Origin of the sequence: Mycobacterium zoologicum, assembly GCF_020181635.2 — a bacterium.
Lineage (GTDB): Bacteria > Actinomycetota > Actinomycetes > Mycobacteriales > Mycobacteriaceae > Mycobacterium > Mycobacterium zoologicum.
The window spans coordinates 173015-228666 of sequence record NZ_JAYJJS010000002.1 but is presented as its reverse complement, the minus strand read 5'-3'; the positions used below and the strand labels follow the sequence as shown (position 1 = coordinate 228666).

The following is a 55652-nucleotide window of genomic DNA, read 5'->3' as shown; positions in this document are numbered from 1 at the left end:
AGCGAACGGTTCCCCAACGGCCCCCGCCGATCGGTCGCCGACGTCGATCTCGGGCTGCTGCGCTCCGAGCGGCTCCGAATGGGCACCTTCGACGACAACCGTCGCCATCATCGGGATGCAACGGACGCGTTCCGGCGGGTGGAGTTCGTGCTCGACCCCCCGACCGGTGACATCGGACTGCGGCGGGTGGTCGAACGGTTCCCGTTCGTGCCATCCAATCCGCAACGGCTGCAACAGGACTGCTACGAGGCCTACAACATCCAGGTATCCGGCCTGGAGCAGCGGCTGCGCGCACTGCACTATCCCAAGGTGGTCCTGGGGGTGTCGGGCGGGCTGGACTCCACTCACGCGCTGATCGTCGCCGCGCGGGCTATGGACCGCGAGAACCGGCCGCGCAGTGACATTCTGGCGTTCACCATGCCCGGCTTCGCCACCGGTGAGCACACCAAGGCCAACGCCGCAGCGCTGAGCAAGGCCCTCGGTGTGACGTTCGCCGAACTCGACATCCGTGACAGCGCGAAGCTGATGCTCACCGAATTGGGGCACCCGTTTGCGCGCGGTGAAGCCGTCTACGACGTCACGTTCGAGAACGTCCAAGCCGGCCTGCGCACCGACTACCTGTTCCGGATCGCCAACCAGCACGGCGGCATCGTGCTGGGCACCGGCGATCTGTCGGAGCTGGCGCTGGGGTGGTCCACCTACGGGGTGGGCGATCAGATGTCGCACTACAACGTCAACGGCGGCGTACCCAAAACCCTGATCCAGCACCTGATCCGCTGGGTGATCAACTCCGGTGAGTTCGACGCCGACGTGTGTGCGGTGTTGGCCTCGGTGCTCAACACCGAGATCAGCCCGGAACTGGTGCCAGCAGGTGACGGCGAGGAGATTCAGCGCAGCGAGGACACCGTCGGCCCCTATTCGCTGCAGGACTTCGCGCTGTTCTCCGCGCTGCGCCATGGCTTCTCGCCGGCCAAGATCGCATTTTTGGCGTGGCACGCCTGGCATGACATCGACGCGGGTTCCTGGCCGCCGGGCTATCCTGCGGACAAGCGGCAGGCCTACGCGCTGGCCGAGATCCGCAAATGGCTGAAAGTATTTGCCCAACGGTTCTATTCGTTCAGCCAATTCAAGCGATCGGCACTGCCGAATGGGCCCAAGGTGTCCCACGGTGGTTCGCTGTCGCCGCGCGGCGACTGGCGGGCTCCGTCGGACATGTCGGCGCGGATCTGGCTCGACGAGATCGAGCGGGAGATACCGGACCAGTAAGGGAGTAGCAGTCACGATGGCCGACACTCGAGGACCTGCGGTGCCGCCCGCGTTGCGCAAGGCGATGGCACTGCTCAGCGATCCACCTTCCGTTCCCGATGTGAGCAACGGCTATCTTGACCTGCTGGGGGTTTCGGAAGGCGATGCGACGGAGCAGAACACCGGTGCGATCCAAAGGTTTTGGGCCTCGTCATTCGGGTCGATGTTCTACGACAACACCCAGGCGCTGGCCCGCCGGACGCTCGAAGCATGGCAGCACCGCACCGACTGGCTGAAGATTCCGGCCGGCGGCGTGGCCCTGGACGTCGGTTGCGGGCCCGGCAGTATCACCGCCTCGCTGGCGCAAGCCGTGGGCGCTGACGGGCTGGCGCTGGGCGTCGACGTCTCCGAGCCGATGCTGGCCCGCGCGGTCCGCATCCAGGCCGGTCCGCAGGCCGGTTTCCTGCGTGCCGACGCACAACGACTCCCGCTGCGCGACAACACTGTTGACGGGGTCATCTCGATAGCCGCGCTGCAGCTGATCCCCGACCTGGTGGCGGCGCTGGGCGAGATGGGGCGGGTGCTCAAGCCCGGGGGACGGCTGGTATTGATGGTGCCCACCGCCGGCTCGGCCTCCCGGCTGTGGCGGCTGCTGCCCAAGGCCGGGGCGCACGTGTTCGGCGACGACGAGATCGCCGATGCCCTCGAAGAGCACGAGTTCACCAGCGTGCGGACCAAGAACTTCACCACGATTCAGTGGGTGCGGGGCAAACGGGGCTGATATTAAAGATCGGTCCGTGACCACTCCCTTGGAGATCACCACGACCCAGAGCGGATGCGACCGTTCTTGTAGTAGTACTCCGCCCAGTACCCATTGGCATTGGGACGGTGGGTCTGTTCCGCCATCAGGCCGGGGACCAGGTTGTCGCACGCGATAAACCGGTTCTGTTTTCCTTCGTTGGCGAATAGCGCGCTCCAGCAGTTCTTCTGCGGATAGTTGGCGGCCTTGTTCATCTCGGCTCGACCGATTTTGATCCAGGCGTGCGGATCGCCATTGCGGTCCCAGCCGCCCTGAGCGGCGCTGGCCGGTGCGGCCAGTACAAGACTGGCTGTGACTGCGATCGCGGTTGTCGCCAGGGTTGGGATCAATGCCTTCTTCATTGGTTGCTACCGTTCCTTTCCGAATCGAGCCACTTGCATGCTGGTGCAAAACACCGTTGTGTACGCGTCTCCGACACTAAAACCAAAGCAGCAGTGACGAAATGGCTGGACAGTTGGACGGTAGCAGGATCGAAGTTGCCCGCATATCCTACGTTCGGCTGACATCAGTCGTCGGCGAAAGCTCCTGCCGTCCATCTTCGAACTCTCGGGCGAACGATCAGCCGACCCTTCGTTTTCCGGGTCAGATCACGGGATGTGGGACTTTTCCATTGCCGCACTGATGGCCTCGAGACTGGGCGCGCAGCCCCCGGCCCCGGGAACCAGGGTCGCCAGCGCCCCGGCGGTACACGCGGCACGCAGCGCATGCGCAACACCGTTGGGCCATTCGGCGGCCAGCACACCGGCGAACACGTCACCCGCGCCGGAGGTGTCGATGGCGTCGACCACCGCCGCCGGCACGTGCACGGTTCCGTCCGCTCCGGTGTAGCGCGCCCCGTTCGCGCCCAGCGTGACCACCCGGTGCGGCACCGGATGATCGAACTGCGCGGCTTCGGTCTCGTTGACCACCGCCACGTCGATCAGTCCGGCCAGCTCGGTCACGTCACCGCCGGACGGGGAGATATTGGCGATCACCGTCGCCCCGGCGGTGCGCGCGATCCGGGCGGCCGCGGCGGCCGTCGCGATCGGAATCTCCAACTGCAACAGCAGCACCTGGGCGCCGGCGATCGCGTCGCGTCCGGCGTCGAGGGCGACCGCACGGTTGGCCCCCGGCACCACCACGATGGTGTTCTGCCCAGCCGTGTCCACGGTGATCACGGCGGCACCACTGGGCCCGGGCACGGTCACCAACCCGGCCGTGTCGACACCGTTGTCTGTCAGGTGCCGACGCAGTAGCGCACCGGCGTCGTCGTCACCCACCGCACCCACGAAGCAGACCTGCGCACCGGCCCGGGCGGCCGCGACGGCCTGATTGCCGCCCTTGCCGCCGGGAACGGTGGCCGGTGCCGAACCCAGCACCGTCTCGCCCGGGGCGGGCAGCGCGGCGACGGTGAACACGGTGTCCAGGTTGAGGCTGCCCACCACACACACACCCGTCGCCACGGTCTCAGCTTCGCATTCACGACCGGGGGATGTGGCGAATCCCTTAGGGTGGGTAACCGTACCAACCGGGGAAGGGAGCCGCCGAGTGGACTCGGCACCGTCGGCAGGCGTGGAGAACATCGCGAACGATGCGGCTCGGCGCTGGCGACTGGGGTCGCGGCTCAGCATCCAAACCAAACTGATGCTGATCCTGCTGCTCACCAGCATCGCCTCGGTCGGGATCGTCGGCTTCGTCGAGTTCCAGTACGGTGCAGCCGAATTGCAGCGATCGGTGACCAGCAAGCTGGTTCAGGCCCGCGAGGCGCAGCGCCGGGCCGTGATCAACCTGTTCGCCGAGATGACCAACTCCCTGGTGATCTTGAGCGGCGGAGAGATGGCGGCCAACGCGGTCGAGGCATTCACCGCGGGCTTCGACGAACTGGCCCACGCCACAGTCACTCCCGATCAGCAGCGCGCGATCGAGGGCTACTACCGTGACAAGTTCGTCCAGTCGCTGGCCGAGCGGACCGGCGAGCGCGCGGATGTCGCCGCGCTGCTGCCGACATCGCCCGCACAGCGCTACCTCCAGGCCCGTTACACCGCCGGCTATACCGGGGCCTCGCCCAAGACCGAAGACACCGGCGACCACGGTGCCTGGTCGGCGGCGAACGCTCGGTTCAACAGCATGTTCTCCGAGATCGTCGCACGCAACGAGATCCTGGATGCGTTGCTGCTGGACACCCGGGGCAACGTGGTCTACACGGTGGCCAAGGGAGTGGATCTGGGCACCAACGTGTTGACCGGCCCGTACCGGGAATCCCCGCTGCGCGACGCCTACCGGAAGGTGCTGGCGTCCAACGCGGTCAACTTCGTCTGGATCACCGACTACCAGCCCTACCAACCCGCGTTGGACACCCCCACCGCATGGCTGGTGTCGCCCGTCGGCACCGGTGGCACGGTCGAGGGAGTGCTGGCCTTGCCGTTGCCTAGCGCGAAGGTCAACCGGGTCATGACCGCCAACCGCGACTGGAAGGCCGCCCAGGTCGGACGTACCACCGAGACCTACCTAGCCGGCGCGGACGACCTGATGCGCTCCGACTCGCGGTTGTTCCTGGAGGACCCCGAGCGTTATCGCCGGGAAGCGGTGGCGGCGGGCACGCCGACGGCGACCGTGGACAAAGCGCTGCGATTGGGCACCACCACCTTGGTGCAGCCGGTGGGGTCCCCGGCTCTGCGCGACGCGCAACGCGGACAGACCGACACGCTCAACACCGGCTACGACTACCTGGGTAACCGCGAGCTGGTCGCGTACGCGCCGCTGACCATCCCCAATTCGGAGCTGCAGTGGTCGATCTTGGCGACTCGGGACTACTCGGACGCCTACGCCGGTGTCACCTCGTTCAGCAGGCGAGTGGTGCTGGCCACCACCGGGGTCGTCGTGGCGATCTGTGTGCTGGCGATGCTGCTCGCCCGGTTCTTCCTGCAACCGATCCGTCGACTGCAGGTCGCCGCCCAACGGATCAGCGCCGGGGACTACAGCGCCGCGGTGCCGACCGGAACAGCCGACGAGATCGGCGATCTGACCAGAGCGTTCAACCAGATGAGCCACAGCCTGCGGACCAAAGAGGAACTGCTCAACGAGCAGCGCAGGCAGAACGACGAGCTGTTGTTGTCGCTGATGCCGGAGTCGGTGGTGCGGCGCTACCGCGGGGGCGAACAGGCAATCGCGGAGGAGCACCACAACGTCAGTGTCGTCTATGCCGAACTGCAGGGCATCGACCAACTGTCCGCCGAGGCATCCGCCAACGAGTTGGTGACGATCGTCGACGAGTTGGTGCGGCAATTCGATGCGGCGGCCGAAGGCATTGGGGTCGAACGGATTCGCACCATGTACAACGGCTATCTGGCCGGCTGCGGCCTGACCACCCCGCGGCTGGACGGCGTGCACCGGATCGTCGACTTCGCGTGCGAGATGCAGCGCATCGTCGAGAGGTTCAACGCCAAATCCGGACACAAACTCAATCTGTGGGCTGGTGTCAACACCGGCGAGGTCGTCAGCGGCCTGGTGGGCCGATCCGGAGTCACCTACGACCTGTGGGGATCGGCGGTCAATCTTGCTTACCAGTTGCGCAGGGGCACACCGCAAACCGGAATCTACGTCACCGGGGCGGTGCGAGACATGCTCGGCGCGGGGGAGGAGTTCAGCCTGGTCGGCACGGTGAGCCTGGGGGAGACCGAAGAACAGGCCTGGGCGATATCGGAGCCGTCGTGAACGTCTTCGGACAGTGGTTCTACTGGGCGATCGGCGTTGCGATCGGCTTTCCCGTCGGTCTGATCCTGCTCACCGAATGGCATGTCGCACTGGCTCGTCGGGACAGCTATCTGGCCCGGCCGGTGGCACTGGTGCGAAACTACCTGTTGCCGCTGGGCGCGCTGCTGGTGTTGCTGGCGCAGGTGGCCGGCGTACCGGGACAGGACCCGACGGTGCGGGTCATCTACACCCTGTTCGGCTTTGTGCTGTTGGTGTTGCTGCTGTCCGGGCTCAACGTCACCTTTTTCCAGAGCGCCCCGAAAGGTTCCTGGCGAAACCGGATTCCGACCATCTTCGTCGACGTCGCCCGATTCCTGCTGATCGGCGTCGGCCTTGCGCTGATCCTGTCGCACGTCTGGGGCGCCAAGATCGGCGGGCTGTTCACCGCGCTGGGCGTCACGTCGGTGGTGATCGGCCTGATGCTGCAGAACTCGGTCGGCCAGATCGTCTCCGGGCTGTTCATGTTGTTCGAGCAGCCGTTCCGGATCGGCGACTGGCTGTCCACCCCGACCGCCGACGGCCGGGTCGTCGAGGTGAACTGGCGGGCGGTGCACATCAGTACCGGCGCCGGCCTGCAGGTGACGCCGAACTCGGTGCTGGCCGGCACCTCGTTCACCAACGTCAGCCGTTCCGGTGGTGCGCATCGGGTGTCGATCACCACCACGTTCGCGGTCTTCGACCCACCGGACCGGGTGTGTGCGCTGCTGTCGCGGGTGGCCGCCGCGCTGCCGCAGCGGACCACCGGAGCGGCGCCCTGCCCGGTGGCGCTGGGCAGCGGCCAATACCGGACCAGCATCGCGCTCGACTCCCCGGATGACGACGGTCCGGCACACGCCACCTTCCTGCGGTGGCTCTGGTACGCCGCGCGGCGCGAGGGGCTGCACCTCGACGACTGCGACGACGAGTTCTCCACACCGGAGCGGGTGGCCGAGGCGCTGCGGACGGTGGTGGCGCCCGCACTGCGGCTGACCGACGCCGATCAGCAGGCCGTGGCGCCCTACGCCGGACTGGTCCGATACGGCGCCGACGAGATCCTGGAGAAAGCCGGTCAGGTGCCGACCGCGATGATCTTTCTGACCGAGGGCAGTGTCCGGCTCACAGCCCGGGACCCGGCGGTGCCGGACACCACGTTGCGCCACGGCGCCTTTCTGGGGGTCACCACACTGACCCGACAGGCTAGCCAGTTCGACGCCTGCGCACTGGAAGAGGTCACCGCGGTGGTGATCGACCGCGAACACATCGAGGACCTGGTGATGGCCAAGCCGCTGCTGCTGCAGGAGCTGGGCCGGGTCATCGATCAGCGGCGTCACACCGTGTCCGCCTGACCTCGGGCCACGGCCGGCGCGCCCTCGAGCAGGGGCCGTTTTACCTGATCGGGCGTTCGCCGATACGCTGGCACGATGAGCGTGCCTGTGCTTCCCGACCTGCGCCAAGAGGTCCACGACGCCGCCCGCCGCGCCCGGGTCGCCTCCCGCGCGCTGACGTCGCTGTCCACCGCGGCCAAGAACAACGTGCTCAACGCCGCCGCCGATGCGCTGCTGGCCCACACCGACGACATTCTGGCGGCCAACGCCGAGGACCTCGCGGTGGCGCGGGCGGCCGGCACCCCAGAGGCGATGCTGGACCGGCTGGCCCTGAACCCCGAGCGGGTCGAGGGGATCGCCGCCGGGCTGCGCCAGGTGGCGGGGCTACCGGACCCAGTGGGTGAGGTGCTGCGCGGCTACACCCTGCCCAACGGCTTGTTGCTGCGCCAGCAGCGCGTCCCGCTCGGCGTGGTGGGCATGGTCTACGAGGGCCGTCCCAACGTCACGGTGGACGCGTTCGGTCTGACGCTCAAGTCGGGCAACGCGGCGCTGCTGCGCGGCAGCGCGTCCGCCGCGCACTCCAACCGGGCTCTGGTCGAGGTGCTGCGCGCCGCCCTGGAGGCCGAGGATCTGCCTGCCGATGCCGTGCAGCTGCTCTCGGCGGTCGACCGGTCCACCGTCACGCACCTGATCCAGGCCCGCGGCCTGGTCGACGTGGTGATTCCGCGTGGCGGCGCCGGACTGATCGAGGCGGTGGTGCGTGACGCGCTGGTGCCGACCATCGAGACCGGCGTGGGCAACTGCCACGTCTACGTCCACGAGGCCGCCGACCTCGCCGTCGCCGAAGAGATCCTGCTGAACTCCAAGACCCGCCGGCCCAGCGTCTGTAACTCCGCCGAGACCCTGCTGGTCGACGCCGCGATCGCCGAGAAGGCGTTGCCGCGGCTGGTGGATGCGTTGACCGCTGCCGGGGTCACCGTGCACGGCAATGCCGCGGACGCCGCTGCCGAGGACCACCTGCGCCGCGAATACCTGACGTTGGACATCGCCTGCGCGGTGGTCGACGGGCTGGAGGGCGCCATCGACCACATCAACGAGTACGGCACCGGTCACACCGAGGCCATCGTCACCACCAATATGGCCGCGGCCCAGCGGTTCAGCGAACAGGTCGACGCCGCCGCGGTCATGGTCAACGCATCGACGGCGTTCACCGACGGTGAGCAGTTCGGCTTCGGCGCCGAGATCGGCATCTCCACCCAGAAACTGCATGCCCGTGGTCCGATGGGACTGCCGGAGCTGACGTCGACCAAATGGATCGTGTGGGGTGACGGCCACACCCGCCCGGCCTAAGGAGTCATAGCCGATATGGAAAACCCCGCCGTTCCCGCCACTCCGGCCCGCCAGGCGCCGCTGTTCGCCGACATCGACGATGTCGCCCGACGGCTCGCCGAGACCGGCTACCTGGCCGACACCGCCACCACCACCGCGGTGTTCCTGGCAGACCGGTTGGGCAAACCCCTGCTGGTGGAGGGGCCGGCCGGTGTCGGCAAGACCGAACTGGCCCGCGCGGTGGCCGCCGCCACCGACTCGGGCCTGGTGCGGCTGCAGTGCTACGAAGGCGTCGACGAGGCCCGTGCGCTTTACGAGTGGAACCACGCCAAGCAGATCCTGCGAATCCAATCCGGCCAGGGATCCGGCGACTGGGACGCCACCAAGATGGACGTGTTCGCCGAAGAGTTCCTGCTGTCGCGGCCGTTGCTGACCGCGATCCGGCGCACCGAGCCGACGGTGCTGCTGATCGACGAGACCGACAAGGCCGACATCGAGATCGAGGGCCTGCTGCTGGAGGTGCTCTCCGACTTCGCCGTCACCGTCCCCGAATTGGGCACCATCACCGCGACGCGGAAGCCGTTCACGCTGTTGACCTCCAACGCCACCCGGGAACTGTCCGAGGCGCTCAAACGGCGCTGCCTGTTCCTGCACATCGACTTCCCCGACCCCGACCTGGAACGCCGCATCCTGCTGTCCCGGGTACCCGAGCTGCCCGAGCATCTTGCCGCCGAACTGGTGCGGATAATCGGCGTGCTGCGCGGGATGCAGCTCAAGAAGCTGCCGTCGGTGGCCGAGACCATCGACTGGGGCAGAACGATTCTGGCGCTGGGACTGGACACCATCGACGACGCCACCGTGGCCGCCACGCTCGGGGTGGTGCTCAAGCACCAGTCCGACCAGGTGCGCGCAACCGGAGAACTGCGGCTGAACTGATGGTTCGACGAATCCGCCCGCAGCAACCCCTTGCCCCGCACGGCATTCCGGGGCATCTGGTCGGGTTCGTCGAAGCACTTCGCGGGCAGGGTATCTCGGTGGGACCATCGGAGACCGTCGACGCCGGCCGGGTGATGGCCGTGCTCGGGCTGGGCGAGCGCGAGGTGCTGCGGGAGGGCCTGGCGTGCGCGGTGCTGCGCCGGCCGGATCACCGCGACACCTACGACGCGATGTTCGACCTGTGGTTCCCCGCCGCGCTGGGCGAACGTACCGTGATCGCATCCGATGACCCGGACGCCCCCGAGGACGCACCGCTGCCCGAGGACGCCGAGGCGATGCGGCAGATGCTGGCCGATCTGCTGACGGCCAATCCCGACCTCGCCGACGCCGACCCGCGACTGTCGGCGATGATCGCGGCGATCGTCGGCAACTTCGGGCAGTACCGCTCCAGCCGGGGCCCGTCCTACTCGGCCTATCAGGCGCTCAAGGCGCTGGCGCTCGACGAGCTGGAGGCAAAGCTGCTGGCCGGGCTGCTGGCGCCCTACGGCGACGAACCCAGCCCCAGCCAGGAGCAGATCGCCAAGGCGATGGCCGCGCAGCGGATCACCCAGCTGCGCAAGCTGGTCGATGCCGAGACCAAGCGGCGCACCGCCGAACAGCTGGGCCGCGACCACGTGCAGATGTACGGCATCCCGCAGCTGAGCGAGAACGTCGAGTTCCTGCGAGCCTCCGGTGAGCAGCTGCGCGAGATGCGCCGGGTGGTGGCGCCGCTGGCCCGCACCCTGGCGAGCCGGCTGGCGGCCCGTCGCCGGCGCTCCCGGGCCGGCGCCATCGACCTGCGCAAGACGCTGCGAAAGTCGATGTCCACCGGGGGCGTGCCGATCGACGTGGTGCTGCGCAAACCGCGACCGGCCCGCCCGGAGCTGGTGGTGCTGTGTGACGTTTCCGGATCGGTCGCCGGATTCAGCCACTTCACGCTGCTGCTGGTACACGCACTGCGCCAACAGTTCTCACGAGTCCGCGTTTTCGCGTTCATCGACACCACCGACGAGGTGACACACCTGTTCGGGCCGGAGGCGGATCTGGCGGTGGCGATCCAGCGGATCACCCGGGAGTCCGGGGTGTACACCCGCGACGGTCACTCCGACTACGGCAATGCCTTCGTCTCGTTCGCCGAGAAGTACCCGAGCGTGGTCTCGCCGCGCAGCGCACTGCTGGTGCTCGGTGACGGCCGGACCAACTACCGGGACCCGGGAATCACGGCGCTGACGCATCTGGTGAGCGCCAGCCGGCACGCGCACTGGCTGAACCCCGAAGCCCAACACCTGTGGGGCAGTGGGGATTCGGCCGTACCGCGCTACCAGGACGTCATCCCGGTGCATGAATGCCGTTCGGCCAAGCAGCTGGCCGGGGTGATCGACGCCCTGCTACCGGTCTGAGCTCGCTTCGCCGCCGGTCGCCGCCCGGGAACCCCGTTTCTGCTGGTCCAGTAAGCTGGCGAACCATGCACGACGGGTTGCGCAGGCTGGGGGTGATGGGTGGGACGTTCGATCCCATCCACTACGGCCACCTGGTCGCGGCCAGCGAGGTGGCGCACCAGTTCGCCCTGGACGAGGTCGTGTTCGTGCCCAGCGGGCAGCCCTGGCAGAAGGGCCGCCACGTCTCGGCGGCCGAGGACCGCTACCTGATGACCGTGATCGCCACCGCGTCCAACCCGCGGTTCTCGGTGAGCCGGGTGGACATCGACCGCGCCGGCCCCACCTATACCCGGGACACCTTGCGGGACCTGCACGCGCTCAACCCCGACTCCGAGCTGTATTTCATCACCGGTGCCGATGCGCTCGCGTCGATACTGTCCTGGCAGGGCTGGGAGGAGCTGTTCGACCTGGCGCGGTTTGTGGGGGTCAGCCGGCCCGGATTCGAGCTGCGCAATGACCACATCACCGACGTACTGGGCGAGTTGGAGGAGAACGCATTGACCCTGGTGGAGATTCCGGCGTTGGCGATCTCGTCGACCGACTGTCGCGCGCGTGCCGAACAGCGCCGTCCGCTGTGGTACCTGATGCCTGACGGCGTCGTGCAGTACGTGTCCAAGCGCCGCCTGTACCGTGGCGCCGACGGTCCCGGTGAGAAGAAGGCCGTCGGCCAGTCCACCAGCCTGGCCGCCGGGAACAACGCATGACCGCCAACCCCGAGGCCGTCGAGATGGCGACCGTGGCCGCCGCTGCCGCCGCGAACAAACTGGCCGACGACGTCGTCGTCATCGATGTGTCCGACCAGTTGGTGATCACCGACTGCTTCGTCATCGCCTCGGCGTCCAACGAACGTCAGGTCAACGCGATCGTCGACGAGGTCGAGGAGAAGATGCGGTTGGCCGGTCACAAGCCGGCCCGGCGGGAGGGTACCCGCGAGGGGCGCTGGACGTTGCTGGACTACATCGACATCGTCGTGCACATCCAGCACCAGGACGAGCGAGACTTCTACGCCCTGGACCGGCTGTGGAAGGACTGCCCGGTGCTGCCGATCGAGCTGCCCGATTCCGGCGGAGCGCCGCAATCCGAGGGAGCACAGTGAGGGTGCGTCGGCTGATCCTGCTGCGGCACGGCCAGACCGAGTTCAACGCCGGCAGCCGGATGCAGGGCCAACTGGACACCGTCCTGAGCGATCTCGGCCGGGCGCAGGCCGGGGCGGCGGCCGAGGTGCTGCGCAAACGGCATCCGCTGCTGATCGTCTCGTCGGATCTGTGGCGGGCCTACGACACCGCCACGGTGCTGGCCGAACACAACGGATTGGCGGTCCGGGTGGACACCCGGTTGCGGGAGACCCATCTGGGTGACTGGCAGGGCCTGACCCACGAAGAGGTCGACGCCGCGGCGCCCGGTGCCCGGTTGGCCTGGCGCGACGACGCCCGGTGGGCGCCGCACGGCGGCGAGAGCAGAATCGACGTGGCCGAGCGCAGTGAGCCGCTGGTTGCCGAGCTGATCAGCGGTGAACCCGACTGGGGGAGCACCGAAGACCCCGAGCGGCCGGTGGTGCTGGTCGCCCACGGCGGCCTGATCGCGGCTCTGACCGCCGCACTGCTGCGGTTGCCGGTCGAGAACTGGCCGGTGCTGGGCGGGATGGCCAACGCCAGTTGGACCCAGCTCAGCGGATACTCCGACGACGATGTGCACGATCCCGCCGATGTTCGGTGGCGGCTCGACGTGTGGAACGCTTCAGCGCAGGTGGCCGACTGTGAACTCTAGGTCCTCTGACCCGATGTCCTCGCAACCGCGGCCGAAGCTGCTGATCTTCGCCGACTCGCTGTCCTACTACGGGCCCACCGGCGGGCTGCCGGCCGACGATCCGCGCATCTGGCCGAACATCGTCGGCGAACAACTGGGCTGGGACGTCGAGCTGATCGGCCGGATCGGCTGGACCTGCCGGGACGTGTGGTGGGCGGCCACCCAGGACCCGCGCGCCTGGGCCGCACTGCCGCGCGCCGGGGCCGTCATCATCGCCACCAGCGGGATGGACTCGCTGCCGTCGGTGTGGCCGACCGCGCTGCGCGAGCTGATCCGCTATGTGCGGCCGTCGCGTCTGCGGCGTTGGGTCCGCGACGGCTACGGCTGGCTGCAACCCCGATTCTCACCGATGGCCCGCGCGGCACTGCCGCCGCAGCTGACCGCCAAGTATCTCGAAATGACCAGAGGTGCAATCGATTTCAACCGTCCAGGTATCCCGATCGTGGCCTGCCTGCCGTCGGTGCACATCGCCGACACCTACGGCCGGGCCCATCAGGGCCGGGAGCCGACGGTGCGGGCGATCACCCGGTGGGCTCAGGAGCACGACGTTGCGCTGGTGGACCTGAAGCTGGCGGTGGCCCACGAGGTCATGAACGGCCTGGCCAATCCCGACGGTATCCACTGGAACTTCGAGGCGCATCGGGCGGTCGCCGACCTGATGCTCAAAGCGCTGGCTCGCGCCGTCGACGATGCGGAGCGCAGCGACGCGGAGGAGCGGTGCTGATGGCCCCAGCCGGCGTACCCGGATCCGCCCCATAGACCCGCCATGACCGTCACCGTCATCACGGACTCCTCGGCATGCCTGCCCGCCGAGTTGCGCGCCCGGTGGGGTATTCGCGAAGTGCCCCTGCACATCCTGCTGGGCGACGCAGATCTGCGTGACGGGATCGATGACGTGCCCGCCGACATCTATGCACGAGAGCACGTCAGCACCGCGGGCACCGGCCCCGAGGAGCTGGCCGACGCCTACCGCAGGGGACTGGCCGAGAGCTCCGGCGTTGTGGCAGTGCATATTTCGTCGGCGCTGTCCGGGACGTTCGGCACCGCCGAGCATGCAGCCGCCCGGATCGGCGCCGGAGTGCGGGTAATCGACTCGAAGTCGGCGGGGATGGGCACCGGGTTCGTCGCGCTGGCCGCCGCACGCGCCGCTGCTGACGGCGCCGACCTGGACGGCGTTGTGGCCGCGGCGGATGCGGCCAAACGGCGCAGCTACGCCTACCTGGCGGTGCAGCGGCTGGACAACCTGCGGCGCAGCGGCCGGATCGGCAGCGCGGCGGCCTGGCTGGGCACTGCGCTCTCACTGAAGCCGCTACTTGCCGTGGACGACGGAAAGCTGGTGCTGGCCCAGCGGATTCGCACCTTCAGCAAGGCCGTCGCGGCGATGATCGACCGGGTTTGCGATGTGGTGGGGGACAGGCCCGCGGCACTGGCCGTGCATCATGTCGCCAATCCGCAAGGCGCCCAGGATGTGGCCGGTGCGCTGGCCGAGCGGCTGCCGGCCTGTGCGCCGGCGCTCATCACCGATATGTGCTCGACGCTGGCGGTGCACGTCGGGGCCGGCGCGGTCGCGGTGTGCGTGGACGTCGATCCCGCTTAGACGCCGGCGGGCTCCTCGTGCGGGGTGTGCGCGGCGATGCCCCGGATGTTCTTGTTGGGTCCCCACGGCCGGACCACCTGCGGCCACCAGAACCACTTGCCCAGCAGCACCGCGATCGAGGGCATGAAGAACGCCCGCACCACGAAGGTGTCCAACAGCAGTCCGATGGCCACGGTCGTGCCGTACATCCCGATCGCCTTGAGATCACTGAAGAACATGATGCCCATGGTGGCGGCGAACACCATGCCCGCCGAGGTCACCACACCGCCGCTGCCGGCCATCGCCCGGATGTAGCCGGTCTTGAGCCCGGCGTGAATCTCCTCTTCGAACCGCGAGACCAGCAGCAGGTTGTAGTCCGAGCCCACCGCGAGCAGCACGATCACCGCCAGCACCAGGGTCACCCAGTAGATGTGCTGGCCGAAGATGTGCTGCCAGATCAACACCGAGATTCCGAACGACGCGGCGATCGAACTGGACGCGGTACCGAGGATCACCACCGCGGCGACCAGACTGCGGGTGATCATCATCATGATCAGGAAGATCAACGTCAGCGACGCCACCACGGCGATCATCAGGTCGTACTTGGCGCCGTCGCTCATGTCCTTGTACAGCGCGGCCATGCCGCCGATGTACACCTTGGCGTCCGACAGTGACGACTGCTTGAGGGCCTCCTGGGCCGCAATGCGCTCCGGCTCCACCCGGGCGATGCCCTCCGCGGTGGCCGGGTAGGTCTGGTGGGTGACGAAAAAGCGCGCCGACTTTCCGTCCGGTGACATGAACTGTCGCAGGCCGATCTGAAAGTCCTTGTTGTCGAACGCCTCTGCGGGCAGGTAGAAGAAGTCGTCGTTTTTGGAGTCGTCGAAACTCTGACCCATCATGATCTGGGTGTTGCTCAGTGACTCCATCTGGTTGACGAACGCGTCGAAGGTGGAATGCACGGTAAGCACCAGCCCGCGCATGATCTTCATGGTGTCGACCACCGCCGGCAGCAACTCCACCGCCTGCGGCAGCAGGTGGGCCGTCTTGGTGATGTCGTCGGACAGATGATGCAGTTGCTCGGTCATCTGGTCCATGCCGTCGGTGGTGTCGAAGGTGGCCCGCATCGCTGCGCACATCGGGATGTCGAAACAGTGCGGTTCCCAGTAGAAGTAGCTCCGCAGGGGCCGGAACTGGTCGTCGAAGTCGGCGATGTGGTCGCGGATCTGATCGGAGATCTCCACGGTGCGCTGGGTGACCTCGGCGGTGTCGTCGAACGTCCGATCGACCTCCTGCAGGTAGCCGTACATCTGGATCAGCAGCGAGATGTCCTTGTCGAGCTGCTCGGAGATCGTGTCGATGTCCTTGATGCGGTCCTTGAGCGACTTCATGTTCTGGATCATCAACTGGTTGGACGCACTGAGTTGGAACGGTATCGAGCTGTGCTGCAGCGGAATTCCCAACGGCCGGGTGATGTCCTGGATCATCCCGATGCCGACCACCCGCATGATGTTCTTGGCCACCCGATCCAGGACGAGCATGTCGGCCGGGTTACGCATGTCATGGTCGGACGTCACCATGGTGATGTCGGGGGCCATCCGTGCCGACGGGAAATGTTGCTCCGCAGCGGCGTAGCTGACGTTGACCGGGGTGTCCTTGGGCAGATACTTCCGGTCGTCATAGCCCGGCTTGAATCCCGGCAGGGCGACCAGGCCCACCATGATCACCGCCAGGCTGGCCACCATGATCGGCGCGGGCCAGCGCACCACGGCGATCCCCGCGCGTCGCCAGAAGCCACCCGGCCCGGTCTCTTTCGCGTCGAGCAGGCCGAAGCTGGTGACCACCACCAGCATTGCCGGCCCCAGCGTGAGGGCGGCGGCGACCACCACGAGCATGCCCACCGACACCGGGATGCCCATGGTGTGGAAGTAGGGCAGCCGGGTGAAGTACAGCATCGCCGACGCCCCGGCGATGGTCAGCCCCGACCCGAGCACCACGGGGGTGACGCTGCGCACGGTGATGTAGTAGGCGTCGACGCGTTCGGCACCGGCCAGCCGGGCCTCGCGGTAGCGGCCGATCAGGAAGATGCCGTAGTCGGTGCCGGCGGCGATTGCGAGCATCACCATGATGTTGACCGCGAACGTGGTCAGGCCCATGAAGTCGTGAAAACCGAGGAATGCCACCACGCCGCGGGCACACATGAGTTCCAGCAGGGTCAGAAACAGCTGCGTGAGCATCGCCGCGATCGACCGGAAGACGATCAGCAGCATGATGGCGATCGCGCCGATGGTGAACAGGGTGATCTTCACCAGGCTGGCATCGCCGATCTCGCGCAGGTCGGCGGTCAGCGCCGCGGGCCCGGCCACATAGGCCTGCACCCCGGGCGGCGCCGCGGTGTCGTCGATGGCCTTGCGCACCGCGACGACCGAGTCGTTGGCCTCGGTCATGCCCTGGTTGCCGACCAGGTTCAGCATGATGTAGGCGGCCTTGGCGTCCGGGCTCTGCACACCCGCCGCGGTCAGCCGGTCATGCCAGAAGTCTTGGGCGTGCTCGACGTGGTCCTTGTCGGCCACCAACTTCGCCACGATCTCGTCGTAGTAGTGGTGGGCGGGTTCGCCGAGTTCCTCCTGGCCGACGACCACGACCATCACGGTGCTGTTGGACTTGTATTCCTGGAAGTTCTCGCCGACCAGCTGACTGGCCACCATCGACGGCGCATCCATCGGCGCCAGTGGTGCGGAGTGTTCTTCGGAGATCACTTCCAGCTGGGGGACAAGGACATTCACCAGGACGGTGAGCACGATCCAGGCGATGATGATCGGCACCGCGAAGATCCGCAGCATGTGCGCGAAGAACGGCCGCTTGATCATCCGGACTTGACCAGACAGAAGGTCTGGGCGTTGAAGCCGCTGGCGCGCCGCTCGTCGAGCAACCGGTCATCGATCTTGATCCGGCAGCCGATCTCACCGGAGTTGCCCTGCACGATCATGTTGGCCTGAACGGCGGGCAGCACCGTGACGACGGTGAAACTCCACGGCAGCGCCACACCGCTGAGCTGGTGGACGTTGGCCTCGGCATCCCAATAGTTGATGTCGGCCGTGGTGCCGGGCGGCCCGAACGCCTCGTAGGCCACCGACTTCGGATTGAACTGCACGATGTCGATGCCGGCACCGGCGTTGGGATTGAGATCCTGGGAGGCGAACACCTTGTGCAGTCTCATGACGATCACACTCGAAATACAGATGACCACAATGAAGACCAGTGGAATCCAGTGCCTTTTGAGTACGCCGACAGGGGAGACCCTCCTCATCTCACCGCCTTCACGCTGGTCGATAACGCGGTCGAACGTCGCCTCAGGCAGCATAACCTTCGCTTACCTAACCAATGCAAGTGCTGCGCCTGGCTCGCCGAACTGACCTGGGGGTGCCCGCAGCGCGGCACGGCTGCGGGCGTTTCAGTAGCATGGCCGCTGATGCACGATCTGGTGAATGGCGTCCGTTTCGGCGCGGTGGTCATCGTGGCAACGCTGGCACTGGCCGGCTGCAGCGGTGCTGGAAGATCCGACCCGACGTCGGCGCAGACATCGCCGTCGTCGGCCTGGTCGCGCCCGGATGCGCCCCCGGACCCGCGCACCCTGCTGCGCGCAGGTGACCTCGCCGTCGCGCAGGTCCCCGACAGCGTGCTGATCTTCATTGAGAGCCAGACCAACGACGCGGGCACCTGGAAGGCGCGGGTGGTCACCCCCGACGGCGTCGAACACCAACTCGAGATCGGCTCCGACGCGATCGCGGTGTTGGTCGGTCCGACGGCCACCGACGACGGTGACGGCGACAGGGCCAAACGCCGGGCCAATGTCGACGGCGCGCACCTGGACTACCGGGCCGCGGTCGCCAAGGTGCTCGCAGCGCTGCCCAACGGGTCTATCACCGAGCTCAGCCTGCTCGACATGAATGGCACCGTGGTGTGGGACGCCGATGTGTGGGACACCGACCTGGTCGAACACGACGTCGTCGTCGACGCGGCATCGGGTGCGGTCACCGCCAACCGGCAGGTCTAGCCGCTCAGCTCAGCTTGTGCCTGCGCGGCCGGTGATCGGCGGCAGGTCGGCGAGAGTGACGATGCCCGGTGCGGCCGCGACCACCGTCGGCACCGCATTGGTCACCGGCATCCCGGTGTAGATGGAGCCCAGGCCGTTGAAGTTCGGTTCGTTCCAGTCCTTGGGCGGCAGGCAGTTGATCACGGTGCGCATGTTGGGCACCCCGAAGACCTGGATCACGTGGCCGTGCGCAACCGGCTTGGGTGGTGTGACGTGGCTGCCCATGATCCAGTTGAAGCCGACGCTGACCACATTGTGCTCACCCACCCAGCCGCGGTGGTAGCCGAACACGCTGCCCACTGTGCCGGCCGGGATCTTCATGAAGCCCAGGTCGGAATCGGCGGTGGCGGCGGTGAACTGGACGTCGAAGGTGATCCGATCCAGCTTCGCGCCGATCGCGTCGGCCATCATCGCCGCGGACTCGGCGAACACCTCGCTCTCGCGGCGGACGCTCTCGGCCATCCCCGGGGTGTCGGGATCCTGGGCGAATCCCATTGCCTCCATGGTGGGCGCGGACTCATACGTCGAGCAGTCCACCGATTCGGTGATCCGGATCTCGTCGACCCGCTCGCACGCCCCGGACAGCACCATGCCGACCATGTTGGTCAGCCCCGGGTGCGCGCCACTGCCGAATATCGTGGAATTGCCGGTCCGGCAGGCGTCTTCGATGCGCTGGAGGTCGGCCGGACTCTGTTTGCCGCCGGTGATCCAGGCCGCGGTGGAACACACGTTGACGCCGGCCTCCAGCAGTCGCACCAACTCGTCGATGCTCGGCCACAGCGGGTTGTAGCAACAGGCGTCCGGCCGCAGCGCGATCAGCGCGTCGATGTCGTCGGTGGCGGTGATCCCGGTCGGTTCCGGCCAGCCGGCCAGCTCGGCGGCGTCCACCCCGACCTTGTCATGGGCGTGGGCGTAGACACCCACCAGCTCCATGTCGGGACGACCGATGATGGCGTGCAGCGAGCGTTGCCCGATGTTGCCGGTGGTCCACTGGATGACGCGAAGCGGGCGATCGGTCACAGCTTGACCAAGTCGTAGCTGCCCAGGTTGTTCATCAGCACGTGCAGCTGGTCCTGCGACGAGCCCAGGGTGTGCTCGATCGCGGTGAGCCGGGCCGCGTAGTGACCGACGGGGTACTCCCAGGTCACTCCGATGCCGCCGTGCAACTGGATGGCCTCCTGGGCGATGTGCCGCCCGGACCGGCCGATCTGCAGCTTGGCGCGGGCAGCGACCAGCGGGTCGAGGTTGTCGTCGGCGATAGACATGGCCGCGTACATGCTCATGCTGCGCGCCAGCTCCATCGACACGTACATGTCGGCGGCGCGCTGGGTCAGGGTCTGGAAGGTGTTGAGGGTGACCCCGAACTGCTTGCGGGTCTTGAGGTAATCGGTGGTCAGCCGCAACGCCTCCTCCATCGCGCCGACCGCCTCGGCACACACCGCCGAGGAGATCCGGATGATCGCGCGCTCGATGGTGGCGGTGGCATCGGTGGCCTCACCCAACGGCGTGCCGGGGGTGTCGGCGAAGTCGATCTGCGCACCGCGCTGGCCGTCATAGGTCCGGTACGGCCGGCGCGACAGTCCGGCGGCCTGCCCGTCGACCAGGAACAGCCCGGTTCCGCCGTCGGGCAGCGCGGCGCTGACCACCAGCGTGTCGGCCCGGTCCCCGGTCAGCACCGGGTTCTTGCAGCCGTTCAGCGACCATGAATCGCCTTGCCGCACCGCGGTGGTGGTCACCTTCGCGGATGCGCCACGCTGACCCGGCTCGGTGTGGGCGAAGGCCAGGATCTGCTCGCCCTCGGCGACGGCGTCGAGCAGTGCGCGCTGCTGCTCATCGCCGCGCTCGGCGATCAGCGCACCGGGTCCCAGTGCGCCGTGCACCACGGGCTCCGGCGCCAGTCGCCGGCCGAACTCGGTGAGTACCACCATGATCTCCAGCGGACCGGACTCTTCGGGGTCGAAACCCAGGCCGAGGATCCCGGTCTCCGCCAACTGTTTCCACAACTCGGGGTTGAACCCGGGCTCGGTCTCGATGACGGCGTTGCGGGTCTCGGTGTCATAGCCCGCCAAGATCGAACGGGTGGTGTCGCGAAGCAGAACCTGCTCGTCGCTGAATTGAAAGTCCATGGCCGTCATACCTCCTAAAGGCCGAGAATGGTCGACGCGATGATGGTGCGCTGAATCTCGTTGCTGCCGCCGTAGATCGACGTCTTGCGGTAGTTCAGGTACGTCGGTACCGCATCCTGTGCCCACACCGGCGACGCGATGCCGTCGCCGGCCTCGAACGGCAGACCGTCGGGCCCGGCCAACTCCACGAACAGCTCGGTCGCGGTCTGCTGCAGCTGGCTGCCCCGCAGCTTGAGCACCGACGAAGCCGGGCTCGGCTTACCGTCGGCGGAGTCGCTCGACACCCGCATCTGGGTGAGTTCCAGTGCCAGCAGGTCGTTCTCGAGTTCGGCGACCCGGGCGGCGAACAGCGGATCATCGAGAGCGCCCAGCGCCTGGGCGCGCTGCTTGAGCTCGGCCAGGCGCACCTTGGTGCGGGTCACCCCTGCGATGCCGGTCCGCTCATTGCCCAGCAGGAACTTCGCGTAGGTCCAGCCGTGGTTCTCCTCGCCGACCAGTTGATCGGCGGGCACCCGCACGTCGGAGAAGAACACCTCGTTGACCTCATAGCCACCGTCGATCAGCTTGATCGGCCGCATCTCGACACCGGGGGTGTTCACCTCGAACAGCAGGAACGAGATGCCGGCCTGCTTCTTGGGTGCCTGCGGGTCGGTGCGCACGAGGCAGAAGATCCAGTCCGCGTGCTGTCCCAGGGTGGTCCAGGTCTTTTGCCCGTTGACGATGTAGCTGTCGCCGTCGCGCACCGCCGTGGTGCGCAGGCCGGCCAGATCTGAGCCCGCGTCCGGCTCGGAAAAGCCTTGACACCACCAGATGTCGAGGTTGGCGGTGGCCGGCAGGAAGCGCTCCTTTGTGGCCTGGGAGCCGAACTCGGCGATCACCGGACCGACCATCTTGGCGTTGAAAGTCAAAGGCTCGGGTACCGACGCCAGTTGCATCTCGTCGAGCCAGATCTGGTGCTGGGCCAGCGTCCAGTCCTTGCCGCCCCACTCGACCGGCCAGTTCGGCACCGCCAGACCGTTCGCGTTGAGGATCTTCTGGGTGGTGACGATGTCGTCGGGGAAGATCGAGTGGCCCAACCGGCCGCGTTCGCGGATTTCGGCGGGGATCTCGGTGGTGAAGAAGGTGCGCATCTCGTCGCGGAACGCAGCTTCCTCCGCGGACAGTGCCAGTCTCACGTCTACCTCCCGGTTGGTTGGTGAACACACGGTTGGTAAGCACCCTAATCGGCACCCCCAGGGTGCTGCGGGGGAGGTCGCGCCATGCGTTTTTGTAGTCTGGAGCTCATGAGACGGTGGGTCGTCGCGCTCTGTGTCTTGGTGATGTGTGTCGCGTCGTGCTCGGCCGAGCCCGCACACAAGGCCGAGCCGCGATCACCGTCGAGCACCCAGCAGCGGCCCGCGGTGAAACCGGCCGCACATCTCGGCCAGACCCTGAACCTGCTGCGGATCGGCGGGCAGCAGATCGCGGTGACGCTGACCGAGATCGTCTCGCCGGCCACCGTCCCCAACGGTTGGGGTGAGGCCGGCAAGTCCTACATCGCGACCAAACTGCGCATCGAGAACACCGGAACGACGACGATCGTGGGCAACAGTCAAAGCGATGTCTCGGTGATCGGTTCCGACGATCAGAGCTATACGGCCGATTTCGCGACGGTGACCGAGTGCTCGGACTTCACCGACGGGTGGTTCCTGATCGCCGCCGGATCGTCGAAAGCCGGGTGCGTGGTGTTCGCGCTGCCCACCGGCGTCACCGTCGCCAAGGTCCGCTATTCACCATCGTCGGGGATATCCCAGGACATCGGGGAGTGGCTGAACCCATGATGGCGGCGACCCGCCACGCCCGGCTCCGTCGCGCTTGCGATCGCCGCTACCCCTGACCGGTCTGTCCACAACCCGGCGGCTGTCCACAGACCGGGCCGCAAAGCCGTTGATCGCGAGCCCTCCCGACGGTGCCGACGCCTACCGTCGGCGCTATGTCACCTGAAGCACCCGGCGAGCGGTTGCAGCGTCGCCTCGGTCTGTTGCCGGACTCCGGTGCCGGAGCCGAGGCCGCCGACGCCGATGACGAGACCGACCCCGACCAATCGCTGCCCGGCTGGCTGCCGGATCCGGCGGCCGAGCCCGGCTGGCTGGCCAAGGTGCGCGCTGACCCCGGTCGGGCCGGGGCGATCGCCCTGGCGGTGATCGCCGCGCTGGCCGTACTCGTCACGGTGTTCACCGTGGTGCGTGACCGGCCCGCACCAGTGGTGAGCGCCAAACTTCCTGAGGTGGAGATGGTTTCGACCGCCAGCCCGCAGACCGCCGAACCCTCCTCCGCGGCGTCGGAAGCCGTGGTGGTCAGCGTGGTCGGGCTGGTGCACAATCCCGGCCTGGCGACGCTGGCGCCCGGCTCGCGGATCGCCGACGCACTGACCGCCGCCGGTGGGGCCCTCGACGGCGCCGACACGATCGGCCTGAACCTGGCCCGTCCGCTCATCGACGGCGAGCAGATCGTGGTCGGTCTGCAGCCTCCGCCGGGGCGGCCGGTGCTGGGTAGTTCGGTCGGACCGGGCAGACCCGCACCGGAGGCGCCCCGGACCAGCACCACCGTGCCGCCTGCACCGCATGGATCTGCTGGACCGGGCGGACCCGGACCCCTGGACCTCAACACCGCGAGCGTCGATCAGCTCGACACGCTGCCCGGGGTGGGGCCGGTGACCGCGGCCGCCATCGTGGCCTGGCGCACCGCGCACGGCAAGTTCGCCACCGTCGACCAGCTCGGCGACGTCGACGGTATCGGCCCGGCGCGCCTGGAGAAGCTGCGTGCGCTGGTCCGCGTGTGAGCGGTGACTCCCCAGGCGGGCGCCCCGGAGGCGCTGCGCCTGGATGTCCGGCTGGTGCCGGCCGCGCTGGTCGGCTGGGGCGTCACCGCGGCTGGTATCCGATGGCAGATCGGTGCTGCACTGGCGGTGGTCTGCGCCCTGCTCGCGGTCGGAGCGGTGGTGCTGTGCTGCTATGCCGGACGTGCCCGGCGAACCGGCTGGCGGCTGGCCGGGGCGACCCTGGCCGCCGCGTCGGTGGTGGGCGCGGGATTCGGCTGGGCGGTTGCGCTGCGCACCGACGCGGTACAGGCCCACCCGATCACCGCGGTGTTCGGCGGCACCGCGACCGTGACGGTCACTCCGAGTGAGAGTCCGCTGTCCGCCGGCACCCGGCGGGTGATGTTCCGGGCCACCCTGCAACGCCTCGACGGTGCCGACTCCTCGGGCCGGGTGGTGGTCTTCTCGTCCGGCATGAACGCCGCCGAGGTGATGGTCGGCCGGCCGATGACCTTTCGCGCCAAGGTCGCCCGCCCGTCCCGGCGCGACCTGACAGTGGCGGCCCTGACGGTTCAGGGACGGCCGCGGCTGGGCGAGCCCGGTGTAATCGCGCGGGCGGCTCACCGGGTCCGGGCCCGGTTCGCTGCCGCGGCCGGGCAGGTGTTGCCCGACGAGCAGGCCAGGATGCTGCCCGCCCTGGTCCTCGGTGACACCGCGGCCATCTCCGAGGCGACCGGACGGGAGTTTCGGGCCGCAGGCCTCACCCACCTGATGGCCGTCTCCGGAGCGAACGTGACGATCGTCTGCGGGGCGGTGCTGTTCTCGGCGCGACTGGTCGGGCCGCGGGCCGCCGCCGGGCTGGCCGGCATCGCCCTGGTGGCGTTCGTGATCGTCGTGCAGCCGACAGCCAGCGTGCTGCGAGCCGCGGCGATGGGGGCAATAGCACTGCTGGGCGTGGTTTCGGCTCGGCAACGACAGGCCATCCCGAGCCTGGCCGCGAGCGTGCTGATACTGCTGGCGCTGGCCCCGCAGTTGGCCATCGACGTCGGGTTCGCGCTGTCGGTGGCCGCCACCGCTGCCCTGGTGCTGATCGCGCCGGTGTGGGCGGCCCGGCTGGTGGCTCGCGGCTGGCCCAAACCCCTGGCCGTGGCTGTGAGTGTGGCGTGGTCGGCGAACCTGGTGACCGCACCGCTGATCGCCGCCATCTCCGGCCGGCTCAGCCTCATCAGCACGCTCGCCAACCTGGCGGTGGCCGTCCTGGTCGCCCCGATCACGGTGCTGGGCAGCGCGGCGGCGGTGCTGTGCGGGTACTGGCCCACGGCCGCTCAACTGTTGATGCGTTTCACCGGCCCCGAGCTGTGGTGGGTGTGTCGGGTGGCGCACTGGACCGGCGGTGTTCCGGCGGCGACGGTACCGGTACCCGCGGGGATCGCCGGGGTGGTCGGCGTCGGCGCCGCGGCGGTGCTGGTGGTGATCTGCTGGCGCTGGCGATGGGGCCGCTGGGTGCTGGCCGCGCTGGCGTTGGGCGTGCTGGCGTTCTCGGTCTCGCAGATGTTGACCGGCTGGTCGGGCGTCGGCATTGCGTGACACGATTGCCGGGTGAGCCAACCGGTTTCGCCGCTGCATCTGATCCTCGGTGATGAGGAGCTGCTCGTCGAACGTGCCGTCTCGCAGGTGACAGCCGCCGTGCGGGCACAGGCCGGCAGCACCGACGTCCCGGTGGACCGGATGCGCGCCGGAGAGGTCGAGGCCGGTGAACTGGCCGAGCTGCTGAGCCCGTCGCTGTTCGCCGATGAACGGGTGGTGGTGCTCGAGGCCGCGGGCGAAGCCGGTAAGGAAGCGGTGGCGCTCATCGCCGCGACGGCCGCCGACGTTCCGCTCGGAACCGTGCTGGTGGTCGTGCATTCCGGTGCGGGGCGGGCCAAGGCCCTGGCCGGGCAACTGCGCGACCTCGGCGCCGAGGTGCACACCTGCGCGAAGATCACCAAGGCCACCGAACGCGCCGACTTCGTCCGCGCCGAGTTCCGCCGGCTCAAGGTCCGCGTCGACGACGCATGTGTCACCGCACTGCTGGACGCTGTCGGTTCCGACATCCGCGAACTGGCCGCGGCCTGTTCACAGCTGGTCGCCGACACCGGAGGCCACGTCGACGCCATCGCGGTGCGCCGTTACCACAGCGGCAAGGCCGAGGTGACGGGCTTCGACGTCGCAGATAAGGCCGTTGTGGGCGACGTCGCCGGCGCCATCGAAGCGCTGCGCTGGGCCAGGCTGCGTGGCGGACCGCACGTGGTGCTGGCCGACGCGCTGGCCGAAGCGATTCACACCATTGCCCGGGTGCGCGGCAAGGCCGGCGACCCCTATCGGCTGGCCGGTGAACTGGGTATGCCGCCGTGGCGGGTGCAGAAGGCGCAGAAACAGGCCCGGCTGTGGCCGCAGGCGTCGGTGGCGGCGGCGGTGCGGCTGGTAGCCGCCCTCAACGCCGACGTCAAAGGCGCCGCCGTCGACGCCGACTACGCACTCGAAGCCGCGGTTCGCCGGGTCGCCGAGCTGGCTGACAACTAACCCCCGACAACACAAAAGCCCCCGTTCGCCGATGCAATCGGGGGCCTGTGTTCGCGGATGACCCGCGCGATCAGAGCTTGTTGAGCGCCTGCGCCAGCGCCGACTTCTTGTTGGCGGCCTGGTTCTTGTGGATCACGCCCTTGCTGGCGGCCTTGTCCAGCTTGCGGCTGGTCGACAGCAGCAGCTCGCCGGCCTTCTCCTTGTCGCCGGCCTCGGCGGCCTCGCGGAACGAACGGATCGCGGTGCGCACCGCCGACTTCACCGACTGGTTGCGCAGCCGGGCACGCTCGTTGGTCCGGTTGCGCTTCACCTGCGACTTGATGTTGGCCACGAATGTTCCTTCGTAAAAACTTGAGGTTGGGTTGAGCCTCCCGACACGGGGGCAACGGCTGTTCAGGCTACCAGCTGGTGAGGCAACTCCCCAACTCGGCTCAACCGCGCGCGGCCACCTCGACCCGGTGCAGGTCGTCGCCGAGTTCGATCGGGCCGTCGAACTCCGCGGCGGCCAACGCCCGCCACTGTTCCTCCTGCCCGGGGGCGATGGCAGGTACGTAGTGGGTCAGCACCAGGGTGCCCACCCCGGCGCGGCGGGCCGTCGCGCCGGCCTCGGCCACCGAGGAGTGGTAGTCGCAGATGTCGCGGATCCGTTGCTGGGGCAGCGGGTCGATCAGGTCCTTACGGATCACGGTGTGCACCAGCGCGCCGGCTCCGGCGGCCAGCTCGTCGAGGCTGTCGCACGGCACCGTGTCCCCGGCCAGCACCACCGAGGCCGTTCCGCCGGCATCGGAGTGCTCCACCCGGAATCCGATGGTGGGCGCCACCGGGCGGTGATCGGTGGGTGCGACGGTGATCCGGATGCCGTCGCGATCCCAGACCTGACCCGCGGTGTGCTCGGCCACCTGCACCGGCGGAGGTGCGGTCAGGTCCGCGTGGTGGGCGATCCGGTAGCCGATGTCGTGGCCGAACGCCTGCAGCGTCGCCGCCACGACCTCGGCGGTCCCCGGCGGTCCGATGATGGGCAGCGGCGCGGCGTCCGGGGTGAACGTGGTGACCCACCGGGTGATGATCAGGTCGCCGAGGTCGGCGATGTGGTCGCTGTGCAGGTGGGTGAGCAGCAGCGCGGACAGGGTGTTGGCGGAGGCGCCCGCCGCGGCCAGCCGCTGCAGCACCCCGCGCCCGCAGTCGACCAGCAGCTGTTGGCCGCCGGCCCTGATCAGAGTCGACGGTCCGGCACGGTGCGGGTCGGGGATCGGGCTTCCGGTGCCCAGCAGGGTGATCTCGATTGTCATGACGTCACATATGCCACAGTCGGGTGTGCGAGCGAATGACTTTGCGTCATCGCGCCCCGCGGCCAGGCAAATGTCCTAGCCTGGTGTGAAGCAGATCACTGCGGCGGGAGGCCTCTATGCGCATCGCGGACGTATTGCGGAACAAGGGTGCGGCGGTGGTGACCATCCACCCGGACGCCACGGTCATGGAACTGCTCGCCGGTCTGGCCGAGCACAACATCGGTGCCATGGTGGTCATGGGCTCCGACGGTCTGCAGGGGGTGGCCTCCGAACGTGATGTTGTGCGTCAGCTCAACGTCCACGGCGCCAGCCTGCTGGCCCGACCGGTGTCGGCCATCATGACCACGCTGGTGGCGACGTGTACCAAGTCCGACTCCGCCGACGACGTCAGCATGTTGATGACCGAGCACCGGGCGCGCCACATCCCCGTCCTCGAAGACGGACGGCTGGCCGGGATCGTCAGTATCGGCGACGTGGTCAAGTGCCGGATGGAGGAGCTGCAGGCCGAGCACGCCCAGTTGCGCTCCTACATCAGCCAGGGATAGCCCGGCTTCAGCTCCAGGCGTAGTCGCTGCGCAGCCGCGCGGCCACCACGTCGAACACCGCACGCGCCAGGATGGCACCTTCGCGCCGGATCGACTCCTCGGGCACGTCCAGTATCCGGTCCAGCCGCACCCAGCTGGCGCGATGCTCCTCGTCCCAGCCGCCCGCGCCGATACCCACCCAGTTCGTGTCGTCCTCGTGACGTGTTTGGCTGGACAGCATCAGCCCCAGCAGAGTGGTGTGGTCGCGGCCGACGACCAGGACCGGGCGGTCTTTGCCCTGATGCGGATCGTCCTCGTAGGCCACCCAGGTCCAGACGATCTCGCCCGGGTCGGCCCGGCCGTTGAGATCGGGGGAGTACACCAGCTTGCGGGCGCGATGCGCGGTGGGAACGCTGGTGTTGGTGACCGGCCGGCCGGCCGGTATCGCCGGTGTCGGTTCGGACGGCGTGCCGGTGAGCACCTCAAGACCGATTTTGATGCCCTGCTCGATCAACCGGGGAGCTTCGGTGAACACCAGGTTCTCCGCGAACTCCTGGACGGTCTGCCACGGGGTCTTCCGGGGGGAAGCCATGGTCGCAGCATAGGCGACTTTGGGGAGCGCCCGGGCCGGGTAATCGGCCGGGTGGGGTAAGGGTGAGGGCGGGCGCGGCGTTCACTTGACGCACTGCGGTTCGATCATGACGGGGATCACACTCACCGGTCTTAGCGGGATGACCTGATAAGACAGCCGATCCGCTAACGGCGGAGCGAGTGTCGCTTTGTAATTCTCACAGGCAGTCAATACGTTTGAGCGAGCTTGCAGCAGACGGTGCTGGGGGGCATCCGGCCAGGCGGAGTAGTGCCTGCCGGATAGACATCGTGAAGGGAATTTCCTATGAACTTGAACAAGATTGGCGTGATCGGCACGTTCGCCGCCGGTGCGGCCTTGGCCCTGGCGCCGCTGGCGGCCGCCCAGGAGCCGGAGGCCTACGACTGGAGCGGCATCGTCAAGAGCCAGCACGACTCGATGAACTGGCTCTTCACCACCGGTGCCAGCCTCACGGGTGTCCCGGCCACCGACATCGTCGCGGCCGGCGCCACCGGCTCGTTCGCCACCATCTCGCACGACGATCTGCTCGGACAGGAGGCTTTCGCCCAGTTGCTGTACGGCGCGAACTGGGCAGAAGAGATGTCCTCCAGTGACTCGGGCTCCTACAGCCTGCTCAACGGCGCGGTGATGGAGTTCTACAACGGCAGCAACACCGTCATGTGGGCGCTGATGAACGACGGCGCCAACCTCGACTGGGACAGCGGTGCGCTGTTCGGTGGGGATACCGCGGAGGCCATCGCCACCGCGGCCGCCGCATCCGGCGACGGCTGGGCGCAGGCCGGTGACTACTTCGAGGTCGGGTTCAACGACATCTTGGGCTACTTCAGTCCGGCCGACGTCGCCGCCTGAATCGTCGTAGCAACACGAAACCCCCGGAGGCGTGAGCCTCCGGGGGTTTCGTGTTGTAGCCGCCGTCTCGCTACCCTGACAGGCAACCGGTACATACCGCCGTACCACCCGTTCACCAGGAGATTCCCATCAGCAGCTTCGCCGACAAGACGTTCACTGCGCCGGCGCAGATTCGGAACTTCTGCATCATCGCCCACATCGACCACGGCAAGTCCACCTTGGCCGACCGGATGCTGCAGCTCACCGGCGTCGTCGACGACCGGTCGATGCGCGCGCAATACCTGGACCGGATGGACATCGAACGCGAGCGCGGTATCACCATCAAGGCCCAGAATGTGCGCCTGCCCTGGACCGTCGACGGCGAGCAGTTCGTCCTGCACCTGATCGACACCCCCGGCCACGTCGACTTCACCTACGAGGTGTCGCGGGCATTGGAAGCCTGCGAAGGCGCCATCCTGCTGGTCGACGCCGCCCAGGGCATCGAGGCCCAGACCCTGGCCAACCTGTACCTGGCGCTCGACCGTGACCTGACCATCGTGCCGGTGCTCAACAAGATCGACCTGCCCGCGGCCGACCCGGAGCGCTACGCCGCCGAGCTGGCCCACATCATCGGCTGCGAGCCGCAGGATGTGCTCAAGGTGTCCGGCAAGACCGGCGAGGGCGTGACCGAGCTGCTCAACGAAGTCGTCAAGCAGATCCCCGCGCCCACCGGCGACGCCGAAGCCCCCACCAGGGCGATGATCTTCGACTCGGTCTATGACATCTACCGCGGCGTGGTCACCTACGTCCGCGTCGTCGACGGCAGGATCACCCCGCGCGAGAAGATCGCGATGATGTCCACCGGTGCCACCCACGAACTGCTCGAGGTCGGCATCGTCTCGCCGGAACCCAAGGCCACCCAGGGGCTCGGCGTCGGCGAAGTGGGCTACCTGATCACCGGGGTGAAGGACGTGCGCCAATCCAAGGTCGGCGACACCGTCACCACCGCCCGCAAAGGCGCCACCGAAGCGCTCACCGGCTACCGCGAGCCCAAACCGATGGTCTACTCCGGGCTGTACCCGGTGGACGGGTCGGACTACCCGAACCTGCGCGACGCCCTGGACAAGCTGCAGCTCAACGACGCGGCGCTGACCTACGAACCGGAAACCTCGGTGGCGCTGGGCTTCGGCTTCCGCTGCGGTTTCCTGGGCCTGCTGCACATGGAGATCACCCGCGAACGGCTGGAGCGCGAGTTCAACCTCGACCTGATCTCCACCTCGCCCAACGTGGTCTATCGGGTGATCCGCGAAGACGACACCGAGCTGGTCGTCACCAACCCGTCAGACTGGCCGGAAGGTAAGGTTCGCCACGTCTTCGAACCCGTCGTCAAGACCACGGTGATCGCTCCCAGCGAATTCGTCGGCACCATCATGGAACTGTGCCAGTCCAGGCGTGGCGAACTCGGCGGCATGGACTACCTGTCGCCGGAACGGGTCGAGCTGCGCTACACGATGCCGTTGGGCGAGATCATCTTCGACTTCTTCGACTCACTGAAGTCGCGGACCCGCGGGTACGCCAGCTTGGACTACGAGGAGGCCGGCGAGGCCGAGGCCGACCTGGTCAAGGTCGACATCCTGCTGCAGGGCGAGGCGGTGGACGCGTTTTCCGCGATCGTGCACAAGGATTCGGCGTCGGCCTACGGCAACAAGATGACCACCAAGCTCAAAGAGCTGATCCCGCGCCAGCAGTTCGAGGTACCGGTGCAGGCTGCCATCGGGTCGAAAATTATTGCCCGCGAAAACATTCGAGCCATCCGCAAGGACGTGCTGTCCAAGTGCTACGGCGGTGACATCACCCGCAAGCGCAAACTGCTGGAGAAGCAGAAGGAAGGCAAGAAGCGGATGAAGACCATCGGGCGGGTCGAGGTGCCGCAGGAGGCGTTCGTCGCCGCCCTGTCCACCGACGGCGGCGGGGAAAAGGCCAAGAAGTAGTGGGCGGCCGGGCAGGCGCGACCGTTGCGGGTGCGGCGGTGCTCGTGCTGCTGACCAGCGGTTGCACCACGGTGGTCTCCGGTGCCCCGCGGCCGGCACCCGGATTGGCGCCTGACCCGGTCACCGGGATCGCGGTGCGCCAGGTGCTGCTAGATGACTCCGATCTGTCCAAGCTGCTCGGCCGCTCGTTTCGGAGTGACCCCTCGCTGCCGCCGCGGTTCGGTGGAGTCGACCAACTGCCCGACGGCTGGGACGGGGCAACCCCGGCGGACTGTGTCGGCACCGCGGTCGGCGGCCAGAGGGGCGTCTACGAGTCCGCCGGCGTGCGCGATGTCGCCCACGAGTTCTGGGACAGCTCCGCCGACGACTCGGCCATGACCGGGTTGGGCGAGTCGGTGGTCGCGATGGAGAACGCCGCGGCCGCCAACGCGCTCTTCGAGAAGTTCGCCGAGCAGTGGGGTCACTGCGACGGGGTAAGGGTGGTCCGCGGCGAAGAGGACTCCGGCGGCACCAGCGGCGAGGTCAGCGCCGTGTCCACCGGCGATGCGGTGCTGACCGCCACGGTGCGCACCAATGTCGACGGCGTGGAGGGGCTGATGGTCACCCGGGCCGTGGCGGTACGGGTGAACTGTGTGGTCGACGTCGACGTGTTCTGGTTCGCCGGTGAAGACGATGACGGCGACACCCCGCCGGCCGGGGACCCCACGGCGGCGGACCTGGCCCGGGCGATGCTGGACAAGGTCCGCGGCCTGACCGGCTGATCGGCTCACATCGGCGCGTTGGCGGGCTGGAACACTCCGCTGGAGTCGGCTTCCTCCTCGGCGCGGATCACGTGCACGACGGCGTTGATCAGCGCCAGGTGGGTGAAGGCCTGCGGGAAATTGCCCAGGTGTCGCCCCGTGCGCGGCTCGATCTCCTCGGCGTAGAGGTGTAGCGGGCTGGCAAACGACAGCAGTCGCTCGCACAGGTGCTTGGCGCGGCTGATCTCGCCGATCTCCACCAACGCCGACACCAGCCAGAACGAGCAGATGGTGAAAGCGCCCTCGGCGCCGGTCAACCCGTCGTCGGTCTCCTCCACCCGGTAGCGCAACACCAGCCCGTCCTCGGTGAGCTCCTCGGCGATCGCCAGCACGGTGGCGCGCACCCTCGGGTCATCCGCGGGCAGGAATCGGGTGAGCACCACCAGCAGCAGGGAGGCGTCGAGTGCGTCGCTGCCGTAGGACTGGGTCAGCACCCCGCGCGAATCCACGCCGTGGGCCAGCACATCGGCCTTGATCTCCTCGGCGATCACCCGCCACTGCCGGGCGTAGGAGACCTCGCCTTGCAGTTCGGCGAGCTTCGACCCGCGATCCAGTGCCACCCAGCACATCACTTTCGACGAGGTGAAGTGCTGCGGTTCGCCGCGCACCTCCCAGATGCCGCGGTCGGGTTCGCGCCAGTGCTTGGTCGCCTCCTCGACCTGCCGTTTGAGCACCGGCCAGAGGGTCTCGGGAATCTGCTCTCGGGATTTGCTGTGTAGATAGACCGAGTCGAGCATGGTGCCCCAGATGTCGTGCTGCTTCTGGTTGTAGGCGCCGTTGCCGATCCGGACCGGGCGGGCGTTGTCGTAGCCGGACAGGTGATCGAGCTCCTCTTCGACCAACTTGTGTTCCCCGCCGACGCCGTACATCACCTGCAACGGGTGCTGCTGGCCGTTGTTGGCCCCGGATACGTCGGCGATGAAGGAGAAGAAGTCGTCGGCCTCGCGGTCCAGCCCCAGCGTGTACAGGCCCCACAGGGCGAACGTGGAGTCCCGCACCCAGGCGTAGCGATAATCCCAATTGCGTTCGCCCTGAGGCGTTTCCGGAAGCGATGTGGTCGAAGCCGCCAGCAGGGCGCCGGTCGGCGAATAGGTGAGCCCTTTGAGCGTCAGTGCACTGCGCTGCAGATAGACCCGCCACGGATGGTCGGGGAAATTGCCGATGTTGATCCACTGCCGCCAACACTCGGTGGTGTTCCACATCTTGTCGGCGGCTTCGGCATAGCTCTGCGGCGCAGGGTGTTTCGACCAGCTCAGTGCCACGAAGACGTCGTCGCCCTCGGTGAGCCGGGTGCGGGCCCGCGCCTCCCGGCCTTCCAGGCCCAGCCGCAGATTCGTCGTCAGCCGCAGGGTCGGGTGATCGTCCGGGTCCTGCCGGGCCCGGGCCACTGCTTCGCTGTAGCCCTCGGAGGAGTACTCCCAGATCGTGGTCGTTCGGTGGTAGTCGAAGGCCGGCTCGCAGCTCATGATCAGCTCGACGGTGCCGCTGACGCAGCGCACGGTGCGCAGCAGGATGTGCTCGGCGTCCCAGTCGGTGGGGGTGCGGCGATGGGTGCGCGACCGCGACTCGATGTCATGCCACTTGCCCATCACCAGTGCGTCGCGCACGATCAGCCAGCCGGTGTGGGTCTGCCAGGTGGTCTCCATGATCGGACTGCCGGGCAGGTACCGCCGTGCCGCGGGCACCGAAACCCCGTAGGGCCCCAGCCGGAAATGCCCGGCCCCGCGGTCCAGGATCGCGCCGAAGATGCTGGGGGAGTCGGGCCGCGGAACGCACATCCACTCCACCGAGCCAGCCGCGGAGATCAGGCAGGTGTTCTCGCAGTCCGACAGGAACGCATAGTCGGCAATCGGCGGGAACGGGTTGCGCATCTGCCCCGGTGCGGCGGTGTAGGGCACGGGCGCGGTCTCCGACAACGGCGGGGTTTTCAAGACCATTCCGACATCATCTCTGCCGGTTCGCCATGCGTCTACCTGACGCGCCCGCACCTTGGTTTAGGCTGGTCGGGATGGTTGGCTTCCTGAGCTGGTGGGACAGCGTTGAGCTGTGGTTGTCGGGCCTAGGTTTCGTGGCGCAGACCGCGGTGGTGATGCCGGTGGTCCTGGTGCTGGCCTATGCCCTGGCATCGACGGCGGATGCCGCGCTCGGGCAGGGGATCCGAGTGCTGGAGCATTTCCGGCACGCTCGCGACGGCGTATCCAGCTGATGCCTCGCTCGCAGGTGACATTGATTCTGGTCTTGTTGATCGCCCTGGTGATCGTCAGCTGGTTGCTGACCCGCTGACCCGCTGACCCGTTTGACGTCTGTTACGCTTCCCGGCATGTTCGCAGCGTCCGGTAGTGGGGAGTGCCGTGGTCCGGCCCTCTTGGAGAACACTGCCGTGGGTAATTGCGCTGTGGCCGACGTGCACTGTTGTCGCTGAACTCCTTCACCGTCGACGTTATGGTGTCGTGATGCGCGGTATCTCAGCCATTCGGCGACCACCCTTGCGGAGCGACGGGACTTATTTACTCAGCCTGCACTGAAAGGTCATCAATGTCTCATACCGTCACACGCGGCGCCGTCCTCGCGCTGGCCGCAGTACTGATCGCCGGGTGTGGCGGCGGCCCCAGCGATGTGGTCGGCGGCAGTGACCGGTCAGACACCCACACCACGCTGACTCTGGTGGCCTACGCGGTCCCCGAACCCGGCTGGAGCAAGGTGATCCCGGCGTTCTACGACACCGAGGCGGGTGCCGACGTCCAGATCGTCACCTCCTACGGTGCCTCCGGGGACCAGTCCCGCGGTGTGGTCAACGGCAAGCCCGCCGACATCGTGAACTTCTCGGTGGAGCCCGACATCACGCGGCTGGTAAAGGCCGGCAAGGTCGCTGAGGACTGGAACGCCGATGTGACCAAGGGCATCCCGTTCGGTTCGGTGGTGTCCCTGGTTGTGCGGCAGGGCAATCCCAAACACATCAAGGACTGGGACGACCTGTTGCGACCCGGCATCGAGGTGATCAGCCCCAGCCCGCTGAGCTCGGGCTCGGCCAAGTGGAACCTGTTGGCTCCCTACGCCGTCAAGAGCGAGGGCGGCAAGAACGCCCAGGCCGGATTGGACTTCGTCGATCGCCTGGTCACCGATCACGTCAAACTGCGCCCTGGTTCGGGGCGTGAGGCCACCGATGTGTTCCTGCAGGGCAGCGGTGACGTGCTGATCAGCTACGAGAACGAGGCCATCGCGATCGAGCGCAAGGGCAAGGCGGTCGAGCACGTCAACCCGCCGCAGACCTTCAAGATCGAGAACCCGCTGGCGGTGGTGACCTCGACCAGGAGTCTCGACACCGCAACCGCGTTCAAGAATTTTCAGTACACCGCTGTTGCGCAGCGTCTTTGGGCTCAGGCGGGATTCCGCCCGGCCGACCCGAGTATCGGTGCTGAGTTCCGCAGCTCGTTTCCGGAGCCGAACAAGTTGTGGACGATCACCGATCTCGGCGGCTGGGACGTCATCGACACCACCTTGTTCGACAAGGAGAACGGCTCCATCACCAAGATCTACACGCAGGCAACCGGATGACCGCCGAAGTGGTTTCAGAGGTCGGCGGACACGGCGAGGAGGCACCGCCGACCTGGTCGGGTGCGAGCCGTGAAGGGGTTTCGCTGCGAGTGGGGGCCGCGGTGGTGTGGCTGTCTCTGATCGTGCTGGCTCCCTTGGCGGCGGTGTCCTGGCAGGCGGCCGGCGGCGGCTGGCACGCGTTCCGGCAGGCGGTCACCTCGCACGCCGCGCTGGAGTCATTCCGGGTGACACTGACGATCGCGGCTGGTGTCACTGTGATCAATGTGGTGTTCGGCCTGCTGATCGCCTGGGTACTGGTGCGCGACGACTTCGTCGGCAAACGCTTGCTCGATGTGATCATCGATCTGCCGTTCGCGCTGCCCACCATCGTCGCCAGCCTGGTGATGCTGGCCCTGTACGGCCCGGCCAGCCCGGTGCACCTGCACCTGCAGCACACCGCCTGGGGCGTCGGCCTGGCGCTGGCGTTCGTCACTCTGCCGTTCGTGGTGCGCTCCGTGCAACCGGTGCTCCTGGAGATCGACCGTGAGGTCGAGGAGGCCGCCGCATCATTGGGCGCATCCGGGCTGACGATCCTTCGCACCGTGGTGTTGCCGTCGCTGACACCGGCGCTGCTGACCGGGGCGGGTCTGGCGTTCTCCCGGGCGATCGGCGAGTTCGGCTCGGTGGTGCTGATCGGTGGTGCGGTGCCCGGCAAGACCGAGGTGTCCTCGCAGTGGATTCGCACCCTGATCGAGAACGACGACCGCACCGGCGCGGCGGCGATCTCGCTGGTGCTGCTGGCGATTTCGTTCCTGGTGCTGCTCGCGCTGCGGCTGCTGGGCGCGCGGGTGACCAGAAGGCAGGAGCGCTCATGACCTCGTCGCGCACCGTCCGCTACCTGGTCCGCTTCGTGGCGCTGGCCTACATCGGGCTGCTGCTGGTGGTTCCGGTGTCGCTGATCCTGTGGCGCAGCTTTCAACCGGGTCTCGGGCAGTTCTTCGCCTACATCTCCACCCCGGCGGCGATCTCGGCGCTGCAGCTGTCGCTGCTGGTGGTGGCGATCGTGGTGCCGCTCAACGTCGTCTTCGGCATTCCGACCGCATTAGTGTTGGCGCGTAACCGCTTCCGTGGCAAGGGAGCTCTGCAGGCGATCATCGACCTGCCGTTCGCGGTGTCACCGGTGATCGTCGGTGTGGCCCTGATCGTGCTGTGGGGCTCGGCCGGGCTGTTGGGCTTCGTGGAGAACGACTGGGGTTTCAAGATCATATTCGGCCTGCCGGGAATCGTGCTGGCCAGCATCTTCGTCACCCTGCCGTTCGTGATCCGGGAAGTCGAGCCGGTGCTGCACGAACTGGGCACCGACATGGAGGAAGCCGCCGCGACCCTGGGTTCGAGTTGGTGGCAGACGTTCTGGCGGATCACGCTGCCGTCCATCCGCTGGGGGCTGACCTACGGGATCGTGCTGACGGTCGCGCGGACGCTCGGTGAGTACGGCGCGGTGCTGATCGTGTCGTCGAATCTGCCCGGCAAGTCCCAAACCCTGACCCTGCTGGTCTCCGACCGCTACAACCGCGGCGCCGAGTACGGCGCCTACGCCCTGTCGACACTGCTGATGGGGGTGTCGGTCCTGGTGTTGATCGTTCAAATGGTGCTCGACATGCGGCGGGCCGGGAAGGGGAGCTCCTGATGAGCACAAATGCGATCACCGTGCGGGGGGCCAACAAGCGCTACGGCGACTTCGTCGCACTGGACAACGTGGACTTCGCGGTGCCGTCCGGTTCGCTGACCGCGCTGCTGGGCCCCAGCGGTTCGGGCAAGTCGACGCTGCTTCGGGCGATCGCCGGGCTGGACCACCCGGACAGCGGCACCGTCACCATCAACGGCGTCGACGTCACCGGGATCCCGCCGCAGCAACGCGGTATCGGCTTCGTGTTCCAGCACTACGCGGCGTTCAAGCACATGACGGTGCGTGACAACGTGGCATTCGGGCTCAAGATCCGCAAGCGCCCCAAGGCCGAGATCAAAGAGAAGGTCGACAATCTGCTGGAAGTGGTGGGGCTCAGCGGCTTTCAGACCCGCTACCCCAACCAGCTCTCCGGCGGGCAGCGCCAGCGGATGGCGCTGGCGCGCGCCCTTGCGGTGGACCCGCAGGTGCTGCTGCTCGACGAGCCGTTCGGGGCGCTCGACGCCAAGGTCCGCGAAGACCTGCGTGCCTGGCTGCGCCGCCTGCACGAGGACGTGCACGTCACCACGGTGCTGGTCACCCACGACCAGGCCGAGGCACTCGACGTCGCCGACCGGATCGCGGTGCTCAATCAGGGCCGCATCGAACAGCTGGGCTCACCGACCGAGGTGTACGACGCCCCGGCGAACGCCTTCGTGATGTCGTTTTTGGGGGCGGTGTCCTCACTCAACGGTGCGCTGGTGCGTCCGCATGACATCCGGGTCGGTCGCAGTGCGGAGATGGCGGTGGGCGGCGGGCTGGGCGACAGTGCGCCCTCCGACGTGCTGCGCGCAGTGGTCGCGCGGGTGGTGGTGTTGGGCTTTGAGGTTCGGGTTGAGTTGACCAATGCCGAGACCAAGGAGCCGTTCATCGCACAGATCACCCGCGGCGACGCCGAGGCGCTCTCGCTGGTCGAGGGGGACACCGTCTACGTTCGGGCGACCCGGGTGCCGCCGCTGCGGGATGAGGCACCGGTTTCGGCGTGAATCAGGCGGCGAGCGTCGCGGCCAGCGCCGCCTCGGCCCGATCCAGCACGGTCGCGGCCACCAGGCGGTGCGCCCCGAGCGGCTCGGCCATCGGAATCCCGGCGCGCGCAGCGTAATCGGCGACTCCGTCGGTGATCCGGCCGTGCGCCAGGAACCACGGCGCGATCATCACCCTGGTGGCTCCCCGCGCCTGGAGGCGCTCGACGGCCTGCTGCACCGACCCCTGTTGGGTGGCGAAGGCGACTTCGGTACCGGCCCAACGGGTGCCGCGGGACAACGGCGTGGCGACTCGTGCGGTCTGGGCGTTGGCCTCCTGGTGGGAGGAACCCACCGCGACCACCACCACACCGAGATCCGGGTCGAACCGGGACGCGCCGGCGGCGCTGATCCGCTCGCCGAGAACCTGTACCAGCCGGTCGTCCTCGCCCAGAGTGGGGGCCACCCGGACCGGAACGCCCGACTGCGCGATCACCGTCGGGATGTCGATGCGGGCGTGATAGGCGCTGGCCAACAGGAACGGGACGACCACACTGTCCTCGGACACCGTGGTCAGCACGTCCCGCAGATTCGGGGCGCTGTGTTCGCAGAACGCCACGCGCACATCGAAATCCGGCGCCACCCGGCGCAGGTGCCCGGCGATGGCCTCGGTATTGGCGGCCGATCGCGGATCCCGGCTCCCGTGGGCCGTCAGGACCAGCGTGGTCACGAGGCGTGCAGCCCGCATTCGGTCTTGGCCAGGCCCGCCCATCGTCCGCTGCGGGGGTCGGCACCGGCCGCCGGTTTGACGGTGCACGGCGCGCAGCCGATCGACGGATAGCCTTCGTCGATCAGCGGGTTGACCAGCACATTGTTCGCGGCGATGTAGGCGTTGAACTCCTCGTCGCTCCAAGCGGCGATGGGGTTGATCTTCACCAGTCCGAACTGATCGTCGAAGCTGATCAGCGGGGCATTGGCGCGCGTCGGCGCCTCCACCCGGCGCAGCCCGGTCACCCACGCCGAATAGTTTTGCAGCGTCCGCGCCAGCGGCTCGACCTTGCGCATCCGGCAGCACGACGCCGGGTCGCGGGCGAACAGGTCCTTGCCGTGTGCGGCATCCTGCTCGGCCACCGTCAGCTTGGGGGTGACATTGATCAGCGAGATGTCGTACATCGCTTCGACGGCGTCGCGGGTGCCGATGGTCTCGGCGAAGTGATAACCGGTGTCCAGGAACAGCACCGGTACCCCCGGGCGCACCTTGGCCGCCAGATCCACCAGCACGGCGTCCTGCATATTGGAGGCCGTCACCCAGCTTCCCGGGAAGTTCTCGTCGGTCCAGCGCAACAACGCGGTGGCGTCGGCGCCGTCGAGCTCGGCTGCGCCGCGCGCCGCCAGCTCCCGCAACTGCTCTTCGCTCCGGTCCCTCATCGCAGGTCGTCCTCCTCGGCACGCACCGCCCACTGGGCGAAGCGCTCGCCGGCGTTGCGGCCCTTGATGAAGTTGCGCACCACCCGCTCGATGTAGTCGCCGAGCTCGTCGTTGATCACCTTGTGCTGGCGCAGCTTTCGGCCGAACCCGCTGTCCTCACCCAGGCTGCCGCCCAGGTGCACCTGGAAGCCCGGGACCGAGTTGCCGTTGCCGTCGTCGATCATCTGGCCCTTGAACCCGATGTCGGCGACCTGGATTCGGGCGCATGAGTTCGGGCAGCCGTTGATGTTGACCGTCACCGGTACGTCCAGCAGCGCATTGAGGTCGTCGAGGCGCTTCTCGAGGTCGGGCACCAGGCTCTGGGCGCGCACCCGGGTCTCGACGAAGGACAGCTTGCAGAACTCCAGGCCGGTGCAGGCCATCAGGTTGCGCCGCCACGGCGACGGGTTGGCCGGCAGGCCCAGCGCGTCCAGTTCGCCGGTCAGCCAGTCCAGCTTCTCGTCGGGGACGTCGAGGATGATCAGTTTCTGATACGGGGTGAGCCGTGCCCGGTCCGAGCCCACCTGCTCCATCAGCTCAGCCACCTTGACCAGCGTGGTCCCGTTGACCCGACCGGAGATCGGGGCGACGCCGACGGCGTTGAGGCCGTTGCGGGTCTTCTGCACGCCGACGTGGTCGATGGTGGCGGTCGGCTTCTCCGGCGCCGGACCGTCGATGAGCTTGCGGCCCAGGAACTCGGTCTCGAGAACTTCCCTGAACTTCTCCGGCCCCCAGTCCTTGACCAGGAACTTCAGCCGGGCCTTGGACCGCAGCCGGCGGTAGCCGTAGTCGCGGAACAGCCGAGTGACGGCTTCCCAGACCTCCGGCACCTCATCGAGCGGCACCCAGGCACCCAGCCGCTGGGCCAGCATCGGGTTGGTCGACAACCCGCCGCCGACCCACAGGTCCAGGCCGGGGCCGTGCTCGGGATGCACCACGCCGATGAACGAGATGTCGTTGACCTCGTGGGCGACGTCCTGCAGCCCCGACACCGCGGTCTTGTACTTGCGCGGCAGGTTGGCGTAGTCGGGGTTGCCGATGTAGCGGCGGACGATCTCGTCGAGCGCGGGGGACGGGTCGAGCACCTCGTCGAGGGACTCACCGGCCAGCGGGGAGCCGAGCATGCCGCGCGGGCAGTCGCCGCAGGCCTCGGTGGTCTGCAGACCGACGGTCGCCAGCCGGTCCCAGATCTCCGGCACCTTCTCGATCTCGATCCAGTGGTATTGCAGGTTCTGCCGGTCGGTGATGTCGGCGGTGCCGCGGGCGTAGTCCAGGGAGATCTGGCCCAGCAGGCGCACCGCCTCGGCCGAGAGCGCTTTGCCGTCGCAGCGCACCCGCATCATGAAGTACTTGGCCTCCAGCAGGTCGGCGTTCTCGTCGCCGGTGAAGGTGCCGTCGTAGCCCTGTTCGCGCTGGGTGTAGAGGCCCATCCAGCGGAACCGGCCGCGCAGGTCGTCCTTGGTGATGGCGTCGAAGCCCTGCTTGGAGTAGACGTCGAGGATCCGGGCCCGCACGTTCAGCGCGGGGTCCTCCAGCTTGAACTGCTCGTTGGGGTTCTGTGGCTCGGTCTCACCGAGCGCCCACTGGGCCTCGCTGCGCTTGGCCCTGCTCGGCGGGGCACTGGGGGTGGCGGTCATGGGTTCTCCTTTGGAAAGGAGCCGGCGGGATTGAGCGCGGACTGTCTCCGACAGCGCAGATCCTCACAGCCAGCTGGAAAAAACAGGTGGGCGGTTCTACGGCATCAAGGCAGACAGCGACAGCTGCATACCCGCTTGAAATCGACATGCCGACGAGCCACGAGGGCAACCCCAGACGAGGTGCAGTGGGCGGCGGTCATAGCGGCGATTATGCCATGGATGCCGAAAATCTTCCTTACCGGCGCAGATTTGTGATCAGCGTGAGCAAAACTCATCTCCGGGGCCCGGCCGCTCGGCGGTCGGGGAGAACGGAAGGTGGGTGGGGAAAGTATGAGTGTGGTCGACTACGGGTGGGACCCGATTTGGGAGCCGCCGCCGGCTCCCGCGCCCCCGCCGCGCGCCAACGGACGTGCTCTGCTGCGGCGTTGGCTGGCGATCGCGACGCTGGTGGCCATCACCGGCTGCGGCGGCTGGCTGGCCGTCGAGCACTATGCGTCGCACCTGGCCGGCACCGAAGCACTCGAGGCCGCCGAGACGTATGCGTTGGCACTGACCAACATTGATGCCGACGACATCGATCGCGGATTTGCGCAGATCGCCGACGGCTCTACCGGGGAGTTCAAGGCGATGCACACGCGCTCCGGGGCCACCCTCCGTCGCACGCTGATCGACAACGGGGCGACCGCGCGCGGCTATGTCGCCGAAGGCGTGGTCAAGTCCGCCGATCGCAGTCACGCGGTGGTGGTGCTGCTGGTCAACCAGTCGGTACGCAACGCCGACAACCCCGAACCGGTGCTCGACCGCAGCCGGATCCGGATGACGATGGACAAGGTGGACGGCCGTTGGCTGGCCAGCAGGGTGGAGTTGGTATGAGCAAATTCACAATCCCGGCGGCCGGCGTGCTGCTGATCGCCGCCGGGCTGACCGGAGCGGCCCACGCCGACCCGATCAACTGGGACGCCATCGCCAAGTGTGAATCCGGTGGCAACTGGTCGGCCGACACCGGCAACGGTGATTACGGCGGTCTGCAGATCAGCCCCGCGGCCTGGGATGCCAACGGGGGAGTGGGGTTGCCCTCGCAAGCCAGTCAGACACAGCAGATCGCCGTCGCCAAGCGGATCATGGCCAGCCAGGGCCCCGGAGCCTGGCCCACGTGTGCATCCCGCGGCGCGGCAGCCACCAGCGGTGACGGTTCGGCCCCGGTCGGATCGCTGACGCACTATCTGACGGCGCTGCTCGACGAGGCCGACGGGTCCGGCGCTGCGCCCTACTGAGTTTCGCCGGTCAACGCCGTCCCTCGTCGCGTGGGATGATCTGGCCCTATGACGCTCACCCCCACCGCGGTGGCATTGCCGGCTGAACCGCCGGGTTCACGCGAACAGCGGGGCCCGTTCGGGGTGTACGTGCACGTGCCGTTCTGTTTCGCCAGGTGTGGGTACTGCGACTTCAACACCTACACCCCGGCGGAGCTGGGTGGCGCCAACCCCGATGAATGGGTGGCGGCGCTGGCCCGCGAGCTGGAACTGGCTGCCGCCCGACTGGGTGCCCCGCGGGCCGACACCGTTTTCGTCGGCGGCGGCACTCCGTCGCTGCTCGGTGCCGCACGACTGGTGCAGGTGCTCGACCTGGTCCGCGAGTCCTTCGGCCTGGCCGACGACGCCGAGGTCACCACCGAGGCCAATCCGGAGTCGACGTCGCCGGCGTTCTTCGACAGCATCCGCGCGGCCGGCTACACCCGGGTGTCGCTGGGCATGCAGTCGGTGTCGCCGCGGGTGCTGGCCACCCTGGACCGGATCCACTCGCCGGGCCGCCCGGTGGCCGCCGCCCGAGAAGCGCTCGCCGCCGGCTTCGAGCACCTCAACATCGACCTGATCTACGGCACCCCCGGAGAGACCGACGACGACCTGCTGCGCTCGGTCCAGGCCGCGCTGGAAGCCGGCGTCGACCACGTCTCGGCCTACAGCCTGATCGTGGAGGACGGCACCGCGCTGGCCCGGCGGGTGCGCAGCGGGGAACTGCCCACTCCCGACAACGACGTGCTCGCGCAGCGCTACGAGCTGGTCGACGCCACCCTGCGGGCCGCGGGTATGGACTGGTACGAGGTGTCCAACTGGAGCCGGCCGGGCGCCGCCTGCCGGCACAACCTGGGCTACTGGGGCGGTGGCCGGTGGTGGGGTGCGGGGCCCGGGGCGCACAGCTACGACGGCACGTTGCGCTATTGGAATGTCAAGCACCCCAACGCCTACGCAAAGCTGCTGGGCGAGGCGACGCTGCCGGTGGCCGGTTTCGAGGAACTCTCGGCGGCCGACCGGCACACCGAGGCGGTCATGCTGCGGCTACGAACCCGTGACGGGCTGGAGCTGGCGGTACTGGATCCGGCCGAGCAGGAGCGCGCCGCGGTGGCCGTCGGCGACGGTCTGTTGAGCTCCGACGGTCAGCGCCTGGTGCTGACCGACCGCGGTCGGCTCCTGGCGGACGCGGTGGTGCGGTCGTTGCTGGTCAGCCGCTGAACCAACCGCGGCCGCTGTCCCAGCTGCCGCAGATGCCGTTGAAGCAGCCGTGGCCAAAACCGCCCTGGCCGGGGATGAATCCGCCGCAACCCTGCCAATTGGCGTCATGGCCACAGCCCCTGCCACCACCGTTGCCGTCGGGGCCGCCGGTCCCGTGCGGCTGGGCGACGACGGTGGTACCCGCCGTGTCCGCCGGCGCTGCCGTCAGCATCAGGCCGGTCGGGGCGACAGCGATCGCTGCCGCGGCACCGGCTACGAACATCGATCCAACGAGATTCCGAATACTTAGCATGTCTCCATAGTCCGCGTGGATGCCGTCGTTGCCAACCGTTGTGTGCGTACCGATACCGGATCGTGAACGGCCGTAACACATCACGCTGATCCCGGCGCAGCGACCGGCGTCACAGTGCGCTTGTATACCGCAACTGCGGATACCGTTGTTTCGGCATTCTCGCTGACAACGTATTGACAGCAAAGCCGTCAGCGCATTCACAGTTTGAGCTACCGGACGCCCGGAGGCATCTCGTAGGAGGTCCAAAACGACTTGAAAATAACAACATTCAACGGAGTAACAGTCGAATGTCCGGGCTTCAGCATGGGCGAACGTGGCCGGACAGCAATATCGCGATCCGGTATTTGATGAAGTCAGCAGATGCGGTTAAGCTGCGACATCAGATCCGCAAACGCGGAATAGGTGTGAGCTGGATGGAGGATCGGCGGGATGGCAGTACAACGGGCGCGACGTGCCGCGCATGGACTCGGCGGCCGGGTGCTTGACCTCCTCGGTCGGCAAGAGTGGATAGATCGGCCGAGCTACCGGCTGGAAAACGTGCTGAGCTTCGTGTTCAACGCATTCGGTGGGGCGCGCAACAAGGTCACCAACTTCTTGAACGGGGTCTGGCTCGGCCACCCGGTGCATCCGCCGCTGGCGTCGCTGACCACCGGTGCGATCGGGACCACGGTGGCGCTGGACGCGCTGAGCCTGTTGCCGGGCAAGTCGTCGAGCGAGGTGCTCGACGCCTCGCGATTCGCCGAGCACGCGCTGGGGCTGGGGATTCTGGGCAACTTCGCCTCCGCGGCCACCGGGGTCACCGATTGGCAGCACACCCATGAGAAGGACCGGCGGATCGGCGCGGTCCACGGTGTGCTGAACCTGATCGCAACCGGCCTCTACATCCAGTCCTGGCGGGACCGGCGCAAAGGACGGCACCTGCGGGGCATCGTGACCAGTGCGGTGGGCTACGGCATCACCTCCGCCAGCGGCTTCCTGGGCGGCGCGCTGGTGTTCGGGTCCGGCATCGGAATGGATCAGTCCGGTGAGCGGCTGCGCATCGACGAATGGACGCCGGTGCTTCCCGAGGCGGAGCTGCCCGCCGATCGCAAGCTCAAGCGGGTCGACGTCGACGGCGTCGGTGTGGTGGTGTGCCGCGACGGCGACGAGGTATCGGCGTTCGCCGGAATGTGCCCGCACCTGGCCGCTCCGATGGAGGACGGCTGGGTGGACCGCGGCAAGGTCGTCTGCCCGTGGCACGGTTCGCAGTTCGACGTGCAGACCGGTGAGGTGGTGCGCGGACCGGCCGCCTCCCCGTTGCCGTGCTACCAAGCTCGACTGCGCAACGGAATGGTCGAGCTGCGGGACGGCGCCCCGACCCCGCTCGGTGTGGGCCGGGAGAAGTACCTGGACTCGAAATCCCTGGAATGCGTTGAAACCCCCGAGCAGGAAGAGATCGCCTGATGACTGATGCCTACACGGTCTTGCGGGACCACCACAACGTGTTGCGAGGTCTGGGCGGCCGGTTCAAGGCCGCGCCGGTCGGTTCGGCCGAGCGGGAGGAGATCCTCGATGAACTGCTGCGCGAGTTCACCATCCACATGAAGATCGAGGACGACATCTACTACCCCGCGCTGGCGGCGGCCAGCAGGCTGATTGCGATCTCCCACGCCGAGCATCGGCAGATCTACGACCAGCTGGCGGTGGCGTTGCGGACACCGGTCGACTCACCGCGGCACGTCGACGAGTGGAATTCGTTCCTCACCGTGCTGGAGGCGCATGCCGACGAGGAGGAGCGCGATCTGGTGCCGCCGCCGGCGCCGGTCGACCTGAGCGACTCGGAGCTGGAAGACCTGGGCATCCGGATGGCCACGGAGATGCAGCGCCAGCGGGATTCCAAGTTCGAGCAGTTCCACGTACGGGCACGGGCGAAGCTGCTGAAGGCGTTATAGCCGCGTTCGCGGACCGGAGCGGGCACTTCTAAGTAGGTTAGGCTACATTTACTAATCGTGTCCGAGCTCGGTGTCGAAGCGCCTCCCGAAACGTCGGCGATCCCGTTGCCCGCGGGCGTGGACCCCGCCGACCTGGCGGCAGAGTTGGTTGCGGCACTGCCCGAGCAGGACGGCCGGGAGTACCTGCTCTACGAGCGCGACGGCAGCTGGACGCTGGCCGTCGGAGTACGCGCCGCCGTCGAACTGGACACCGATGAACTGCGAACCGTCCGTGACGGGGTGATCCGTTGTGAGCCCTGGCAGGGCCGGCCCGCCGCGGTGCTCGGCGAGGCGGTGGACCGCCTGCTGTTGGAGACCGATCATGCGTTCGGCTGGGTCGCCTTCGAGTTCGGCGCCTATCACTTCGGGCTGCAGGATCAGCTGGCCGCGGGAACCGCGTTGGCGCGGGTGTTCTGGCCGTGGATCCGCATCGTGGTCACCGCGGATCGGGTGGAGATGTTCGGTGCCGGTGACCGCGAGGTCGCCGTGCTGGAACGGCTGCTGGCCGAAGGTGTTTCGGCGCTGGACAGCCCCACGCCGATCGTGGTGGACGCCGACGCCAGCGGCTACCGGGAACGGGTGTCGACCGCGGTCGGCGAGATCACCTCAGGGCGCTACCGCAAGGTGATCCTGTCCCGCTGCGTCGATGTGCCGTTCGTTTTGGACTTCCCGGCCACGTATCGGCTGGCCCGCGGGCACAACACCCCGGTCCGGTCATTCCTGTTGCGGCTCGGTGGGATTCGCGCGCTCGGGTACAGCCCGGAGTTGGTGGCCTCGGTGGGTGCCGACGGCACGGTGGTCACCGAACCGCTGGCCGGCACTCGGGCCCGCACCGGTGACCCCGCGATCGACGGCCCGGTTCGGGCCGAACTGGAAAGCGATGACAAGGAGATCGTCGAACACGCGATCTCGGTGCGCACGTCGGTGGAGGAGATCGGGCAGGTCGCCGAGTCCGGTACCGCCGCGGTCGTCGACTTCATGACGGTGCGAGAGCGGGGCAGCGTCCAGCACCTGGGATCGACGGTCTGCGGACGCCTGGACCGATCCAGGGACCGGATGGACGCCCTGGAGGCACTGTTCCCGGCGGTCACGGCGTCGGGCATACCGAAGCCCGCCGGGATCGACGCGATCCTGCGGCTCGACGAATGTCCACGAGGCCTGTATTCCGGTGCGGTCGTGGTGTTCTCGGCCGATGGCGGTCTGGATGCGGCGCTGACGTTGCGGGCCGCCTATGAGGGGGACGGGCGGACCTGGTTGCGGGCCGGCGCCGGTGTCATCGGGGTGTCACGTCCCGAGCGCGAGTTCGAGGAGACCTGCGAGAAGCTCGCGACCTTGGCCCCGTACCTGATCGCGCGCGCCTGAGCCCTACCGCCTCGTCGTCTCCGAAGCGTCAGCGCAGCAGTGAGTCGGCGAGCAGGCCCGAGACCATCGACTCGATGGTGGACTCGATCGAGGACGCCAGAGTGGCGGTGACGGATGCCACGGCCTGGGTGCGGAGCCGTACCAGCATGCCTATCAGCTCCGCGATCTCGGTGTCGGCCGGCAACGGCGCCCCGGGCTGAATCCTGGTCAGGACGTGTTCGGCGCCGGCCCGCACCAACATCTGGCTGATCGCGTCGATATGCGGCAGCGACTGCTCGTAGAGGTCGATGAGCTTGTCGACGGCGATGCCGTAACCGCGGACCTCGTTGAACGCCTCGATCAGCTTGGGCCGGGTGATGGTGGCCAGAGATTCGTCACCACCGTCGACGCGGATCACTCCGAGCGCCACCAGTCGCCCAAACGCCTGCGGGTCGCCGATCCGGCGTTCGGCTTCCACACGTGACACGGTCTCGGGCCGCTCGGTGGTCCAACTGCCGGCGATCGCGCTCTCCAGGCCCAGGATGTCGCCCAGGTCCTTGCCCTGTTCCCAGGCGCCGATCATCTCTTTGACGTGCGCGATCGTGTAGCCGCGGTCGAGCATCGAGGTGATGAGCCGCAGCCGGGTCAGGTGGGTGTCGTTGAACAGTGCGATCCGTCCGACCCGCCGCGGTGGCGGCAGCAGGTCCCGATCCCGGTAAACCCGCACGTTGCGGGTGGTGCTGCCGGCCAGCCGGGCCAGGTCGTCGATCCGATACTCCCGCGATGCCGTGTTGCCCCCCGGGTGGTGCACCACGATCTCGAACAGCTGGGTCACCGCGGCCTCGATGACCTCGCGGGACTCGCGCCGCACCCGGCGAGGCACCCGGCGCAGGTTCGCCAGCACGCCGGCGATGGAGTCCGGCCGGGGAGGACGATCCGGTGTGCTCATGCCACCGTGTGGTAGTCGGAGAGCCGGAAGTTGCGCATCTGCCGAAGATACTGGGTCGCGAACCCCGGGTACATCGACGCATTGAAACCGTCTTCGGTCAGATACCAGCTGCGGCAGCCCGACATCCAGGTCGTCTTGCCCAGCCGCCGCTGAATCTGCGCGTTGTGGCGGCGCTGCACGTCGTCGCGCACGTCCAAGTAGCGCAGGCGCCGCCCGCGGATCTCCTCGACGGCGCGCACCACGTAGTCGACCTGGCCCTCCACGTACACCAGCAGTGAGTTGTGGCCCGGCCCGGAGTTGGGGCCGGTCATGAAGAACAGGTTCGGGTAGCCGTGTGCCTGAATGCTTTTGAAGGCCTGGCCGCCACCGCTCCAGTCCGCGGCCAATGACCTGCCGGCCAGTCCGGTGACCGGAAACGGTGGACCGGTCAGGTGCACGTCGTAGCCGGTGGCGAACACGATGGCGTCGACGTGGTGTTCCACGCCGTCGCTGGTGCGGATGCCGGCCGGGCTGATGGTGGCGATCGGCCAGGAGATCAGCTTGCAGTTGTCGCGCTGCAGGGCGGGGTAGTAGTCGCTGGAGACCAGCATGCGCTTGCATCCGGGGGTGAAGTCCGGGGTGAGCTGACGGCGAAGCCACGGGTCCTTGACCGTGGCCCGCAGATGGGCCTTGCCCAACTGCGCCACCAGGCCGCTGAGCGGGGTGTTCCACACCAGCGCGGTGGCGCTGGCCTCATGACCCCAGAACAGTGCCTGGCGGGCAAGTTGTTGAGCCGCAGGGACTTTGGCGAACAGTTCTTGGACGCTCGCCGGCATCGCCACGTCCAGGCGGGGGATGACCCAACCCGGGGTGCGCTGGAAGACCTTGACGAAGCCGGCTTGTTCCACCAGTTCCGGGATGATCTGCACCGCACTGGCTCCGGTTCCGACGACGGCGACCCGCTTGCCGGTGAAGTCGTAGTCGGGATCCCATCGGGCGCTGTGGATCTTGTGACCGGTGTAGGTCTGCAGGCCGCGGATCGCCGGGAAGCTGGAGTCCGGCAGCGGGCCCGAGGCCAGCACCACCGTGCGGGCCCGAAACTTCCTGCGACCGGCCGACACGGTCCACGCGCCCGCGCTCTCGTCGAACACCAGCCCGGTGACCTCGGTGCCGAACCGGATGCGCCGGCGCAGGTCGAACCGGTCGACCATGTCCTCGATGTGCGCACAGATCTCGCCGGCCGACGGATAGGCCCGTGACCAGCCGGGGTTGGCGACAAACGAGAACGAGTAGAGCAGCGACGGAATATCGCATGCCGCACCGGGATAGCGGGTGTCGCGCCAGGTCCCCCCGACTCGGTCGCTGCGCTCCAGGATGACGATCTCGTCGTCGCTGTCGATGCCGGCCTCGGCCAGTTTGATCGCCGCACCGATCCCGCTGAAGCCGGCGCCCACGATCAGGGTCTGATAGACGTGTGCGCGCGCCATCTCAGGCCGCCGGCTCGTGGGTGAGCTCTTTGAACCAACTCGGGATGGGCTTGAGTAGTCGCTTGGGGTAGAAGCCCGACAGCCACACCGCGGGGTTGGCCAGCAGGTGATACGGGCTGTCCGGGTTGGCCATCCACTTTGAGTAGCGCTTGACCACCTGGTAGGCCGGCACCCGCCGGGTGCGTTCGCCGCGCTCGCCGAACTGCGTGAAACGCATCAGTGCCGCGTAGAGCCGCTGGGGATCCAGCCCCATGCCGATCACCTCGTTGCGGATCCGGTTGAGCAGTGGGATCGAGATCAGCGCGCCGACGAGCAGTGACGGCGAGACGACGGTGCCGACGAACTCGATGGCCAGCCTGCGGGCATCGGCATGTCCGATCAGCTCCAGGACGTCGAAACCGACTACGATGTGCCGGGATTCGTCGTTGTTGATCTTCTCGAACACCTGGTGGCAGACCGGGTCGTCGACCTCGTCGAGCAGGAACTTGAGCAGCGCCCCGTCGAGTGCGACTTCCAGCATCGGGATGACCGTGCCGAGCACCGACAGCGGCAGGTCGTCGGCGTAGTCATCGAGCCACTGCATCGCCAACCGGATGTTGACGTTGGGTTCGGGTATTTCGCCGTCTTCGAGCATGCCCCAGCGCTTCATCAGCGCCAGCTCGGCGTTGGCGTGGCGTTGCTCCTCGGCGTGGAAGTACCGGTAGATCTCGGCCAGCGTCGCGGTGGGGGCCTTGCGGGCCATCGCCGCGAAGCCGCGGGCGCCGATGTTCTCGATCCAGCACAGGTCGGCCATGAATTTTTTGAGGTTGGGCACCATCTCAGGACGGATCAGTTCGGCTCCCGGTGCATCCCAGTCGAATTCGGCCAGCGCCCATTGCCGATTCTTGATCTTGGCGAGCATGACGTCCATGTCGAGAGCCATCGTGATCTCCTCTAGTCGGACCTGCCTGGCAATGCCGCACCGGCACGGAATGCCAGCCCGATGGTTCGAGTGAATGTCTCCGGGGCGAAACGTTTGATGTTCCAACCGATCTTGGCGTCCAGCTGGGGCATGCAGTACAGGCCGCCGCGGTCGTGGGTGTCCAGGCAGTCGCGGGCAACGCGTTGTGCGGAGAGCCCGGTCCAGCGCATCAGGAGGTTCGCCGCCTCGCTGGACTGGGCGGTGATCCGGCCGGCTTCGACGATGTTGGTCTTGACGAACGTCGGGCACAGCACCGTCACAACGATTCCGGTACCGGACAATTCGGCCGCCAGGGTCTCCGACAGTGAGAGCACCCCGGCCTTGCTGACGTTGTAGGCCGCCATCTCCGGGGCGGCGCCGAACGACGCGGCCGAGGCGACGTTGATGATGCCGCGGGGCTGGCCCGACCGTGCTTCCCGCAGGATCGGAGTGAACACGTGACAGCCATGGATCGGGCCCCACAGGTTGATGCCCAGCGTCCAGTTCCAGTCGTCGAGTGTCATCTCGCCGATCGGCTGGCCGCCGGCGGCGACGCCGGCGTTGTTGATCACCAGGGTGGGCGGTTGGCCGAACCAGGACTGTGCGGCCTCAGCCAGTGCGGTGACGTCGTCGCGCTGGGAGACGTCGCAGCGCACGGCGGTGGCGCGCCCGCCCGCGCTTGCGATGGTGTCGACGGTGCGCCGGGCGGCGTCGTCGTCGATGTCGCTGCAGACCACGGCGCTGCCGCGGCGGGCGAGTTCGAGGGCGAAGGCGGCTCCGATACCACTGCCGGCGCCGGTCACCACCGCGCAGGCGTTGTGGCTGCGTTTCGGCGATCGCTCGAACATCATGTGACTGAGCTAACAATCAATGGTGCCATTAGTCAATGGCAATGTTTAGAGCCGGGCTCGGGCCGTTGGGCCCGAACCCGGCTCTAGGTCCTGCGCGACCGCGCGGGGTTACCGCTAGGCGAAGATGCCGTCGAGCCAGCTCAGGTCGAACAGGTTCGCGTCCGCCATGGCCGAAGTGTCGATGTCGGTGTCGACCACCGGCAGCTCCTTGGTCAACGCGTCGGCGATCAAGTTGGGGAACACGTCGAAGAAGTAGTTGAAACTACCCGTCGGCGAGATCAGGCCGATGAACGCGGCGTGGGGGTCGGTGGAGGTGGAGCCGTCCGGGACGTCCCACGGAACGTAGCCGTTGAGCAGCGCGTCGAACGGGTCCTGCGCAACGTGGTCAGCGCTGGTGTTGAACTGGTCGGCCAGCGCGAACTGGAAGCCGGCCAGCGGCTCGATGAAGTACCGCGAGGCGCCCTTCCAGAAGCTGAAGTCGCTGAACACGTCCTGCACGTTTGCCCATACTTGAGTCAGTTCGGCGTTCATGCTGAGGATGCCGGGAATCTCTTCGGTGCCGCCGCGCGGGGTGTGGTTGAACAGCGGCTGGAAGATGTTCTGGATGTTGAACAACATGTCGTTGTTCAACAGGTTGTAGGCGTTGCTGGTGTCACCGGCTTTGAGGTAGTCCATCATCAGCGGAAGGATGGTCTCGAGACCCTTCGAGCCGCCCAGGCCCGACCAGATGCCCTCGACGCCGGCCAACGACTGCTCGATGCTGTCTTGGGCGACCGTGCTGTAGTAGCTGGACAGTTCGCCGATGGCCGTGACGATCGGGTTGGGGCCCGAGAGCAAGTCCATCACGCCCGCAAGATTGTCCGAGGTCGTGTTGACGAGCTGCACGGCAGCGTGGTGTGCCTCCGCCGAGGTCATCGGTGCGACCGGGCTCACGGCGATCACACCTGCGCCGGCCAGGGCGACGCCGGCGGCCAGCACCAGGTTGGCGCGGTTGGTCTGCACAAGGTTCGATGGGGTGCCACGGTCAGTGGTGCGAGCCGCGAGGGCGAGCTGCATTGCTTCTCCTTATGGTGGCCTCATCTGACATGAGGCTGATTTTGTGTTTGAACGCGGGCCCACCTTAACCAGACCGTTCGTCCCTAGGCAAGCCTTACCTAACCGTGTGTCGCGGATCACGAAAGTAGGGCAAGGCTAACCTTACTTTCGGGTGTCGTGTAGCGTCACCCAGCATGAGTTCGTCGCCCTCTGACGCCGTTGGTGCCGCCCTGCGAGAGATCCTGCGAGACGACCTGAACGTGGACCTCAGTCGACTGACCGCGGAGTCGCGACTGGTCGATGACGTCGGCCTGGACTCGGTGGCGTTTGCCATCGGCATGGTCGCCATCGAAGACCGGCTCGGTGTCGCGCTGTCCGAGGAAGACCTGCTGACCTGTGACACCGTCGGCGATCTCGAGGCCGCCATTCGGGCGAAAGCCCCCGCCGACGCGTGAGCGTGCTGGCTGGCGCCCTGACCCGGGCAATGACCGGTTCGGAGCAGGATCTGGTGATCTTCGACCAGGTCAGTGGGACCTGGCAGCGAAACCCGTGGGCGCAGGTGCACTCCCGCGCGCAGAGCGTGGCGGCCAGGGTGCTCGAAGCGGACCAAACCGGTGCGGTCGGCCTCGTGGGGGATCCGACCGTCGAGATGGTGGCAGCCATTCAGGGGGCCTGGCTGGCTGGGCGTCCGGTCTCGATCCTGCCCGGTCCGGTGCGCGGCGCCGACCCCCAGCAGTGGGCTCAGGTAACGCTGAACCGGTTCGTCGGCATCGGGGTCGACACGGTCTTTAGCCACACCGGCTCGCTGCAACTGCTCAGTGAGACCGATTCCGAAGTCGCGGTGCACGACGTCGCCACTGTCGCGACCGAGCGGTCGGCCGCCTTCACGCCGGTAGCCGCCGCACCGGGTGCACCGGCGGTGCTGCAGGGCACGGCCGGATCGACCGGAACGCCCCGCACCGCGCAGCTCTCTCCGGCCGCGGTGCTGGCCAACATCAGCGGGCTGCTGGCCCACGTAGAACTGGATGCGTCCGAAGACGTCGGCTGCACCTGGCTGCCGCTGTACCACGACATGGGACTCACCTTCTTCCTCAGCGGCGCGCTGTCCGGTGTGCCGTTGTGGCTGGCGCCCACCGCGGCCTTCGCCGCCTCGCCGTTTCGGTGGCTGAGCTGGCTGCACGACAGTGCCGCCACCATGACGGCCGCGCCCAACTTCGCCTACGGCGTGATCGGCAAGTACGCCCGCCGGGTCCCCGAGGTAGACCTGGGTGCGTTGCGCGTCGCGATCAACGGCGGCGAACCGGTCGACTGCGAGGGGCTGGAACTGTTCGCCGAGGAGCTGGCGAAGTTCGGCCTGGACCCCGGCGCACTCACCCCGTCCTACGGCCTGGCCGAGGCCACCTGCGCGGTGACCGCACCCCGGCCGGGCACCGGCCTGAACTACGACGAAGTCACGTCTGCCGCGAGCGATGGCACGCGGGTGACCCGCCGGCACGCCGTGCTCGGCGAGCCGATCCCCGGGATGGCGGTCCGGATCGGGTCGGCCACGCACGGTAGCGAGGAGCTGTCCGGACGCGAGGTCGGCGAGATCGAGATCCGCGGAACCTCGATGATGTCGGGCTACCTCGGCGAGCCGGCGCTGGATGCCGACGGATGGTTTCCCACCGGGGACCTCGGCTACTTCACCGACGCCGGCCTGGTGGTCTGCGGCCGGGCCAAGGAGATCATCACGATCGCCGGACGCAATGTCTTCCCCACCGAGATCGAGCGGGTCGCCGCCGAGGTGCGCGGTGTGCGCGACGGCGCCGTGGTGGCGGTGGGGGCCGAAGGCGCTCGCCCGGGATTGGTGGTGGCAGCGGAGTTTCGCGGCCGCGACGAGGCCGGCGCTCGCGCCGAACTGATCTCCCGGGTGGCCTCGCAGTGCGGGGTCGTCCCCTCGGACGTGGTTTTCCTGACGCCGGGGTCGCTGCCCCGGACATCGTCGGGGAAGCTGCGTCGGCTGGAAGTCAAGCGCAACCTGGAGGTTATGAAGTGACCGGGGCGGATATCGACGCATATCGTGGCCTGCTCGGTGAGGCCTTCGGCCAGCAGGTCGTGGACTGGACCGCCGAAGCCGAAGAAAGTGGGCGCTTCCCGCGCAAGCTGATCGAACACCTTGGCGCCGCAGGGGTTTTCACGAGCAAGTGGGCGAATGCAGCGCCCACCGATGTGGCCAAGTTGCTGGAGTTGGCTTACGCACTGGGGCGGCTCGGTTCGGCGGGCATCGGAGTCGGTGTGAGCCTGCAGGATTCGTCGATCTCGATTCTGCACCGCTTCGGCCGCTCCGACTATCTGAAGGACATCTGCCAGCGGGCCATCCGTGGCGAGGCGGTGCTGTGCATCGGAGCCTCGGAGGAGTCCGGGGGCTCGGACCTGCAGCGCGTGCAGACCGAGGCGCGTTCGGTGCGCGACGGCTTCGAGGTGCGCGGCCGCAAGAAGTTCGTCTCGCTATCGCCCATCTCCGACCACATCCTGGTGCTGGCCCGCAGCACCGACCACGACGAGAACAGCCGGCACGGCAACGTGCTGATGATCGCGGTGCCCACCGACCAGGTTCAGGTGCACGAGCCGTTCAGCAAGGTCGGTGCGGGCCCGCTGGACACCGCCCCGGTCGACATCGACACCTGGGTCCCCGCCGACGCCCTGATCGCCCGCCCGGGCACCGGGCTGGCCGCCATCTCCTGGGGGCTGGCGCACGAGCGGATGTCGATCGCCGGGCAGGTCGCGTCGTCGAGTCAGAAGGTCATCGGCATCACCCACGCCCGGATGATGCACCGCCAGCAGTTCGGCGTTACGTTGTTCGAGCATCAGGCGCTGCGGCTGCGACTGGCCGACCTGCAGGCCCGCGTCGACCTTCTTCGCCACGGACTCAACGGATTTGCCGCTGGGGGACGACTGGATCTGCGGACCTCCGCGGCCATGAAGGTCACCGCCGCGCGCCTCGGTGAAGAGGTGATCGCCGAATGCATGCACATCTTCGGCGGCGCCGGCTACCTCGTCGACGAGACACCGCTGGGGCGGTGGTGGCGCGACATGAAGCTGGCCCGCACCGGCGGCGGCACCGACGAGGTGCTCTGGGAACTGGTGGCC

Annotated in this window: 56 protein-coding genes (2 of these 56 running past the window's edge); 35 read left to right on the top strand and 21 right to left on the bottom strand. The window is 67.7% G+C overall.

Annotation, left to right across the window (positions count from 1 at the left end; all coding sequences use genetic code 11):
• Both K6T84_RS02600 and K6T84_RS02595 read left to right on the top strand, forming a co-directional pair.
• Window positions 1–1266: the 3' portion of an NAD(+) synthase gene (locus K6T84_RS02600; protein WP_225401751.1), read on the top strand. The gene continues 789 nt to the left of window position 1, outside the view; 1266 of the gene's 2055 nt are visible here — the last part of the coding sequence; its start codon lies off the left edge, out of view; its stop codon occupies window positions 1264–1266.
• A 16-nt stretch (window positions 1267–1282) separates the two neighbouring features.
• Window positions 1283–2026, top strand: a complete 744-nt coding sequence (locus K6T84_RS02595) for a class I SAM-dependent methyltransferase (RefSeq protein ID WP_225401752.1) — start codon at window positions 1283–1285, stop codon at window positions 2024–2026.
• Window positions 2027–2061: 35 nt separating this feature from the next.
• Here the strand turns inward: K6T84_RS02595 and K6T84_RS02590 are convergent, their stop codons facing one another.
• Together K6T84_RS02590 and K6T84_RS02585 are read right to left on the bottom strand one after the other, a co-directional pair.
• The gene (locus tag K6T84_RS02590; protein ID WP_225401753.1) at window positions 2062–2406 is read right to left on the bottom strand and encodes a hypothetical protein; all 345 of its coding nucleotides are present in this window, start codon (window positions 2404–2406) and stop codon (window positions 2062–2064) included.
• Window positions 2407–2652: 246 nt separating this feature from the next.
• Window positions 2653–3507, bottom strand: a complete 855-nt coding sequence (locus tag K6T84_RS02585) for a ribokinase (RefSeq protein WP_225401754.1) — start codon at window positions 3505–3507, stop codon at window positions 2653–2655.
• Window positions 3508–3592: 85 nt separating this feature from the next.
• On the opposite strand from K6T84_RS02585, the gene K6T84_RS02580 reads away from it, so the two are divergent.
• From K6T84_RS02580 to K6T84_RS02535, 10 genes are all read left to right on the top strand, one after another.
• Window positions 3593–5758 carry an adenylate/guanylate cyclase domain-containing protein gene (locus tag K6T84_RS02580; protein ID WP_224865191.1) on the top strand — a complete coding sequence of 722 codons (2166 nt, stop codon included), beginning with the start codon at window positions 3593–3595 and terminating at the stop codon, window positions 5756–5758.
• Complete coding sequence (locus tag K6T84_RS02575; protein WP_224865192.1) at window positions 5755–7122, top strand: mechanosensitive ion channel domain-containing protein; 1368 nt, start codon at window positions 5755–5757, stop codon at window positions 7120–7122. Before K6T84_RS02580 ends, K6T84_RS02575 begins: the two co-directional genes overlap by 4 nt.
• A 75-nt stretch (window positions 7123–7197) precedes the next feature.
• A complete protein-coding gene (locus tag K6T84_RS02570; RefSeq protein WP_225401755.1) occupies window positions 7198–8451 on the top strand; it encodes a glutamate-5-semialdehyde dehydrogenase in 1254 nt (417 codons plus the stop codon).
• Between the two features lie 15 nt (window positions 8452–8466).
• Window positions 8467–9366 (top strand): AAA family ATPase, encoded by a 900-nt coding sequence (locus K6T84_RS02565; protein WP_225401756.1) that lies wholly within the window; start codon window positions 8467–8469, stop codon window positions 9364–9366.
• Complete coding sequence (locus K6T84_RS02560; protein ID WP_224865732.1) at window positions 9363–10805, top strand: vWA domain-containing protein; 1443 nt, start codon at window positions 9363–9365, stop codon at window positions 10803–10805. Before K6T84_RS02565 ends, K6T84_RS02560 begins: the two co-directional genes overlap by 4 nt.
• A gap of 65 nt (window positions 10806–10870) precedes the next feature.
• Entirely contained in the window at window positions 10871–11548 is a 678-nt protein-coding gene (gene nadD, locus K6T84_RS02555) for a nicotinate-nucleotide adenylyltransferase (protein WP_224865195.1), read from the top strand.
• Entirely contained in the window at window positions 11545–11940 is a 396-nt protein-coding gene (gene rsfS, locus K6T84_RS02550; RefSeq protein ID WP_224865196.1) for a ribosome silencing factor, read from the top strand. Before nadD ends, rsfS begins: the two co-directional genes overlap by 4 nt.
• A complete protein-coding gene (gene gpgP, locus K6T84_RS02545; protein WP_224865197.1) occupies window positions 11937–12611 on the top strand; it encodes a glucosyl-3-phosphoglycerate phosphatase in 675 nt (224 codons plus the stop codon). Before rsfS ends, gpgP begins: the two co-directional genes overlap by 4 nt.
• 13 nt (window positions 12612–12624) lie before the next feature.
• On the top strand, window positions 12625–13374 hold the full coding sequence (octT, locus tag K6T84_RS02540; protein WP_225401757.1) for a diglucosylglycerate octanoyltransferase: 750 nt from the start codon (window positions 12625–12627) through the stop codon (window positions 13372–13374).
• Between the two features lie 42 nt (window positions 13375–13416).
• On the top strand, window positions 13417–14247 hold the full coding sequence (locus tag K6T84_RS02535; protein WP_224865199.1) for a DegV family protein: 831 nt from the start codon (window positions 13417–13419) through the stop codon (window positions 14245–14247).
• On the opposite strand, the gene K6T84_RS02530 is transcribed toward K6T84_RS02535, so the two are convergent.
• Window positions 14244–17093 (bottom strand): MMPL/RND family transporter, encoded by a 2850-nt coding sequence (locus K6T84_RS02530; RefSeq protein ID WP_224865200.1) that lies wholly within the window; start codon window positions 17091–17093, stop codon window positions 14244–14246. The genes K6T84_RS02535 and K6T84_RS02530 overlap by 4 nt on opposite strands.
• Entirely contained in the window at window positions 17090–17533 is a 444-nt protein-coding gene (locus tag K6T84_RS02525) for an MmpS family transport accessory protein (protein WP_224865201.1), read from the bottom strand. Before K6T84_RS02525 ends, K6T84_RS02530 begins: the two co-directional genes overlap by 4 nt.
• A gap of 162 nt (window positions 17534–17695) precedes the next feature.
• Here K6T84_RS02525 and K6T84_RS02520 point away from each other — a divergent pair, with 162 nt between their 5' ends.
• Window positions 17696–18280 (top strand): PepSY domain-containing protein, encoded by a 585-nt coding sequence (locus K6T84_RS02520; protein WP_225401758.1) that lies wholly within the window; start codon window positions 17696–17698, stop codon window positions 18278–18280.
• A gap of 9 nt (window positions 18281–18289) precedes the next feature.
• On the opposite strand, the gene K6T84_RS02515 is transcribed toward K6T84_RS02520, so the two are convergent.
• Genes K6T84_RS02515 through K6T84_RS02505 form a run of 3 tightly spaced genes read right to left on the bottom strand, consistent with a single transcriptional unit; the run spans window position 18290 to window position 21620 of the window.
• The gene (locus K6T84_RS02515; protein ID WP_224865203.1) at window positions 18290–19339 is read right to left on the bottom strand and encodes an NAD(P)H-dependent amine dehydrogenase family protein; all 1050 of its coding nucleotides are present in this window, start codon (window positions 19337–19339) and stop codon (window positions 18290–18292) included.
• On the bottom strand, window positions 19336–20445 hold the full coding sequence (locus K6T84_RS02510; RefSeq protein WP_224865204.1) for an acyl-CoA dehydrogenase family protein: 1110 nt from the start codon (window positions 20443–20445) through the stop codon (window positions 19336–19338). The genes K6T84_RS02515 and K6T84_RS02510 overlap by 4 nt, the downstream gene beginning before the upstream one ends.
• A 14-nt stretch (window positions 20446–20459) precedes the next feature.
• Window positions 20460–21620, bottom strand: coding sequence for an acyl-CoA dehydrogenase family protein (locus K6T84_RS02505; protein WP_225401759.1), 1161 nt, complete (start codon window positions 21618–21620; stop codon window positions 20460–20462).
• A 108-nt stretch (window positions 21621–21728) separates the two neighbouring features.
• On the opposite strand from K6T84_RS02505, the gene K6T84_RS02500 reads away from it, so the two are divergent.
• The 4 genes from K6T84_RS02500 to holA all read left to right on the top strand — a co-directional run bounded on the left by K6T84_RS02500 (window position 21729) and on the right by holA (window position 25804).
• Window positions 21729–22265, top strand: a complete 537-nt coding sequence (locus K6T84_RS02500; protein WP_224865206.1) for a DUF4352 domain-containing protein — start codon at window positions 21729–21731, stop codon at window positions 22263–22265.
• Between the two features lie 152 nt (window positions 22266–22417).
• Complete coding sequence (locus K6T84_RS02495; protein WP_225401760.1) at window positions 22418–23266, top strand: ComEA family DNA-binding protein; 849 nt, start codon at window positions 22418–22420, stop codon at window positions 23264–23266.
• 3 nt (window positions 23267–23269) lie between these two features.
• Entirely contained in the window at window positions 23270–24829 is a 1560-nt protein-coding gene (locus K6T84_RS02490; protein ID WP_225401761.1) for a ComEC/Rec2 family competence protein, read from the top strand.
• 12 nt (window positions 24830–24841) lie between these two features.
• Window positions 24842–25804, top strand: coding sequence for a DNA polymerase III subunit delta (holA, locus tag K6T84_RS02485; RefSeq protein ID WP_225401762.1), 963 nt, complete (start codon window positions 24842–24844; stop codon window positions 25802–25804).
• A gap of 70 nt (window positions 25805–25874) precedes the next feature.
• Here the strand turns inward: holA and rpsT are convergent, their stop codons facing one another.
• Window positions 25875–26135 (bottom strand): 30S ribosomal protein S20, encoded by a 261-nt coding sequence (gene rpsT, locus K6T84_RS02480; protein WP_224865210.1) that lies wholly within the window; start codon window positions 26133–26135, stop codon window positions 25875–25877.
• 100 nt (window positions 26136–26235) lie between these two features.
• Window positions 26236–27093 (bottom strand): ribonuclease Z, encoded by an 858-nt coding sequence (locus tag K6T84_RS02475; protein ID WP_225401763.1) that lies wholly within the window; start codon window positions 27091–27093, stop codon window positions 26236–26238.
• Window positions 27094–27209: 116 nt separating this feature from the next.
• On the opposite strand from K6T84_RS02475, the gene K6T84_RS02470 reads away from it, so the two are divergent.
• Window positions 27210–27638, top strand: a complete 429-nt coding sequence (locus K6T84_RS02470) for a CBS domain-containing protein (RefSeq protein WP_225401764.1) — start codon at window positions 27210–27212, stop codon at window positions 27636–27638.
• A gap of 7 nt (window positions 27639–27645) precedes the next feature.
• Here the strand turns inward: K6T84_RS02470 and K6T84_RS02465 are convergent, their stop codons facing one another.
• On the bottom strand, window positions 27646–28209 hold the full coding sequence (locus tag K6T84_RS02465) for a type II toxin-antitoxin system PemK/MazF family toxin (protein ID WP_225401765.1): 564 nt from the start codon (window positions 28207–28209) through the stop codon (window positions 27646–27648).
• A gap of 303 nt (window positions 28210–28512) precedes the next feature.
• On the opposite strand from K6T84_RS02465, the gene K6T84_RS02460 reads away from it, so the two are divergent.
• The 3 genes from K6T84_RS02460 (at window position 28513) to K6T84_RS02450 (ending at window position 31807) form a co-directional block, all read left to right on the top strand.
• Entirely contained in the window at window positions 28513–29076 is a 564-nt protein-coding gene (locus K6T84_RS02460; RefSeq protein ID WP_224865214.1) for a hypothetical protein, read from the top strand.
• Window positions 29077–29198: 122 nt separating this feature from the next.
• Window positions 29199–31046, top strand: a complete 1848-nt coding sequence (gene lepA / locus K6T84_RS02455) for a translation elongation factor 4 (RefSeq protein WP_304621333.1) — start codon at window positions 29199–29201, stop codon at window positions 31044–31046.
• A complete protein-coding gene (locus K6T84_RS02450) occupies window positions 31046–31807 on the top strand; it encodes a sensor domain-containing protein (protein ID WP_224865215.1) in 762 nt (253 codons plus the stop codon). The genes lepA and K6T84_RS02450 overlap by 1 nt, the downstream gene beginning before the upstream one ends.
• A 5-nt stretch (window positions 31808–31812) precedes the next feature.
• Here the strand turns inward: K6T84_RS02450 and K6T84_RS02445 are convergent, their stop codons facing one another.
• Window positions 31813–33783 carry a glycoside hydrolase family 15 protein gene (locus K6T84_RS02445; protein WP_224865216.1) on the bottom strand — a complete coding sequence of 657 codons (1971 nt, stop codon included), beginning with the start codon at window positions 33781–33783 and terminating at the stop codon, window positions 31813–31815.
• Between the two features lie 71 nt (window positions 33784–33854).
• Here K6T84_RS02445 and K6T84_RS02440 point away from each other — a divergent pair, with 71 nt between their 5' ends.
• The 5 genes from K6T84_RS02440 to K6T84_RS02420 all read left to right on the top strand — a co-directional run bounded on the left by K6T84_RS02440 (window position 33855) and on the right by K6T84_RS02420 (window position 38089).
• Complete coding sequence (locus K6T84_RS02440; RefSeq protein ID WP_224865217.1) at window positions 33855–34052, top strand: hypothetical protein; 198 nt, start codon at window positions 33855–33857, stop codon at window positions 34050–34052.
• Window positions 34053–34381: 329 nt separating this feature from the next.
• Complete coding sequence (locus tag K6T84_RS02435; protein WP_225401766.1) at window positions 34382–35401, top strand: extracellular solute-binding protein; 1020 nt, start codon at window positions 34382–34384, stop codon at window positions 35399–35401.
• Window positions 35398–36255: a sulfate ABC transporter permease subunit CysT gene (gene cysT, locus K6T84_RS02430; RefSeq protein WP_224865219.1), complete on the top strand. Its 858-nt coding sequence runs from the start codon at window positions 35398–35400 to the stop codon at window positions 36253–36255. Before K6T84_RS02435 ends, cysT begins: the two co-directional genes overlap by 4 nt.
• Window positions 36252–37067: a sulfate ABC transporter permease subunit CysW gene (cysW, locus tag K6T84_RS02425; RefSeq protein ID WP_224865220.1), complete on the top strand. Its 816-nt coding sequence runs from the start codon at window positions 36252–36254 to the stop codon at window positions 37065–37067. Before cysT ends, cysW begins: the two co-directional genes overlap by 4 nt.
• Window positions 37067–38089, top strand: a complete 1023-nt coding sequence (locus K6T84_RS02420; protein WP_225401767.1) for a sulfate/molybdate ABC transporter ATP-binding protein — start codon at window positions 37067–37069, stop codon at window positions 38087–38089. The genes cysW and K6T84_RS02420 overlap by 1 nt, the downstream gene beginning before the upstream one ends.
• 1 nt (window position 38090) lies before the next feature.
• Here the strand turns inward: K6T84_RS02420 and K6T84_RS02415 are convergent, their stop codons facing one another.
• The 4 genes from K6T84_RS02415 to K6T84_RS23860 form a co-directional block, all read right to left on the bottom strand.
• Window positions 38091–38813: a sirohydrochlorin chelatase gene (locus K6T84_RS02415; protein WP_225401768.1), complete on the bottom strand. Its 723-nt coding sequence runs from the start codon at window positions 38811–38813 to the stop codon at window positions 38091–38093.
• Window positions 38792–39493 carry a phosphoadenylyl-sulfate reductase gene (locus tag K6T84_RS02410; RefSeq protein ID WP_224865223.1) on the bottom strand — a complete coding sequence of 234 codons (702 nt, stop codon included), beginning with the start codon at window positions 39491–39493 and terminating at the stop codon, window positions 38792–38794. The genes K6T84_RS02415 and K6T84_RS02410 overlap by 22 nt, the downstream gene beginning before the upstream one ends.
• Entirely contained in the window at window positions 39490–41169 is a 1680-nt protein-coding gene (locus K6T84_RS02405; protein ID WP_224865224.1) for a nitrite/sulfite reductase, read from the bottom strand. Before K6T84_RS02405 ends, K6T84_RS02410 begins: the two co-directional genes overlap by 4 nt.
• Before the next feature lie 104 nt (window positions 41170–41273).
• On the bottom strand, window positions 41274–41369 hold the full coding sequence (locus tag K6T84_RS23860) for an Ms4527A family Cys-rich leader peptide (RefSeq protein WP_408066039.1): 96 nt from the start codon (window positions 41367–41369) through the stop codon (window positions 41274–41276).
• Window positions 41370–41499: 130 nt separating this feature from the next.
• On the opposite strand from K6T84_RS23860, the gene K6T84_RS02400 reads away from it, so the two are divergent.
• From K6T84_RS02400 to hemW, 3 genes are read left to right on the top strand one after another with little or no spacing between them, the layout of a single operon-like run.
• A complete protein-coding gene (locus K6T84_RS02400) occupies window positions 41500–42042 on the top strand; it encodes an Rv1363c family protein (RefSeq protein ID WP_224865225.1) in 543 nt (180 codons plus the stop codon).
• On the top strand, window positions 42039–42443 hold the full coding sequence (locus tag K6T84_RS02395) for a transglycosylase family protein (protein ID WP_224865226.1): 405 nt from the start codon (window positions 42039–42041) through the stop codon (window positions 42441–42443). The genes K6T84_RS02400 and K6T84_RS02395 overlap by 4 nt, the downstream gene beginning before the upstream one ends.
• Window positions 42444–42491: 48 nt before the next feature.
• Window positions 42492–43679, top strand: coding sequence for a radical SAM family heme chaperone HemW (hemW, locus tag K6T84_RS02390; protein ID WP_225401769.1), 1188 nt, complete (start codon window positions 42492–42494; stop codon window positions 43677–43679).
• Here the strand turns inward: hemW and K6T84_RS02385 are convergent.
• Window positions 43669–43941 carry a hypothetical protein gene (locus K6T84_RS02385; protein WP_224865228.1) on the bottom strand — a complete coding sequence of 91 codons (273 nt, stop codon included), beginning with the start codon at window positions 43939–43941 and terminating at the stop codon, window positions 43669–43671. The genes hemW and K6T84_RS02385 overlap by 11 nt on opposite strands.
• 459 nt (window positions 43942–44400) lie before the next feature.
• Between K6T84_RS02385 and K6T84_RS02380 the strand changes: the two genes are divergently transcribed.
• From K6T84_RS02380 to K6T84_RS02370, 3 genes are read left to right on the top strand one after another with little or no spacing between them, the layout of a single operon-like run.
• Window positions 44401–45414, top strand: coding sequence for a Rieske (2Fe-2S) protein (locus tag K6T84_RS02380; RefSeq protein WP_225401770.1), 1014 nt, complete (start codon window positions 44401–44403; stop codon window positions 45412–45414).
• Window positions 45414–45902 (top strand): hemerythrin domain-containing protein, encoded by a 489-nt coding sequence (locus tag K6T84_RS02375; RefSeq protein WP_225401771.1) that lies wholly within the window; start codon window positions 45414–45416, stop codon window positions 45900–45902. The genes K6T84_RS02380 and K6T84_RS02375 overlap by 1 nt, the downstream gene beginning before the upstream one ends.
• Window positions 45903–45959: 57 nt before the next feature.
• A complete protein-coding gene (locus tag K6T84_RS02370; RefSeq protein ID WP_224865231.1) occupies window positions 45960–47303 on the top strand; it encodes a salicylate synthase in 1344 nt (447 codons plus the stop codon).
• A gap of 28 nt (window positions 47304–47331) precedes the next feature.
• On the opposite strand, the gene K6T84_RS02365 is transcribed toward K6T84_RS02370, so the two are convergent.
• The 5 genes from K6T84_RS02365 to K6T84_RS02345 form a co-directional block, all read right to left on the bottom strand.
• Entirely contained in the window at window positions 47332–48231 is a 900-nt protein-coding gene (locus K6T84_RS02365) for a MerR family transcriptional regulator (RefSeq protein WP_224865232.1), read from the bottom strand.
• The gene (locus tag K6T84_RS02360) at window positions 48228–49697 is read right to left on the bottom strand and encodes a flavin-containing monooxygenase (RefSeq protein ID WP_225401772.1); all 1470 of its coding nucleotides are present in this window, start codon (window positions 49695–49697) and stop codon (window positions 48228–48230) included. The genes K6T84_RS02365 and K6T84_RS02360 overlap by 4 nt, the downstream gene beginning before the upstream one ends.
• Window position 49698: 1 nt before the next feature.
• On the bottom strand, window positions 49699–50619 hold the full coding sequence (locus K6T84_RS02355) for a ferritin-like domain-containing protein (protein WP_224865234.1): 921 nt from the start codon (window positions 50617–50619) through the stop codon (window positions 49699–49701).
• A gap of 11 nt (window positions 50620–50630) precedes the next feature.
• Window positions 50631–51488, bottom strand: a complete 858-nt coding sequence (locus tag K6T84_RS02350) for an SDR family NAD(P)-dependent oxidoreductase (RefSeq protein ID WP_225401773.1) — start codon at window positions 51486–51488, stop codon at window positions 50631–50633.
• 114 nt (window positions 51489–51602) lie between these two features.
• Window positions 51603–52544, bottom strand: coding sequence for a hypothetical protein (locus tag K6T84_RS02345; RefSeq protein WP_224865236.1), 942 nt, complete (start codon window positions 52542–52544; stop codon window positions 51603–51605).
• Between the two features lie 173 nt (window positions 52545–52717).
• On the opposite strand from K6T84_RS02345, the gene K6T84_RS02340 reads away from it, so the two are divergent.
• The 3 genes in view from K6T84_RS02340 to mbtN are tightly spaced (each overlapping or abutting the next) and all read left to right on the top strand, a layout consistent with a single transcriptional unit that may run on beyond the window.
• On the top strand, window positions 52718–52978 hold the full coding sequence (locus K6T84_RS02340; protein ID WP_224865237.1) for an acyl carrier protein: 261 nt from the start codon (window positions 52718–52720) through the stop codon (window positions 52976–52978).
• The gene (gene mbtM / locus K6T84_RS02335; protein ID WP_224865238.1) at window positions 52975–54558 is read left to right on the top strand and encodes a long-chain-fatty acid--ACP ligase MbtM; all 1584 of its coding nucleotides are present in this window, start codon (window positions 52975–52977) and stop codon (window positions 54556–54558) included. Before K6T84_RS02340 ends, mbtM begins: the two co-directional genes overlap by 4 nt.
• Window positions 54555–55652: the 5' portion of a mycobactin biosynthesis acyl-ACP dehydrogenase MbtN gene (mbtN, locus tag K6T84_RS02330; RefSeq protein WP_224865239.1), read on the top strand. 66 nt of this gene lie beyond the right edge of the window; the window shows 1098 of its 1164 coding nt (coding positions 1–1098); its start codon is at window positions 54555–54557; its stop codon lies off the right edge, out of view. Before mbtM ends, mbtN begins: the two co-directional genes overlap by 4 nt.

What these genes read in the sequence shown, in the direction of transcription:
- K6T84_RS02435 (WP_225401766.1), top strand. Translation starts at nt 34,382, where the DNA reads ATGTCTCATACCGTCACACGCGGCGCCGTCCTCGCGCTGGCCGCAGTA.
- K6T84_RS02340 (WP_224865237.1), top strand. Translation starts at nt 52,718, where the DNA reads ATGAGTTCGTCGCCCTCTGACGCCGTTGGTGCCGCCCTGCGAGAGATC.
- K6T84_RS02475 (WP_225401763.1), bottom strand. Translation starts at nt 27,093, where the DNA reads ATGACAATCGAGATCACCCTGCTGGGCACCGGAAGCCCGATCCCCGAC.
- K6T84_RS02355 (WP_224865234.1), bottom strand. Translation starts at nt 50,619, where the DNA reads ATGGCTCTCGACATGGACGTCATGCTCGCCAAGATCAAGAATCGGCAA.
- K6T84_RS23860 (WP_408066039.1), bottom strand. Translation starts at nt 41,369, where the DNA reads ATGACCGCCGCCCACTGCACCTCGTCTGGGGTTGCCCTCGTGGCTCGT.
- K6T84_RS02570 (WP_225401755.1), top strand. Translation starts at nt 7,198, where the DNA reads ATGAGCGTGCCTGTGCTTCCCGACCTGCGCCAAGAGGTCCACGACGCC.
- K6T84_RS02590 (WP_225401753.1), bottom strand. Translation starts at nt 2,406, where the DNA reads ATGAAGAAGGCATTGATCCCAACCCTGGCGACAACCGCGATCGCAGTC.
- octT (WP_225401757.1), top strand. Translation starts at nt 12,625, where the DNA reads ATGTCCTCGCAACCGCGGCCGAAGCTGCTGATCTTCGCCGACTCGCTG.
- K6T84_RS02445 (WP_224865216.1), bottom strand. Translation starts at nt 33,783, where the DNA reads ATGGTCTTGAAAACCCCGCCGTTGTCGGAGACCGCGCCCGTGCCCTAC.
- K6T84_RS02415 (WP_225401768.1), bottom strand. Translation starts at nt 38,813, where the DNA reads ATGCGGGCTGCACGCCTCGTGACCACGCTGGTCCTGACGGCCCACGGG.
- K6T84_RS02535 (WP_224865199.1), top strand. Translation starts at nt 13,417, where the DNA reads ATGACCGTCACCGTCATCACGGACTCCTCGGCATGCCTGCCCGCCGAG.
- cysT (WP_224865219.1), top strand. Translation starts at nt 35,398, where the DNA reads ATGACCGCCGAAGTGGTTTCAGAGGTCGGCGGACACGGCGAGGAGGCA.
- K6T84_RS02465 (WP_225401765.1), bottom strand. Translation starts at nt 28,209, where the DNA reads ATGGCTTCCCCCCGGAAGACCCCGTGGCAGACCGTCCAGGAGTTCGCG.
- cysW (WP_224865220.1), top strand. Translation starts at nt 36,252, where the DNA reads ATGACCTCGTCGCGCACCGTCCGCTACCTGGTCCGCTTCGTGGCGCTG.
- K6T84_RS02500 (WP_224865206.1), top strand. Translation starts at nt 21,729, where the DNA reads ATGAGACGGTGGGTCGTCGCGCTCTGTGTCTTGGTGATGTGTGTCGCG.
- nadD (WP_224865195.1), top strand. Translation starts at nt 10,871, where the DNA reads ATGCACGACGGGTTGCGCAGGCTGGGGGTGATGGGTGGGACGTTCGAT.
- K6T84_RS02395 (WP_224865226.1), top strand. Translation starts at nt 42,039, where the DNA reads ATGAGCAAATTCACAATCCCGGCGGCCGGCGTGCTGCTGATCGCCGCC.
- K6T84_RS02360 (WP_225401772.1), bottom strand. Translation starts at nt 49,697, where the DNA reads ATGGCGCGCGCACACGTCTATCAGACCCTGATCGTGGGCGCCGGCTTC.
- K6T84_RS02380 (WP_225401770.1), top strand. Translation starts at nt 44,401, where the DNA reads ATGGCAGTACAACGGGCGCGACGTGCCGCGCATGGACTCGGCGGCCGG.
- K6T84_RS02510 (WP_224865204.1), bottom strand. Translation starts at nt 20,445, where the DNA reads ATGGACTTTCAATTCAGCGACGAGCAGGTTCTGCTTCGCGACACCACC.
- K6T84_RS02495 (WP_225401760.1), top strand. Translation starts at nt 22,418, where the DNA reads ATGTCACCTGAAGCACCCGGCGAGCGGTTGCAGCGTCGCCTCGGTCTG.
- rsfS (WP_224865196.1), top strand. Translation starts at nt 11,545, where the DNA reads ATGACCGCCAACCCCGAGGCCGTCGAGATGGCGACCGTGGCCGCCGCT.
- K6T84_RS02530 (WP_224865200.1), bottom strand. Translation starts at nt 17,093, where the DNA reads ATGATCAAGCGGCCGTTCTTCGCGCACATGCTGCGGATCTTCGCGGTG.
- K6T84_RS02520 (WP_225401758.1), top strand. Translation starts at nt 17,696, where the DNA reads ATGCACGATCTGGTGAATGGCGTCCGTTTCGGCGCGGTGGTCATCGTG.
- K6T84_RS02350 (WP_225401773.1), bottom strand. Translation starts at nt 51,488, where the DNA reads ATGATGTTCGAGCGATCGCCGAAACGCAGCCACAACGCCTGCGCGGTG.
- K6T84_RS02400 (WP_224865225.1), top strand. Translation starts at nt 41,500, where the DNA reads ATGAGTGTGGTCGACTACGGGTGGGACCCGATTTGGGAGCCGCCGCCG.
- K6T84_RS02365 (WP_224865232.1), bottom strand. Translation starts at nt 48,231, where the DNA reads ATGAGCACACCGGATCGTCCTCCCCGGCCGGACTCCATCGCCGGCGTG.
- K6T84_RS02420 (WP_225401767.1), top strand. Translation starts at nt 37,067, where the DNA reads ATGAGCACAAATGCGATCACCGTGCGGGGGGCCAACAAGCGCTACGGC.
- K6T84_RS02565 (WP_225401756.1), top strand. Translation starts at nt 8,467, where the DNA reads ATGGAAAACCCCGCCGTTCCCGCCACTCCGGCCCGCCAGGCGCCGCTG.
- K6T84_RS02405 (WP_224865224.1), bottom strand. Translation starts at nt 41,169, where the DNA reads ATGACCGCCACCCCCAGTGCCCCGCCGAGCAGGGCCAAGCGCAGCGAG.
- K6T84_RS02470 (WP_225401764.1), top strand. Translation starts at nt 27,210, where the DNA reads ATGCGCATCGCGGACGTATTGCGGAACAAGGGTGCGGCGGTGGTGACC.
- K6T84_RS02525 (WP_224865201.1), bottom strand. Translation starts at nt 17,533, where the DNA reads ATGAGGAGGGTCTCCCCTGTCGGCGTACTCAAAAGGCACTGGATTCCA.
- K6T84_RS02345 (WP_224865236.1), bottom strand. Translation starts at nt 52,544, where the DNA reads ATGCAGCTCGCCCTCGCGGCTCGCACCACTGACCGTGGCACCCCATCG.
- K6T84_RS02410 (WP_224865223.1), bottom strand. Translation starts at nt 39,493, where the DNA reads ATGAGGGACCGGAGCGAAGAGCAGTTGCGGGAGCTGGCGGCGCGCGGC.
- K6T84_RS02440 (WP_224865217.1), top strand. Translation starts at nt 33,855, where the DNA reads ATGGTTGGCTTCCTGAGCTGGTGGGACAGCGTTGAGCTGTGGTTGTCG.
- K6T84_RS02385 (WP_224865228.1), bottom strand. Translation starts at nt 43,941, where the DNA reads ATGTTCGTAGCCGGTGCCGCGGCAGCGATCGCTGTCGCCCCGACCGGC.
- K6T84_RS02375 (WP_225401771.1), top strand. Translation starts at nt 45,414, where the DNA reads ATGACTGATGCCTACACGGTCTTGCGGGACCACCACAACGTGTTGCGA.
- K6T84_RS02595 (WP_225401752.1), top strand. Translation starts at nt 1,283, where the DNA reads ATGGCCGACACTCGAGGACCTGCGGTGCCGCCCGCGTTGCGCAAGGCG.
- hemW (WP_225401769.1), top strand. Translation starts at nt 42,492, where the DNA reads ATGACGCTCACCCCCACCGCGGTGGCATTGCCGGCTGAACCGCCGGGT.
- K6T84_RS02460 (WP_224865214.1), top strand. Translation starts at nt 28,513, where the DNA reads ATGAACTTGAACAAGATTGGCGTGATCGGCACGTTCGCCGCCGGTGCG.